Here is a 57,067-nt window from a genome sequence, read left to right as displayed (position 1 = left end):
GCCGGCCATCGACGTCGGAGACAGCTTTCCGCACGGCGTGACTACTAGTCAAGAGACGCGTTGCTTCACGCCTAGTTAGCCCTTCACCGCGCCGGCCGTGAGACCCTCGGTGAGGAAGCGCTGGCCGAAGGCGTACATCACGACCACCGGGATGCTGACCAGCAGGGAGGCGGCGGCGAGCTGGCCCTGGGGGACGACGTCGCCGGCGATCATGGACTGCATGCCGACCGGGAGGGTCTTGTACTCGTCCTTGGTGATGAAGACGAAGGCGAACAGGAACTCGTTCCAGGCGTTGGTCAGGGTGAACAGCGCCACCGCCAGCAGCCCGGGCTTGGCCAGGGGCAGCACCACCCGGCCGAACGCCTGGACGCGGGAGCAGCCGTCGACCAGGGCGGCCTCCTCCAGTTCGGCCGGGATCGACGAGAAGTAGCCGGCCAGCAGCCACGTGGCGAACGGGATGGTGAAGGTCGGGTACGTCACCACCAGCGACCACAGCGAGTCGGTGAGCCGGGCTCCGATGAGCAACTGGTAGAGCGGGATGAACAGCAGCGCGCCCGGCATCACGTACGTCAGCAGCACCGTGACCGTGAAGCCCTGCGCGCCCCGGAACCGCAGCCGGGCCAACGCGTATCCGGCCAGCACGGCGCAGACCAGCGCCACCACTGTGGACGCCGCCGACACCACCAGGGTGTTGAGGTACCAGCGGCCGAACGGCTGGTTGGCGAACAGGGCGGTGAACTGCTCGAGGCTCCACGGCGCCGGCCACAGGTCGCTGGCCCGGGTGACCACCTGCCCCTCGGTCTTGAAGGCGGTGACCGCGATCCAGTACATCGGGCCCAGCACGAAGACCAGCAACCCGGCCAGGGCCAGGCCCGACACCCCCGATGACGTACGCCGGCGGTCCGCGACCACCCGGCCGACGGCCAGCGCGATCACCAGGATCACGCCGAGGATCAGCGCCGCCTTCCAGAAGATCTGCGGTGCCGCCCAGGCCAGCGCGATCGTGAACGCCAGCGCGAGGCCCCAGGGCAGCGCCTTGCGCAGCTGTCCGGGCGGCCCGGCCCGGCCGGTGCCGCCGTCCTCGCGAAGCAGCCGGACCAGGAAGAACACCAGGCCGCCGATCACCGGCAGCATGACCAGGGTGACGGCCGCTCCGGCCCCGTACTGCAATTGCAGGATGGCCTTGGAATAGGCCACGAGCACGTACGGCGCCGTCACATCGCCCGGGCCGCCCTGGGTCAGCAGCCAGATGAGGTCGAAGTTGTTGAACGTCCAGATCGACGAGAGGGTGACCGTCACGGTGATGACATGGCGCAGGCCGGGCAGTGTCACGTGCGCGAACCGCCGCCAGGCGGACGCGCCGTCGATGGTCGCCGCCTCGTACTGGTCGGCCGGGATGGCCTTCAGCCCGGCCAGGAAGCAGACGGTGAAGAACGGCACGCCCTTCCACACGTTGACCAGGATCACCGACGGCATCGCCAGGGACGCGTCGGACAGCCAGCCCGCGGGCCAGCTGTCGACCAGGTGCACATGGGCCAGGACCGGCCCGATGCCCGAGGCGGTGAGCAGCGTGTTGACGCTGCCGAAGATCGGGTCGAGCAGCGACCGCCAGCTGAACGCCGTCACCACCGTCGGCACCACCCACGGCACCAGCAGAAGCCCGGTCAGCAGGGCCTTTCCGCGCCGCAGCTGGTGCAGCAGCAGGGCCGCGGCCAGGCCCAGGACGACCTTGAAGATTTCGGCGTACGCCGTGAAGACGAACGAGTTCACCACGCCCGTACGGAATTGGCCGTCGTCGATCAGGGCGAGGTAGTTGCCCAGTCCGACGAAGACGCTGTCGGCACCGTGCCGTTCCGTGGTGCTGGTGACCGCCGACCGGGCGATCGGCAGAAGCACGAGCACACCGACCAGTACGGCCGTGGGCGCCAGGAACACCGCGGCCAGCCGCCAGTCCCGGCCCAGCCGCCGCTGAGTTCTCGTCAAGGAGCCCGGCCCCGGCGGGCCCTTGGCCGGGGCCGGGGCCGGGGCCGACCGTACCGCTGTCACTGCGGCAGCCCCTGCTGCGCGAAGATCTGCACCATCTTCGCGTGGGCGGCGGTCACCGCCTGCGCGGGCGCGGTGCCCTGCACGACCTGCTGCATCATGTCGGTCAGGACGTAGGCCGCGACGACCGCCTGCTGTCCGGCGCTGGCCTTCTGCGGGAACTTGAGGCCGTTCTTGGTGGACAGCGGCAGCGGCTGCTGCGACATGGTGCGGACCATGGCGAACGCGGGGTCGCCGCCGGTGAAGTACGGGTCGGCGTCCCAGACCTTCTCCCAGGCGGGCATGACCAGTCCGGGCGCCTCCTTGGACACCCCGACCAGCGCGGGCGCGCTGACCAGGTACTGCGCCAGGAGTTTGGCCAGGCCGGGGTTCTTGGCGCCCTTGAAGACGACGAAGCCCTGGGACTGCCCGAGCAGCAGCGACTTGTCGGTCGCGGGCCCGACGCAGTCGGAGAAGACGTGCGTGTTGCCGTACACCGGATTCTTCTTGGTCTTGGAGTCGGCGTAGACGCTGAAACTGTTGCGGGTGTATCCGAGGATGCCGGCCAGCCAGTTCTCGTTGTTGCTGGTGTCGGTCCAACTGGCCACGCCCGGGGGCAGCATCGGCTTGTACTTGGGGTTGGTGTAGATGTCGCCCAGGAAGGTCACCGCCTGGACCGTCTCCGGCGAGTCGAAGGTGACCTTCTTGCCGTCGTTCGTCGCGATCGCCCCGCCGTACGAGTTGATCAGGGCCTCGATCATGCCGTTGCCGTCACCGGACCGGTTGACGGTCATTCCCCAGCCGAAGCGGCGCTGGCCCGGGTCGGAGATCTCCAGGCACAGGTCCCGCAGTTCCTCCCAGGTGTAGACGTCCTTGGTCGCGATGCCCTTCTCCTGCATCCAGTCCTTGCGCAGGAAGGATCCGATGCCGATGAAGTGGTACGGGATCGCGTACCACTTGCCGTCGAAGACGCAGAAGTTCTTGGCCTCGGCGCAGGGCTCGCCGTACTTGGCCGTCAGCGCGGTGACGACGTCCGTCACGTCTTCCAGGTCGCCCAGGGCGTGGAACTGGGCGATGAACCGCGAGTCGGTCATGAACGCCAGGTCGCGGGCCACGCCGCCCTTCACCTCGGCGTCTATCTTGGCGACGACGTCGCCCGCGTCGGCCTGGACCAGGCTGTTCTCGATCTTCGTCCCGGTCGCGTCGGCGAATTTCTTGATCGATCCGTCGAGCTGTTCGTTGGCCGCCGTCGAGTAGAGCTTCTGCGACAGCACGCCCATCGAGGTGCCTTTCGACGACGCCGCGGCGTCGAGCAACTCCTTCGGTACGTCCGGCTGCACGCTCGACGGCGACGAGGAGGTGCCGCCACACGCGGCCAGTCCGGCCGCGCCGAGCACTCCTACCCCTAAACCCAGAAAGTCGCGCCGGGACCGCGTGGTTCCCCCCATGGCCAGCCTCCCTCGTTGTTCGAAATCTCGGACTGTGGTTCGATATTTCGTGTGGAGTGGACGCGACGCTAGAACAAGACCGCGAAGGGTGTCAATGTTTCGAAGTCGGCTATCGAGGCTGCCGCGGATATCCCATGCGCGCGGACAGCGTCGCCGCCCCGCCCCGGATCAGCTCCGTCCACTCCACATGGGCCTGCGGGGTCCAGCGGATGATCGGCGCGGACAGGCTCATGGCCGCGATCACGGCGCCGGAATGGTCCCGGACCGCCGCGGCGACGCAGCGCATGGCGGTGTCCGACTCGCCGATGTCCACGGCGACGCCCTCCGCCCGGACGGCCTCGAGATGGTCCCGCAGGCGGTCCGGGTCGGTGATGCTCTCCGGCGTCATGCCCGGCAGCACGCCCTTGGCCAGGGTGGCGTCCAGCGTCGCCCGGTCGAGGCCGGCCAGCAGCACCTTGCCGACCGCCGTGCAGTGCGCCGGCAGCCGCCGCCCGACCCCGGAGACCATCCGGACCGGATGGGTGCTGTCGACCTTGACGAGGTAGACGACGTCGGCACCGTCGAGCACGGCCAGGTGGACCGCCTCATTGCAGGCGGCGGCCACGTCCCGGGTGACGGTCTGTGCCTCGTGGACCAGGTCGAGCCGGCCCGCGAAGGCCGCGCCGAGCTGGAACAGCGGCAGCCCGAGCCGGTACCGGACCGGCTGGCCCGGCACAGCGATCAGGTACGAACGCTCGACGAGCGTGACAAGCAGCTCGTGAACGGTGGTGCGCGGCAGGTCGAGCCGCTCCATCACCTCGCGGGCCGACATCTGCGGACGGTCCAGGAAAAGCTCGAGGATGTCGAGCGCGCGGCTGACCGCGGGTACCACACGAGGCATCCGAAGAGGGTATCTCCGCACCTAGGATGGTTGAATGTCGATCTCTCTGTACCGCCTGCGTGACGGCGCCCGGACGCGCTGGGCGGTGCGCGCCGGCGACCGATGGGGCGAGCTCGGCGACACCCTGGCCGGCCTGCTCGCCCTCCCCCTCGGCCGGGCCCGGGCGGTGGTCGAGGCCGCCGCCGGCGACGCGACCGGCGCCGGGCCCGGCGGCGAGGTGCTGCCCCCGGTCGACGAGCAGGAGGTGTGGGCGGCCGGGGTGACGTACAAGCGCAGCCGCGACGGGCGTAAGGAGGAGTCCGGGCACGGCTCGGTCTACGACGACGTCTACGACAGCGACCGCCCCGAGCTCTTCTTCAAAGCCAGCCCGTGGCGGGTCGTCGGGGACGGCGGCGCCGTCGCGATTCGCGCCGACTCCGGCTGGGACGTGCCCGAGGCCGAGGTCGGCCTGGTCCTCAACGCGGCCGGCGAGATCTTCGGCTACACCCTGGGCAACGACATGAGCAGCCGCTCGATCGAGGGCGAGAACCCGCTCTACCTGCCGCAGGCCAAGGTCTACGACCGCTCCTGCGCGGTGGGCCCGGCCATCGTGCCGAGCTGGGCGGTCCCGCCCGCGCCGTTCGAGATCGGCCTGCGGATCTCGCGTGACGGCCGGGAGGTGTACGCCGCCACGACCACCACGGCGGAGATGGCGCGCGGCTTCGGCGAGCTGTCGGCCTGGCTGTTCCGGGCGCTCACCTTCCCCACCGGCGCCGTCCTGCTGACCGGCACCGGCGTCGTGCCGGACGCGGACTTCACCACCCGGGCCGGCGACACGATCGAGATCACCTCGCCCGCCCTCGGCACCCTCACCAACCAGGTCGTCGTCGCCGGCGGATTGGCGGGTCGCCCGATCGGGTAAAAAACCGCGCCATGCCCCCCGAGACATCGAGCTGGACCACCTTCCTCGGGCAGGTGGCCAAGCGGATCCTGCTGCCCGTCACCGTGCTCTTCGGCGTCATGGTGGCGCTGGGCCTGCTCGTGACCAAGGTGTGGTCGCACGACTGGCCCTTCACCGCCGAGGACGCCGTCAACCGGGACTTCGCCGCACACCGGGACGCCATCCTCAACAACGTCTCGGAGTTCTTCAGCCTGCTCGGCAGCACGCCGGTGGTCGTCGGCATCACCGCGGCGGTGGCCATCGGGCTGCGGTTCACGATGCACCGCTGGCGCGAGCCGCTCTTCCTGTGCGCCGCGGTCAGCGCCCAGGCCCTCGTCTTCCTGTTCACCACGCTGGTCATCGACCGCCAGCGCCCGGCCGTGCCGCATCTGGACGACTCGCCGCCCACCTCGAGCTTCCCGTCCGGCCACACGTCGGCCAGCGTCGCCCTCTACGTCGGGCTCGCCGTCCTGCTCAGCGTCATGCTGAAGAAGACCTGGGCCAAACGCCTGGCCTGGCTCCTCGTTCTGGTGCCGCTCCTCGTGGCGACCGCGCGGCTCTACCGCGGCATGCATCACCCCACCGACGTGACCGCGTCGTTCCTCAACGGCGTGACCTGCGTGGTCGTCATGTTCCGGGCGATCCTCGACCGGGCGACGCGGTGGGCCCGCCCGGTCGTCGCCAAACGCACCATCCCCGCCTAGAGTGCCCCGGCCATGAGGGCTTCCAGCGTCGCTTTCGCGCCGCGATCGTCGAGGCTGTTCAGGACCGAGGTGTACGCCGCCACGAAGCGCTCGTTGTCGGCGAGATCCCCGAACAGGTCCCGGTTCTGGATGAAGGCCAGCGGATCGGGCTGCCGGGCCAGCGACACCAGCTGATCGCGCAGCCGGTCGACGACCTCGATCGGCTGCCCGTGCTCGTCGGCTCCCCTGGCGTAGCGGGCCCACGACGCCACCACCGCCGTCGACAGCAGGATGTCGCCGCCGGTGGCCAGGTTCTGCCGGATCACCGGGAGCAGCCACTTCGGAATGCGGTCGGAGCTTTCCGCGCACAGCCGGGCCACCGTGTCCTTGACCTGCGCGTTCGAGAAACGGTCGATCAGCTGGTGCTGGTACTCGCGCAGGTCGACGCCGGGCACCGGCTCCAGCGTCGGCGTCGCCTCCCGTTCCATGTAGGCGAGCAGGAACTGCGCGAACACCGGATCCCGGGCGACGTCGTGCACGAGCCGGTAGCCCGACAGGTATCCGAAGTAGCACAGCGCCTGGTGGGAGGCGTTCAAAAGGCGCAACTTCATCAGCTCGTACGGCTCGACGTCCGGCACCACCTGCACGCCCGCGTCCTCGAAGGGCGGCCGCCCCGACGAGAACTTGTCCTCGAGCGCCCACTGGGTGAACGGCTCGCACACCACCGGCCAGCCGTCCTCGATCCCGAAGTGCTTGCGCACCTCGTCCCGGTCGTCGTCGGTGGTCACCGGCGTGATCCGGTCGACCATGCTGTTCGGGAACCGGACGTTCTCCTCGACGTACGCCGCCAGCGACGGGTCACGCAGCCGCGCGTACGACACGAAGCTGCGCCGGGCCGCGTCCCCGTTGCCCTGGATGTTGTCGCAACTCATGATCGTGAACGGCGGCAACTCACGCTGCCGGCGGCGCTCGATCGCCGCCGTGATCAGCCCGAACGTCGTCCGCGGCTCCCCCGGCAGGGCCAGGTCGTGCTGGATGTCGGGGTTGTCGGCCATGAAGTCGCCGGTGACCGCGTTGAAGTTGTACCCGCCCTCGGTCACCGTGAGCGAGACGATCCGCACCTCCGGCTGCGCCATCTTCTCGATCACCGCTTCCGGCGAGTCCGGCGCGTACAGGTACTCCTTGATCGAGCCGATGACCCGGGCGTCCAGCGTCCCGTCCGGCGCCTTCACCACCAGCGTGTAGAGCCGGTCCTGGGCGTCGAGGACCTGCTGCATACGCCGGTCGGCCGGCATCACCCCCACCCCGCAGATCGCCCAGTCCAGGGCGGCCTGCGCACTCATCAGCCGGTCCAGGTACATGGCCTGGTGGGCGCGGTGGAACCCGCCCACTCCGAAGTGCACGATCCCGACGCGCAGCCGCGCCCGGTCGTAGTTCGGCACGGCGACACCCGAGGGCAGCGACGTCAGGTTGGCTTCAGTGAGGGGCAACATCAGCTTCCTCCCAGCGGCGGATCAGGGATCACCTCAGCATCGCACTCCCGCCCGAAGAACACCGGGCAACCGGGCGCCCGAGTGAGCCCGCCGCGTGCCCGCTCGCAGGCGCGGTGGATCATGGCCCCGGTCCGCCGACTGCCTAAGCACGTTGCCGCGCTACTGGTGGGTGCCGCCGTCGACGCGGATCTCGGTGCCGGTGATGAAGGCGCCGTCGTCGGAGGCCAGCATCGCGACCACGCCGGCGACCGCCTCCGGCCCGGCGTAGCCCTGGCCGAGCGCCGGGGTCAGTTTGCCGAGCAGGCTGTAGTCGATGTCGGAGGGCACCAGGCCGGCGAAGTTGTTGGTGATGCCGCTGCTGATGCTGCCCGGGGCCACGTTCACCGCGCGCAGGCCCTGCTTGGCGTACTCGCCGGCGATCGCGTGGGTGAACGACTCGACGCCGCCCTTGCTGGCCGAGTAGGCGGCCATGTACGGGTGGGAGAACGACGCCGAGGTGGAGCTGAAGTTCACGACCACACCGCGGCCGGTGGCCAGCAGCGCCGGCAGGGCGGCCCGGGTCACCAGGAACGTGCCGGTGAGGTTGACGGCGATGACGCGGTTCCACAGCTCGAGACTGCTCTCGTGGGTGTGGGCGCCGCGCAGCATGCCGGCCGCGTTCACCAGCACGTCGAGGCGCCCCAGGGTGCCGATGGCGCCGGCCACGACGTCGCGTACGGCCGCCTCGTCGGCGATGTCGAGCACCGCGGTGGTGAGCCGGTCGGCGCTCCCGTCGCCGTCGGCCAGTTTCCGCGTCTGGGTGAGCCCGTCGGCGCTGATGTCGGCCGCCACGACGGTGGCGCCCTCGTCGAGCAGGCGAAGCACCGTGGCCTGGCCGATTCCGGATCCGCCGCCGGTGATCAGGGCGGTACGACCGTTGAAGCGCTGCATGGGGTTCCCTTTCGGTAGGTGTTCAGCCGGCGGCATGCTGGGCGGCGATGTAGCCGAAGACGAGGCCCTGGCCGATGGTGGCGCCGGCGCCGGGATAGCAGGCGCCGTAGACGTTGGCGGCGGTGTTGCCGATGGCGTACAGCCCGTCGATCGGTGAGCCGTCGGGGCGCAGGGCGCGGCCGTGCTCGTCGGCCCGGACGCCGCCGCAGGTGCCGAGGTCGCTGAGCACGACGCGGACGGCGTACAACCGGCCCCGCAACGGGCGAAGGTTGGGGTTGGGTGTCACCGTGGGGTCGCCGTAGTAGCGGTCGTAGGCGCTGGCGCCGCGGGAGAAGTCGTCGTCATGCCCGGTCGCGGCGAGGCTGTTGAACCGGCGCGTCGTCTCGGCGAACGCGGTCTCGGGCAGGCCGGCGGCGCGGGCCAGTTGTCCCGGGTCGCCGGCGCGGTGCGCGACGCCGTTGCCGTACCAGCCGCGCGGCAGCGGCATCCGCGGGAAAACGGTGCCGGCGAGCACGTAACTGTCCCGGTAGCGCTGGTCGAAGACGAGCCACATGGCGCCGACCGGGTCGCCGTCCTTCTCCCGGGCCAGGACACGCTGGCCGAAGCTCATGTAGTCGGTGGACTCGTTGAGGAAGCGGCGTCCGTGCCGGTCGACCATGAACGAGCCCGGCAGGGACCGTTCCGCCAGCAGCACCTGCGGAGCCGCCCCCGGCAGCGGCGCCACCGCCGGGAACCACCAGGACTGTTCCATCAGGCCGGTGCCGGCGCCGGCCTGCTGGGCGATCCGGATCGCGTCGCCGGTGTTGCCGTCGGCGCCCAGGCTCCAGCCGGCCTCCAGGGCCGGTGACTGGTAGCGGCGGGCCTCGATGTCGTGGTCGAAGCCGCCGGCGGCCAGAACGACACCGCGGCGCGCGGTGACTGTCACCTCCCGGCCGTTCTGCTCGAGGACGGCGCCGGTCACCCGCTCACCGTCGACGAGCAGACGAACCAGAGCGGTCTCGGTCCAGACGGGGATGCCGGCCCGCAGCACACCGGCGTACAACCCGGCGGCCAGCGCCTGCCCGCCGGCGGCGTAGCGACGGCCGATCAGCAGGCCGCCGATGCCCTGCACCGCCCGGCGGGCGATCTTCGGTACGGCCTTGCCCGGCACCCGGGCCAGCAGGTTCATCCAGCGGTAGTCGGCGCCGGTGACGGGCATCGGCACCGGCGCGGCCAGCACGGCGGGGCGCAGCCGGGCGCGTTCGGCGCCGAGGACCGACAGGTCGAACGGACGGCATTCGCAGCTGCGCCCGGCGGCGCTGCCGCCGGGTTGCTCCGGGTGGTAGTCGGCGTAGTCGCGGGCCCAGCTGAACCGCATCGGCGTGGTCCGGCGCAGCATCCGCACCGTGGCCGGACCGTGTCCCAGGGCGCTGCGCCAGCGCGGTTCGGGTGCGGAGTCGCCGACCACCGCGGCGACGTAGGTGGCGGCCCGGTCCAGGGAGTCCTGGGCTCCGGCCGCGAGCAGGTCGTCATTGGCCGGGATCCAGAAGGCGCCGCCGGAGCGGGCCGTCGACCCGCCGACGTAGGCGGTCTTCTCGACGATCAGGACTTCGAGCCCGAGCTCGCGGGCGGCGAGCGCGGCCGCCATGCCGGTTCCGGACCCGATGACCACGAGGTCGACGGTGGCGTCGTGGGCGGGCGCCGGGGCGAGGGTGGTACGGGGCATGGTCGCACCTCGACAGTCGTGGGGGCCGGTCGCTTCAGGCTAGCGCGCGCTAGCCGATGACGGAAGACCGGACACTAGCGCGTGCAAGCTACAGTGTCCGGGACCGGAAGGAGATCTGTTCATGGCTGACACGGTGCGACGACGGATCACCGCGGCGGACATCGCGGCCGCCGCCGGCGTGTCCCGGGCCACGGTCGGGTTCGTGCTCAACAACACCCCCGGCCAGACCATCTCCGAGGGCACCCGCCAGCGGGTCCTCGCCGAAGCGGCCCGGCTCGGCTACCGCCCGCACCGCGCCGCCCAGACGCTGGCCCGGGGGCGCAGCCGCATCGTCCTGTTCGTCCTGCCGGACTGGCCGCTCGAGCACAACATGCGCCGCTACCTCGACGAGGCCGCGCACGTGCTCGACGAAGCGGGCTTCTCGATGGTGGCCTACACGCGGCATCTCGGCGACCGCAGCCGGCCGCTGTGGGAATCGCTGGATCCCGACGTCGTCGTCGGCTTCTCCGCATTCGACGCCGGCACGGTGAAGTCGCTGCGCGCCAGCGGCATCACCAAGATCTTCCCCCAGCCCGGCGGCCGGGCCCACCTGCCGGGCCTCTCCGCCGGGACCACGCTGCAGGTGCGGCATCTGCACGAGCTCGGGCATGTCCGCCTGGCGTTCGCCGAGTCGCCGGATCCTCGGCTGGCCGCGCTGAACGCGCACCGGCTGGACACCGCCCGGCGGACCGTCCACGATCTGGGCCTCGGCGAGCTGTCCGTCCACAGTGTCGACTATCGCGACGGCACCGCCGCCCAGGCGGTCGGCCGGTGGCACCGGGCCGGTGTGACAGCGGTGGTCGCCTACAACGACGACGTCGCGGCGGCGGTGACCGGCGCCGCGCTGCGTTCCGGGCTGTCCGTGCCCGGCGACCTGTCCGTGGTGGGGCACGACGACAGCCCGCTCGCGGCCCTCTTCGTGCCGGCGCTGACCAGCGTCCGGATGAACAGCTCCGGCCTCGGCCGCTTCGTCGCCCAGGAGGCCCTGCACCTGGCCGACGGCCGCCCCCGCCCGAGCGGCGGCGCGGACGTCGACGTGACACTGGTCCCCCGCGACTCGACCGCGCCGCTCGGCGCCTGACATCACCTGCCGGCCGGTGTCGGCTGGGAGCGGCTCCTAGGCGCCCGCCCGGGCGGCCTCGATGAGCTGTTCGAGGGCGGCCGGCGGCATGGCGTCGCCGAGGAAGCCGGCGAACTGGCGCATCGGCATCGACTCGACCATTCGCAGTTGGTCCTGTTGCTGCTGCGCCTGGGCCTGCTGCTCGGGGGTCATCCCGGCGGTCATGCCCTGCATGAGTGCGGGCCCGGCGATGGGGTGGGCGAACCATTCCTTGACCGTGGAGTCCATCGACAGCTCAAGAGTGATGACGTCACCGGCGATGTCGACGCTTTCCTCGGTCACGACGCGGGCCGCGTTCTCGCCGACCTGGATGCGGTACTCGCCCGGCGCGACGACCCACCGTCCGTACCGGATGTCCCAGTAGGCGAAGGCACGCCGGTCCAGAGTGAACTCCACCGTGCGCTCCTCCCCCGGTTCCAGGAGGACCTTGGCGAAGGCGCGCAGTTCCCGGGCCGGGCGGCGGACCGGCCCGGCGCCGGTGGCCACGTACACCTGGACGACGTGTTTCCCGGCCCGCTGGCCGGTGTTGGCGACGGTGACGGTCACGGTGGCCGTGTCGTCACCGGTGACCTCGACGGCCAGGCCTCGCGTGCTGAAGGTGGTGTAGGACAACCCGTGGCCGAACGGATAGCGCACCGGCGCCTGCGCCGTCGTGTAGTGCCGGTAGCCGACCATGACGCCTTCGCCGTAGCGGACGTGGCCCTGCTCGCCCGGGAAGTTGTGGAAGGCCGGGGTGTCCTCCAGACGTACGGGAATGGTCTCGGCCACATGCCCGGACGGGTTGGCGGCACCGAACAGCAGGTCGGCGACGGCCCCGCCGCCGGCCTGCCCGAGCAGGAAGCCCTCGAGAACGGCGTCGACCCGGTCGTGCCAGCCTTCCAGGCTGACCACGCCGCCGTTGGCGAGGACCACGACCGTACGCCTGGCCGCGGCCGCGACCGCGCGGATCACGTCCACCTGCTCGGCGGGCAGGTCGAGGTGGTCACGGTCGAAGCCCTCGGACTCCGCGCTGTCGGGAAGGCCGGCGAAGACGACCGCGACGTCGGCGGCGGCGGCCGCCGCGACGGCGTCCGGCACGGTGAAGCCGGGCACGTGCCGTACGTCGCCGGCGATGGCACGGATCGCGTCGAGAGGGATGTCGAGGCGGGCCGGGTTGATGCGGGAGCTGCCGCTGCCCTGGTATCGGGGTTCGGCGGCGAACGTGCCGATGACCGCCACGCTCGTGGTGGGCTCCAGCGGCAGCACCCGGTGGTCGTTCTTGAGCAGTACCGCGCATTCGGCGGCGAGCTCCCGGGCCAGGGCGTGGTGGGCGTCCGCGTCGAACCCCGCCGTCCCGGACGGGTGCTGCTCGATCAAAGACAGGATTCGGCGTACGGCGTCGTCGACCACCGCTTCGTCGAGAGCGCCGGAGCGTACGGCCTCGACGATCTGCGCATCCGTGGTCCCGCCGGTGCCGGGCATCTCCAGGTCCAGGCCGGCGGTCAGCGCGGCGATCCGGTCGCTGACCGCGCCCCAGTCGGAGACGACCGTCCCGGTGAAGCCCCACTCGTCACGCAGCAGGTCGGTGAGCAGCCATCGGTTCTCCGACGCGTACACACCGTTGATCTTGTTGTAGGACGCCATGACGGTGGCCGGTGCGGCCTCGGTGACGACCTTCTCGAAGGCCGGCAGGTAGATCTCGCGCAGGGTGCGCTCGTCGACGTCGGCGCTCACCCGCATCCGGTCGGTCTCCTGGTTGTTGGCCGCGAAGTGCTTCACCGACGCGCCGACACCCTCGGCCTGCTGGGCGCGCACGTGTGCGGCGCCCAGGACCCCGGACAGGTACGGGTCCTCCGAGTAGTACTCGAAGTTGCGCCCGCACAACGGCGATCGTTTGATGTTGACGCCCGGGCCGAGCAGCACGGCGACGCCGAGGGCCCGCGCCTCCCGGCCGATCGCCTGGCCGATCCGGGCCGCCACCTGAGGGTCCCAGGAGGACCCGACGGCCACGGCGGGCGGGAAACAGGTGGCCGGCTCGCTGTCGTCGAGGCCCAGGTGGTCGGCGGTGCCGGCCTGCCTGCGCACCCCGTGCGGGCCGTCGGTGAGCGCCGCCGACGGCACCCCGGCGGCGTCGATCGGCTTGGTCGACCGGAAATCCCGGCCCGACAGCAGCGACGCCTTCTGTTCCAGGGTGAGCCGGCTGAGGTCGGTCATCGAAGGGTTCCTTCCGGGGTGAGCGCGGCGCGCAGGTCGTCCTCCAGTCCGGCGGGGACGCCGGGGATGAACTGCAGAACGGTGGTCAGGGACATGGCGGCCGCCTCGGGCGCGGAGCCGTCGATCGGGATGCCGGGGAAGTAGGAGGCGAACACGGCGCTCAGCGCCGGCCAGACGTGCGGGTCGTCGGCGATGGTCTTCAGCGGCGTCTCCATGGTGTACGCGGGCCGGGCGCCGAAGCTCTCGGGCAGCGGGTAACGCCAGTTGTGGGTGCCGGGGCCGACCTGCTCGGTCGCGCCGGCCGGGTGCAGTGGCAGCACGACGGTGGCCCGCGCGTCCGGGGGCACGGTCACGTCGACGGCCATCTCGCCGCCCTCGACGCGCCAGGCCACCTCGGCCCGCCCGCGCACGGTGTCATGGGTGGAGCGGGCCGCGGTGAGGCCGCCACCGACCTGCGGGGCGACGCGGATCTCCCGCCACCCGGGAGCGACGCGTTGCAGGCCGCCGACGACCCGGTGCAGCCAGTCGGCCACCGCGCCCAGCGCGTAGTGGTTGAGTGACGTCATCCCGGTCGAGTTGAGGGTGCCGTCGGGCAGCACGGCGTCCCACCGCTCCCAGATCGTGGTGGCACCCATCGTCACCGGATACAGGAACGACGGGCATTGCTTCTGCATCAACAACAGGTACGCCTCGTCGAGATGCCCGGTGCTGGACAGGGCATCGGTCAGCAGCGGCGTGCCGGCGAACCCGGTGGCGATGCGGTAGCCGGCCTGGGCGACCAGTTCGGCCAGCCGGTCACCGGCCTTGACCAACTGGGCGTCGTCGAGAAGGCCGAACGTGATGGCCAGGGCGTACGCGGTGGCGGATTCCCCGGCGATCCGGCCGGCTTCGGTGACGTACTCCCGGCGGAAGGCGCCACGGACCCGGTCGGCGAGGGTGGCGAAGTGCCGCGCGTCCTCGTGCTTGCCGAGGACCGCCGCGGCCTGTGCCATCTCGCGCGTCGTCTTGCCCAGGTAGGCGCAGGCCACCAGATGCCGGTCGGTCTTGCCGCCGGCGGGGTTGTCGGCCGGGGCGTCCGGGTCCAGCCAGTCGCCGTACTGGAAACCGCTGCTCCACAGGCCGTGCTCGTCGAGCAGGCCTTCCACCTGGCGGATGAAGGCGGCCATCGAGTCGTAGCTGTCGGCCAGGATCTGTTCGTCGCCGTACTCCTGGTAGAGCAGCCACGGGACGCTGACCGCGGCGTCGCTCCACAGCGCCGTCGGCGGGGACGGATTCGAGAGGACGTCGGGCACCACCCACGGAACCGTCCCGGTCTCCCGCTGTTCGGCGGCCAGGTCGGCGAGCCACGATCGCAGTACGCCGCGCACGTCGTACAGGTAGGCCGCGGTCGGGGCGAAGGCGTTCAGGTCACCGGTCCAGCCCAGCCGCTCGTCGCGTTGCGGGCAGTCGGTGGGCACCCCGACGAAGTTGTCCCGCATCGACCACAGGGTGTTCGCGTGGAGCCGGTTCAGCAGGTCGTCGGACGACTCGAACCAGCCGGTCCGCCTCATGTCGCTGTGCACGACCACGGCTCGGAGGTCTTCGGCCGTCAGCTCGCCGGGCCAGCCGTCGACCTGCACGTACCGGAATCCGTGAAAGGTGAAGCGCGGCTCCCAGGTCTCCGTGCCGTCGCCGCGCAGGGTGTAGCGGTCGGTGGCCTTGGCCGTACGGTTCGACTCGGTCTCCAGTTCCCCGGCCGGGGTGAGCAGTTCGGCGTGGCGCAACGTCACGGTGTCGCCGGCGGCGCCGGTGACGGTGATCCGTACCCAGCCCGAGATGTTCTGCCCGAAGTCGACGATCGTCTTCCCGGAAGGGCTGGTGCTGATCCCGGCCGGGGGCAGTTCTTCGATGCGGCGGATCGGCGGGGCGACGGGCACACGCAACGCGGACAGGTTCCAGTCGAACGGCTGTGCCGGCGCCCAGGACGTGTCGTCGAAGCCGGCTTCGCTCCAGCCGGCGGGTTCGAGCCGGGCGTCGTACGTCTCGCCGTCGTAAAGGCCGGCCGCGCGGACCGCGCCGGTGCCGACCGTGAAGCCCGCGCCGGTGCCGATCGTCTCGGTCCGGTCGGCGTACTCGAGGTCGAGCTGCAGGAAGAGAGCGGGCCGGTCCGCGTAGTGGCCGCGTTTGTTCTCCCAGCCCAGCCGGCCGGCGGCCCAGCCTTCGGCGACGACGGCACCGATCGCGTTGATCCCGGCGTGGATCGAGGCGGTGACGTCGTAGGCGCGGACGTCGAGGTGGTGCCGGTAGGAGGTCCAGCCGGGCGCCAGCACGTCGTCGCCGACGGGGCGGCCGTTGAGGTGGGCCTCGACGATGCCGAGCGCGGTGACGTGCAGGGTCGCCTTCCGTAGGCCGCCGGCCGCGGTGAACTCGCGCCGGAAGTACGGCGCGGGGTCGTCGGCCGCCGACGGCGCCGCGGCGCTGACGAACGCGGCCTGCCAGGAGTGGGACACGATCGGGCTTTCCTTCCGGTACGCGGTCACTTGACCGACTTGATGCGCAGGACGACGAGGCCACCGGCCGCCGTGCAGGCGGCGGCGACCAGGTAGAGCAGGGTGTAGTTCTTCTCGCCGCCTCCTGCGCCGACGGCCAGGAACACCGGGGCCACGAACGGCCCCAGGGCCTGCGGGATGGAGGTGGCGAACCCGGTGATGCTCATGTACCGGCCGGCATCGGTCTCCCGTTCGGGCAGCACGTCCAGCAGCAGGGCCTGGTCCACGGCGGCGAACCCGCCGATGCCCAGGGAGCAGATCAGCGATCCGGCGAACAGCAGCGGTGTGCTCGGGGCGAGCGCCATCAGCAGGGCTCCGGTGCCGAAGACGGTGCCGGAGGTCAGCACGAACACCCGGCGCCGGCGCAGCTTGTCGGACAGGAACCCGCCGCCGATCGCACCGGCCGCGGTGGCCAGGATGCCGAAGCCACCCAGGACGGCGATCAGCCCGGCCACCTCCTCGACGGTGACCTCGAGGCGGCTGGCGAAGAAGAACGCGGTGAACGTGGTGTTGAGGGTGAGTCCGAAATAGAACAGGAAACGGCCCAGCCAGTTCCATGAATAGTCCGGGTGGCGCCGCGGGTCGTAGAGGAATTTGGCGCCGAGGGCCCGGGCGGTCAACGGCGCGTGCTCGCGGCCGCGGCTGTCCGGCTCGGCCACGACGACCACGAACAGGGCGACGAGGACGACGCCGACGGCTCCGGGCACGAGGAACAACAGCCGGCTGTCGCCCGCCAGGCCGCCGGCCAGCACGACGCCGAGCACCGGGCCGATCTGCTGGGCGAAACCGCTGAGGCCGGCGACCCGGCCGCGTTGCTCCTCGGGCAGCCGGTCGGCCGTGGAGTTCTGCAGATTTCCGAGCACCGTTCCCCAGCCCATCTGGGCGAGGATCCAGCCGAGACCGAGAATCCACACGGACGGCGCGACAGCCATCACGACCAGGGAGACGACACCGAGGACGGTGCCCCCGATCATCCACGGCCGGCGGCGCCCCAGCCGAGTCCGGGTGCGATCGCTGAGGATTCCGGGAATCGGGCCGAGCAGGACCACGACCAGCGCGCCGGCGCCGGTGATGTAGCCGAGGTACTCCTCGTGGCCGGGGGCGAGCTGACCGACCCGAATGGCGAGGGAGATGGCGACCGGGGTGATGAAGGCGACGAAGACACCGAACTGCGCGGCGACGATCAGCCAGATGTAGGTGCCGTTGACTTTGGCCGGGATCGGCGGCGGGGACGCCTCCTGTTCCTCAGAAGCGAGCGTCATGAAGCCTCCGGGCAGACGAGAAGGTGGGCCAGTTCACTAGCGCGTACTAGTTGCGAGGATGTTACGCACCTCAACTAGCGCGCGCAAGCGCATGACGACCAGGAGATCTAGTGCCGGAACAGGCGGCGATAGGTGCTCGCGTTCATCCCGAGGTGTGCCCGGAACCGGCGGGCGAAGTAGTTCGGATCCGGCCAGCCGACCAGTTCACCGATCCGCGCGATGGGCCGATCGTCCCGCTGGAGCAGGGTGGCCGCCACTTCGGCCCGGCGCTGTGACAAGTAGGCGATCGGCGGCAGGCCGACCGACGTGGTGAACAACCGGACCAGGGAGCCGGGGACGAGGTGCAACTCGGCGGCGAGCTCGGCCAGGGTCCAGGGATGGGCGAGCCGCTCGTCGAACATCCGCATGGCCCGCAGGATCACCGGATGTATCAACTTGGGCCCGCCCGCCCCGGGCTCGGCCGCCTCGGTGACCGTCCGCGCGAGCAGGCCCAGGAACAGCGTCATCCGGCCGACCAGATCGGAGCGATGCCGGACGAGCGACAGCCCCTTCAACCGGTCCACCGCGCTCAGATGCTCGACCGCCTCAGCCAGGTCGCCGGCCTCCAGCCGCGCGGTCAGGATCCCCCGGCGGCCGACCGAGCTGGGCCCGGCCCACAGCAGATGGCCGAGGACGGGATCGCTGAGCATCCAGAGCAGTTCCCGGTGCAGCAGCCCCGCGCTCAGGCAGCAGTTGAACAGCGCCAGGTCCTCGCAGTCCTCGTACCCGTGCCACACACCGGGGCGAAGAACGAGCACGTCGCCGGCGCTCAGCCGCTGCCGCCCGGTCACACAGTGATGCACTCCCGAGCCGGCCACCACGACCGCGATCTCCAGGAAACCGTGACTGTGAACGGGATACCCGCTCTCATGCACATGCCGGCCGGCGTAGGCCGGACTGCCGTCGGCCAGGTACACCAGCCCACTCGGATCCTGCACGGGCGAGCTCGACATGGTCGGTCAGGCTAAACGAGACGCACCGAACTGTGAATATCGTGCTACCTCCGGTGAGTTCGGATCTACCCCCTCCGTTAACACGACCGCCATCATGAGAAACGTTCCTGAAACGATTCACGCGGATCCCTCGAAGGGGCAGCCACTCATGAGTGAAAGACCACTGAGCCGCCGGAACCTGCTCGCCCTGGCCGCCACGGCCGGCGTGACCGCCGCCCTCGGCAGCGCCGGCATCGCTTCCGCGGCACCCCGGGCGACAGCACGGACCCCGTTCCGGGCCTCGCTGTCGGTAAGCCCATTCACCGAGGCGGTTCTCGCCCAGACCGTGCTTCGCGACGCGAGCCGGCAAGCCCGCACGGCGGACGAACTGCAGCGCCTGTTCGTCGCCCACGGCGCCAACGAGGTTTTCGTACGAGTCGCGACCCGCCCCGTCGCCACCGACGGCGATGCCGAACACGGCATCACCCGCGCCCTGCGCCGAGCGGCCCTGGCCCGCCGGATCGGCCTTCCCCTCAACGTGGAACTGGGGCTGTGGAACGTCTACGGCGACATCTCGCACCAACCGGAGCCGGACTTCGCCGCCTACCCCGCCATCCGCCTCCCCGGCCCGTGGACCTCGCTGCCGATCGACCGGATGGCGGCGGCGCTCCGTCGGTACGGCGCCCTGGTGGCGGCCCAGATCCTCGCCACCGGCGTCAAGGTGAACGTCTGGGACATCGGCAACGAGGTCGAGTTCGGCCTCGCCGGTGTCGGCTTGCGCAGCTTCACCACCTCGACCGCGTACTGGACGTACAGCCCACCCGACGCCGTGGACCCCGCCATCGGCGCGATGGACGCCTACACCCTGCTGGCGATGCCCGACCGGATCACCTGGCTGCAGAACCACCTGTGGCCGCACACCGGCCGGCTGCTGGCCGCAGTCGCGCAGGGCATCCGCCTCGTCGACCCGGCCGCCCGGTTCAGCACCCACACCAGCACGCTGGCCCTGCTGTTCCCCGGCCTGCTCGAAGCCTTCTGGCAATCCATGGCCGCGGCCGGCTTCAACGCCCACGAGCTGGGCATCTCCTACTACCCGACCAGCAACGCCACACCGGACCCGCTCGGCCAGTTCCAAACCACCGTCGCCGCCCTGCACAGCACGTTCGGCAAGCCGGTCTTCATCGCCGAAACCGGCTACCCCTCGGCCTTGATGACCCCACCGTACGAGTGGAACAACGCCGCACCCGGCTACCCGCAGACCCCCGAGGGCGAGTACGCCTTCCTGCGCACCCTGACCGCCTGGGGCGCCTCCACCGGCCACCTGTCCGGCCTGCGCCCCTGGGCCCCCGACTACTGCACCAGCGGCTGGCACCCCATGAGCTTCTTCACCCGGTCCGGATCGACAGCAACCGCCGAGCCCGCCCTCGACGCCCTGGCCGACGGCCTGCGCGCCGCCCCGCCGTTCACTTCACCGTCACCGTCTGCCTGATCACACCCTCGCCGTCGCCGGGCCGCACCGTCCCCCCGTACAGAAGCCGGATGATCTCCTTGTCGAGGGCCGAATACCGCGTCGGGTTCGGCCCGGACTTGTCGTAGAAGACGCTGTCCGGATACTTCACGGAGTCCTTACCCAGACCCATGGCCTGGGTCATCTCCTCGCGGATCAGGTGGCAGCGAAACTTCTCGCTGACACCGGTCGACCGCACCAGAACCGTGGCACTGGTCATCTCGTACTTGTACGACCACTCCCGCTGGAAGTACCCGTTGCTGCCCGGCGTGGCGCTCGGCACGATCGCCCGGAATTGCGACGCGGGAACAAAGTGGAGCTCGATGTCGGCCACCCCCGGCGCCACCTTCAGGTCGGTAGTGGCGGTAAGCCCATTGAAGTCGGCAATCACCTTGTTCAGGCAGTCCCGGCTCTTCGCGGAACCACCGTGCACCCGGACCGTGACTACAGGCTTGTCCCACATCGTGACGACTTTGATTTTGCTCCCGTACTCACTCCCCAGCGCGATCGCAAAGAAGTAGTCGAGCCCAGCTTTGCTGATGCTCGACCGAACGGGCGCCACCCGAACCGCCTCCGACGGCGCCACCGAAACAGCCGAGGGCGTAGCGGGAACAGCCGACGGCACCTCCGCCACCGCCGGCGGTCCCGGCTCCGTCGACCCACAGGCGCCCAGCCCCAAGCCGGCAACAAGCGCGACAGGCAGCAGCCGAGACAGCCCCCAACCAACACCAGAGCCCGTCATCGCACGCCCTCCCCCAGCCCCCGCACCAGCGCCGGCCAAGATCGTACGATGACGCATCGACCGGCATCGCGGCAACCGGCTGCCTCGCTGACCTCTGCGCGAAAGCACGCCCGGGCCGAGTCCCCGCATCCCGCGCAACCGGCCTGGAATTGCCGCGCGACCCACCATTCAGCGTGCCCGAGTGACCGGCTCACCCACCCGCACCCCGGCGCGGCAGCGAACCCCGCGCCCCACCAGGGCGCAAGGTGACCGCCCAGCCCTCGTACCTCCCAGCAGCGAGTGACCCCCGACTGCCCGGACTGAAAGCCACGCAAGGCCGGGGGGAGAGGGTGCCACAACAGAGAATCAAGCCTGACGGCTCTGTTGTGGCACCCTCTCCCCCCGGCCGTCCCAGCGCAAGAAAACGGCGCGGCCGGTGCCAGGCCGCGCCGTCCTCAAGACCGCCTAAGCCGCGACAGAAGCCGAGGCGGTAGTCTCCGGGGCGGCAACAGCCGCCCCACCCGACATGTGCCGCAGGTACGCCGGCAGCGTCAGGAACTCCGGGCACGTCCGCTCGGTCAGCAGGACGGTCAGCAGCGTCCGAGCCTGCCCGAACCGCCGAGCCGAGTCCTCGTCCAGAGCCCCCGTCTCGCTCAGCACGTCCAGTTCCTCGCGCAGCATCCGCGTCACCAGCGCCGCACTGACCGGCACCCCGTAGTCCGTGGGCGTACTGGCGTTGATCCACTGCCAGAGCTGAGCCCGGCAGATCTCGGCCGTGGCCGCGTCCTCCATCAGCCCGCCCAGCGCCACCGCGCCCCGGCCGCCGAGCCACGCCGCGATGTACCGCAGCGCCACGCTGACGTTGTTACGCAGCGCGACCTCGCTGACCTGAACCCCGACCGCCTTGACGTCCAGTAGTTCGGTCGCCGTCACCTGGACGTCGTCGCGCTTGCGGACGATCTGGTGCGGCTCGTCCCCCAGCCACTGGTCGAACACGTCGCGGCACGTCTCGACCAGACCCGGGTGCGCCACCCACGAGCCGTCGAAGCCGTCGCCCACTTCGCGCCTCTTGTCCTGCCGGACCTGGTTCAGCGCCCTCTTCGCCGCCACCGGATCGCGGCTCGGGACCACCGCCGCCATGCCGCCGATCGCGTGCGCGTTCCGCCGGTGACACGTCTTGACCAGCAGCTCCGTGTACGCGCGCATGAACGGCGCCGTCATCGTCACCTGGGAGCGTTCGGGCAGGACCACGTCCGGCCGGTTCTTGATCATGCTGAACAGGTAGTCCCAGCGGCCCGCGTTCAGGCCGGCCGAGTGTTCGCGCAGCTCGTACAGGATCTCGTCCATCTCGAAGGCCGCCGTGATCGTCTCGATCAGCACCGTGGCCCGGATGGTTCCCCGCGGGATGCCGCACGTCTCCTGCGCCCAGACGAACACGTCGTTCCAGAGGCGCGCCTCCAGGTGTGACTCCAGTTTGGGCAGGTAGAAGTACGGCCCCGAGCCCCGGTCGATCTGCCGCTGCGCGCAGTGGAAGAAGTAGAGCCCGAAGTCGAACAGGGTCGCCGACACCGCCCGCCCGCCGATGCGCACGTGGCATTCCGGCAGGTGCCAGCCGCGGGGGCGCACCATGATGGTCGGGATCCACCCGTTGACTTTGTATTCTTTGCCGTCGGGGGTGGTGAAGTCGAGGTCGCCGTCCAGCGCGTCGCGCAGGTTGAGCTGCCCGAGGACCACGTTCTCCCAGGTCGGCGCGGTGGCGTCCTCGAAGTCGGCCATCCACACCTTGGCGCCCGAGTTCAGCGCGTTGATCGTCATCTTGCGCTCGGGCGGCCCGGTGATCTCGACTCGCCGGTCCAGCAGGTCGTGCGCGGGCGCGGCCACCGTCCAGGACGGGTCGTCGCGGATGTGCTGGGTCGAGGGCAGAAAGTCCAATTCGGTGGTACGGGTGGTCCGCCGCCGCCGGCGACGTTCGAGCAGCTGGACCCGGCGGGCGCCGAACTCCCGGTCGAGCGCCACGACGAACGCGATGGCCTCCGGGGTCAGGATCTCCGCGTAGCGGCCCTCGGTCGTACCCGTGATCGTGATTTCCTCGTTGGCCATCAGAACTGCTCCGTTTCGGTCGAGCCCTTGAGCGCGGTCGTGGACGACTCCGGGTTGAGCGCGGTCGAGACGGCGTCGAAGTAGCCCGTACCGACCTCGGCCTGGTGTTTGGTCGCGGTGTAACCGTCGGCCTCGGCCGCGAACTCGGCCTCCTGCAATTTGACGTACGCCGTCATGCCGGTCTCGGCGTAGCCGCGGGCCAGCTCGAACATCGAGTGGTTGAGCGCGTGGAAGCCGGCCAGCGTGACGAACTGGAACTTGTAGCCCATCGCGCCGAGCTCCTTCTGGAACCGCGCGATGTCGGCGTCGTCGAGGTTGCGCTTCCAGTTGAACGACGGCGAGCAGTTGTACGCCAGCATCTTGCCCGGGTGCTCCTTGTGGACCGCCTCGGCGAACGACCGCGCGAACTCGAGGTCGGGCTTGCCGGTCTCCACCCACAGCAGGTCGGCGTAGTCCGCGTAGGCGACGCCACGCGCGATGGCGGCGGCGGGTCCACTGCGCACCCGGAAGAAGCCCTCGGCCGTACGCTCGCCGGTCAGGAACGGCTGGTCGCGCTCGTCGACGTCGGTCGTCAGCAGGTCGGCCGCGAGCGCGTCGGTCCGGGCGATGACCAGCGACGGCACGCCGAGGACGTCGGCCGCGAGCCGGGCCGCGTTGAGGGTGCGGATGTGCTGGCCGGTGGGGATGAGCACCTTGCCGCCGAGGTGGCCGCACTTCTTCTCGCTGGCCAGTTGGTCTTCCCAGTGCACTCCGGCCGCCCCGGCCACGATCATGGCCTTCATCAGCTCGAACGCGTTCAGCGGGCCGCCGAAGCCGGCTTCCGCGTCGGCCACGATGGGTGCCAGCCAGTCGCGGTCGTGCCGGCCGGCCGCGGTGTCGATCTGGTCGGCCCGCATGAGCGCGTTGTTGATGCGGCGGACCACCGCGGGCACCGAGTTCGCCGGGTAGAGGGACTGGTCGGGGTACGTGTTGCCGCTCAGGTTGGCGTCGGCCGCGACCTGCCACCCGGAGAGGTAGATGGCCTTGAGGCCGGCCCGCACCTGCTGGACGGCCTGGCCGCCGGTGAGCGCGCCCAGCGCGTTGATGTAGTCCTCGCTGTGCAGCAGCTCCCACAGGCGCTGCGCGCCGCGTTCGGCCAGCGTGTGCCGCTCCTGGACGGTGCCGCGCAGCTTGACCACGTCCTGCGCGGTGTAGCTGCGCTTGATGCCCAGCCACCGGGGATCGCCGGCCCATGCCCGAGTGAGGTCCGATGCGGTACCGCCACGAACTTCGGTCAGCTGATCAGTCATGGTGAAAAGTCCCTTCCGTGCCCTGTCGCGTGCTTCTCGGTGGAAGAATTTGACTGTCGCGCACTCTGCACGGCCCACTGAAGGTGTTTGTGACGAGAAGAAACGCGGAATTTCTGTTAGCGTCAAACGCGTGACCGCTTCACAAACCGAGGTGGACCTCGTCACGTTGGGACAGAGGCTCCGCCACCTGCGCAAGAGCAAGAACCTGACCCTGGAGCAGCTCAGTGAGGCGGTCGGCCGGGCCCCCTCTCAGCTCTCGCTGATCGAGAACGGCAAGCGGGAGCCCAAGCTGTCGGTGTTACAGGCCCTCGCGAGCGCGCTCGGGGTCGGCATGCAGGAGCTGTTGCGGGCCGAGGCACCCAGCCGGCGCGCGGGCCTGGAGATCGAGCTCGCCCACTTCCAGCGGTCACCGGCGTACGAAAGCTCGGGTCTGCCCCTGGTCCGCGGCGGCCGCCGGCTGCCCGCGGACGCCCTGGAATCGCTGGTGGGCCTGCATCGGGAGTTGAACCGGCTGCTCACCGAGCAGAGCGCCACGCCCGAGGTGGCCCGGCGGGCCAACGCGCAGCTGCGGGTCGACATGCGCGAGCGGGACAACTACTTCGCCGAGATCGAGGAGGCGGCGGCCCGGGTGCTGCGGCCGATCAAGCACACGACCGGCCCGCTGTCCCAGCGCGGCATCCTCGACATCGCGGCGCAACTGGGCTTCTCCTTGCACTACGTGAACGACCTGCCCGGCTCGACACGGTCGGTGACCGATCTCAACAACCGGCGGATCTACCTGCCGCAGGTGGCCAGCGGCAAGGGCCACGACCCGCGCGCGGTGGTGCTGCAGACCCTCGGGCATTTCGTGCTCGGCCATCCCGAGCCGGCCGACTACGGCGATTTCCTGCGGCAGCGGGTCGAGGCCAACTATTTCGCGGCGGCGCTGCTGATGCCGGAGAAGTTCGCGGTGGCCTTCCTGCGGGAGGCCAAGGCCGACCGGGCGCTGGCCATCGACGACTTCCGGGACGCCTTCGGGGTGTCGTACGAGACGGCGGCGCACCGCTTCACCAACCTGGCGACCCATCATTTCGGCATCCCCGTGCACTTCACCCGGGTCCACGAGAACGGGATCGTCTACAAGGCGTACGAGAACGACGGGGTCCGCTTCCCGCGCGACGTGACCGGGGCGATCGAGGGCCAGCCGATCTGCCGCAAGTGGGCGTCGCGCACCATCTTCCAGGCCGACGACCCGTACTCGTCGTTCTACCAGTTCACCGACACCTCGGCCGGCACGTACTGGTGCACGGTGCACATCGAGTCGACCCGGTCCGGCGAGTTCTCGGTGACGGTCGGTACGCCGTACGAGCACGCCCGCTGGTTCCGCGGCGGCGACACCACCCGGCGTACCGTCTCCCGCTGCCCCGACCCCGACTGCTGCCGGCGCCCGCCGGCCGATCTGGTGGACCGCTGGGCCGGCAACGCCTGGCCCAGCGCCCGCGTGCACTCACATCTGCTGGCCGCCCTGCCGCCGGGCACGTTCCCCGGCGTCGACGCGCAGGACGTCTACGAGTTCCTGGACCGGCGCGCCTGACCTGACCGGCGCGCCGGCTATCCGGCGCCGACCAGGTGCGAGTCGGGCCGGTCGGCGCCGGTCGGGACCAGCCGGGTCAGCAGCGACCGGGCGGCCTCGACGACCAGGGCGCGGTCGTGGGTCAGCGCGAAGTCGAAGCGGCGGTCGCCCTCCGCCCCGGTGTCGCCCAGGTCCTTGGCCACCAGCGCGGCCGCCCGGTGCGGCCCGACCACGATCACGTTCCACTCGCCGCGCACGGCGTCGCCGTCGTCCAGGCAGGCGCCCCGGACCCCGGGCACCGGCTCGGCGGCCAGGCCCATGCCCAGCGCCGCGACCAGCGGGCTCATCGCGGCGTACCGCTCGAACCGGCGGGCCGTGGCCCGGGTGAAGTGCCGGGCCTCCTGGAAGCAGGCCAGCAGCACGGGCGCCTCCTCGCCCACCTCGACCAGGGCCTCCAGGTGCCGGCTGGTCGGCATGAGGTGGTCCTTGGTGGTGCGCATGATCGGCCGGCGGGCGGCGACGATCTCGAACGGGCTGCGGCGGTCGGGGACCGGCGGCGGCGGGATGAACGGCATCCGCGCGTTGGCGAGCCGGGACGGGGCGAGCGGGCCCGGACGGCCGAACAGCCAGCCCTGCCCGATCGTGGCGCCCATGGTGCGGGCGACGGCCAGGTGCTCCGGCGTCTCGATACCCTCGGCCAGCACCACGGCGCCGCTGGCCTCGGCGTACGCGGCCACGGCGGCGACCACCTTGGCCGTGTGCGGGTCGCCCGGCTCGCGCAGCAGCTGCATGTCGAGCTTGACCACGTCGGGGTGCACGAACGGCATGAAGGCCAGCGACAGCGGGTCGGCCCCGACGTCGTCCAGGGCCACTCCCCAGCCGGCGTCGCGGCAGGCCGCCGCGGCCGAGAGCAGGCCGGACGGGTCCCGGGCGATGGCCCGCTCGGTCATCTCGGTGACCACCCGCAGCCGGCCGCGGGCCAGCTTCACCACCGGCGCCAGGTCGGGCGGGCACACCGTGCGGGCCGCCGTGGGCTCCATGTTCACGAACCAGGTGAGGCTGTTGTCGGGCTCGGCCGCGAGGATGGCCCGGTACGCCTGGGCCCGGCAGATCCAGTCGAGCTCGCCTTCCCGGCCGACCTCCCGCGCGGCCGCGAAGAGGGCGATCGGCGACTCCCAGGGGGTGCCGGCCGGGCCGCGGCTGAGGGCCTCGTAGCCGATCGGCCGCCCGGTGGCGATCTCGATCAGGGGCTGGAACAGGGTCGTCACGGCTCGCGCGTCGAGGACGTCATGGATGTTGCGCACGGATTCTTCAATCGGCCGCTTCGTTCACCAGCTTAATTAAAGGACCAGAAATCGATGGGTCTCTTTACTGTTAACAGTCTTTAACTTAAGTTTGGCGGCATCCCCCTCCATGAAGAGGAGAACTTCATGAAGCGCAGGCTCACCCTCCCCGCATTGACCGTCGGAGTCCTCGTGGCCTCCCTGTTCGTCGCGGTCTCCCCCGCCGCGGCGCACGGCTACATCTCGTCACCGCCCAGCCGCCAGGCCAACTGCGCCAGCGGCGCCGTGGCCAACTGCGGCGACATCGTCTACGAGCCGCAGAGCGTCGAGGCCCCCAAGGGCTCGACGCAGTGCAACGGCGGCGGCAGCCGCTTCGCCGTGCTCAACGACAACAGCCGCAACTGGCCGGCCGCCTCGGTCGGGCAGAACGTCACCTTCAACTGGGTGCTGACGGCCCGCCACTCCACCAGCACGTGGGAGTACTTCATCGGCAACACCCTGCTGGCCTCCTTCAACGACGGCGGCGCGCAGCCCGGCGCCACCAAGTCGCACACGGTCGGCATGAAGGGCTTCACCGGCCGGCAGACCGTGCTGGCCCGGTGGAACGTGGCCGACACGGCCATGGCCTTCTACGCCTGCGTCGACCTGAACATCGGTGGTGGCGGCACCACCCCGCCGACCACTCCCCCGACGACCCCTCCCCCCACCACCACACCTCCCACCACTCCGCCGACAACCACGCCGCCGGCGACCGGCACGTGGCGCGCCGGCACCGCGTACTCCCCCGGCAACGTCGTCACCTACAACGGCGTCTCGTACACCTGCCGCCAGGCGCACACCGCGCTGGCCGGCTGGGAGCCGCCGAACGTGCCGGCCCTGTGGGCGCGAAACTAGCCACGGCCGCGCTGGCCGCGATCCTGCTGGTCTCCGGCTGCGGTGCGCAGCCGGAGGCCGGCCCTCCAGCGCCCGCCTTCACCAGCACCGACGTCATGTACTTGCAGATGGGCATGTCCCAGATCGCCGAGGGCTCCTCGGTCACCGCCCTGATCACGGAGCGCGCCACCGACCCTCGGCTGAAGACCCTGGCCTCCGAGTTGCAGTCGCAGTGGCGGGAGGAACTGGCCCAGATGCAACGCTGGCTGCTCGGCTGGAGCCAGCCCCTGACCGCCTCGTCCACCTCGCACGAGGGGCACGGCGCCCTGCACATGTTGCGGCCGTCCGACATAGCCGAGCTTCGCTCGACCCCCGATTTCGACCGTACGGCGGTGAGCCTGCTCCTGGGTCACCTGGGCAACGTGGTCGAGACCGCCCGGATGGAGACCACCTCCGGCGCCTACCCGCCCGCGCGCGCCCTGGCCGAGACGGCGACCGCCCGCCGCCAGGCCCAGATCCAGACTCTGCTCACCCTGGCCGCCGCCCCGTGACCTAGTCTCGGCCCCATGCCTGACCTGATCGTCCCGACCCCTCGCCTGCACACGTCCTGGCTCGAGTCCCGCGACGAGTTCGGCCGCGGCACCCACCAGGACGGCGCGGGCCTGCGCCCCACCGACGAAGTGGACACGGCCACCGGGTTCGCGACGTGGATCGAGCGCCTGCTGGCCGAGGAGGACACGGCCGTCCCGGCCGCCCAAGGGTGGGTCCACTGCACGTACCGCTGGATCGTCGAGGACGACCGCTACCTGGGCGCCATCGCCCTGCGGCACACCCTCAACGACATCCTGCTGAACTACGGCGGCCACATCGGATACAGCGTCCGCCCCGCGGCCCGCCGCCGCGGCTTGGCCACCTGGGCCGTGGCCAAGATGCTCGACGAGGCCCGCAAGCTGGGCCTGGACCGCGTCCTGATCACGTGCGACCCGGACAACGTCGCCTCGGCCCGCACCATCGAGTCGAACGGCGGCCTCCTGGAGGACATCCGCACCACCGACGGCAAAACCGTGAAGCGCTACTGGATCACCCTGTAGCCCGCATGCCCCGCTACCGCTGGCGCACCCGGCTCCGCACCCACCTGCCCTCCGCCCTGCTGCCCCTGTGCCCCAAGGGCCGAAAGGACTGCGGCGCCCACGAGTGGTACCGATCCACCCCGAATTTCGACCTCTGCTACCACTGCACCGCCGGCCGCCCGGCGTCGCCATGAATACTGTGTGGCGCTCACCGTTCTGGAACACCGTGACCGCAGTCGTCTTCCTCGTCATGGCGTTCACGACGACCGCCTCGGCGCTCTCCGGCTGGGGGACTCCGTACAACGCGATCGACCTGGCCATCTTCGCGCCGATGGCCGCGCCGTTCTGGTTCGCCTTCCTCCGGTGCTTCGCGCTGGGCGTCCGGGCCGACGCCGACGGCGTCCGCGCCCGCCTGCTGTGGCGCACCGTGACGATTCGTTGGGCGGAGATCGACGCCATCGAAGCCGCCGTCGCGCCGACCATCACGTGGACCCGGTCCGGCCGGACGCGGACAACCGATCTCCGCGTGCTGGGCTCGTACGGTGTGCTGGATCGGAAGAGGTCGCTGGGCGAACGCGCCGCCGAAGACCTCACCGCCCGGCTGTCGCAATGGCGCGCCCGCAACGCGGGGACCTGAGATCAGCCGATGGCCTGGGCGATGGCGAGGGTGTGCTGGTATTCGCGCCAGTGGGCCAGTTGGCCGTCGCGGGTTCGCAGGACGGCGATGAACGGGGCGGCGGCGCTCGCGCCGGTAGTGGTGTGGGTGCCGGCCAGTTCGTACTCGACGATGATCACGTCGGGGTCGGCGGTCTGGTGCACGGTGATGTGGCGGCAGTCGTCGAAGCGTACGGGGAAATGGGCCTGGCCCTGCTCGGTGAAATCGAGAACCCGGCGCTTGCCCTCGATCCGGGTGGGGCGGCCGGGCGCGGCGAACGGGGTCTCGACGACCACGTCGTCGGCCAGCACCGCCGGGTCGAAGGTGGGCTGGTTGGCGAGCCACCGGGCGCGCATGCTGTCGAAGATCTCAGTGGGGGTCACGGGAGCAGAATAGTGAGTGGAGACACATTCCACTTCCCCACCAAACAGGACCTGCTCGTGGCCATCATGAAGCGGTTGCGGGAGCGGCTGGCCGAGGAGGCCGGGCGGCGCGATCTGGCCGGCTTCTTCGCGTACGCGGTGGCCCAGGCCGCGGCGCGGCGGATCGTGGTCGACATCCGGCTCGAGGACGCGTTCGGCCCGCTGGAGGAAACCGTGGCCGGCCTGCTGCGACGGGCCCACGACGCCGGCGACGTCGCCCCGGCGGTCGAGCTGCCCGAGGTGATGGCGTTGCTGGTCAGCCTCTGCCAGGGTGCGCTGCGGGGCCGGTGGGACGAGGAGCTCCAGGCCCGTACGCTCGCGGTCGTCCTCGGCGGCCTGGCCTCGCCTCGAGGGTGACCATGGCGAAAGGCCGGTGGGCGTGCGATGGTCGATCGTGTGGTGGACGATCCGTACCTCTGGCTTGAAGACTTAGACGGGTCCGACGTCGCGCGATGGGTCGCCGAACGCAACGCCGAGACGCTCGGGGCGCTCGGCGGGGACCGGCGGCTGCGAGACGAGATCCGGGAAGTGCTCGACAGCAAGGAGCGCGTTCCGATCCCGAGCTGGCGCGGGGACGGTCTTTACTACAACTTCTGGACCGACGCCGACCATCCGCGCGGATTGTGGCGGCGGACCACCGCCGAGCAGTTCCGGCTCGAGGAACCCGAATGGGAGGTGCTGCTCGACCTCGACGCGCTCAATCGGGCCGAGGGCGAGAATTGGACGTGGGGCGGCGTGACGGTGCTGCGTCCCTCGTACGACCGGGGCCTGATCTGCCTTTCCCGTGGCGGCGCCGACGCCGTCGTGGTGCGTGAGTTCGATCTGGCGCGCCGCGTTTTCCTCGAGGACGGTTTCACCCTGCCGGAGGCGAAGAGCCGGGTCAGCTGGATCGACGCCGACCACCTGTACGTCGCCACCGATTTCGGGCCGGGCTCGCTCACGTCGTCCGGTTATCCGCGCGTCGTCAAACGGTGGCGGCGCGGCACTCCGCCGGCCGCGGCCGAGCTCATTTTCGAAGGGCACGCGGACGACGTCTCGGTCAGCGCCTGGCACGACACGACGCCGGGGTACGAACGCGATTTCATCAGCCGGCATCTCGATTTCTACCGCAGCGAGGAGTACCTGCGCCTGCCCTCCGGTGAGCTGGTGCGGATCGACATTCCGGCCGACGCCGACTACGGCCTGCATCGCGACTGGATGCTGATCCAGCTCCGCACGCCGTGGCTGGGCCACCCGGCGGGCGCTTTGCTGGCGATTGATTTCGTACGCTTTCTCGCCGGCGACCGGAATCCGGCGCTCCTGTTCCGGCCCGACGGCCGTACGTCGCTCAGTTCCTTCACGTGGACCCGCCACCACCTCATCCTCGAAACCATGACCGACGTCCGCAGCCACGTCGAGATTCTGACCCCGGACGAGCCGGAATGGCGCCGCCGCCCGCTGCCGGACACCGGCGAATTCGACAACACCGGAATAGCCGACTCCGATCCGGACCGTGACGACTCGTACCTCGTCTCGTCCGAGGGTTTCCTCAAACCGGCCACTCTGAGCCTGGCCACGGTCGGCGGTCCCACCACCGTTCTCAAACGGGAGCCGGCTTTCTTCGACACCGACGGCATGACGGTGCGCCAGTTCTTCGCCACCTCGGCCGACGGCACCCGCGTCCCCTATTTCGTCATCGGCGGCGACGCGGAGGGGCCGACACTGCTTGAGGGGTACGGCGGATTCGAGATCCCGCGGACCCCCGGCTACAGCGGCGTCTTCGGCCGGGCCTGGCTGGCTCGCGGCGGCACCCACGTCGTCGCGAACATCCGCGGCGGCGGCGAATACGGCCCCGCCTGGCATCGGGCCGCGCTGCGGGAGAACCGGCCCCGCGCGTTCGAGGACTTCGCGGCCGTCGCCACCGACCTGGTCGCCCGCGGTCTGACCACCCCGGACCGGCTCGGCGCCCTCGGCGGCAGCAACGGCGGCCTGCTGATGGGGGCCATGCTGACCCGCTACCCGGAGCTGTTCGGCGCGATCGTCGCCATGGTCCCGATCCTCGACATGCGCCGATATACCCATCTGCTCGCCGGCAAGTCGTGGATCGCCGAATACGGGGACCCCGACGACCCGGCCGACTGGGAGTTCCTGAGCGCCTATTCCCCGTACGAGAACGTCCGCCCCGGCCGTACCTACCCGCCGATCCTGCTGCTCACCTCGACCCGCGACGACCGCGTGCACCCGGCGCACGCCCGGAAGATGGCCGCCCGGCTGCGCGAACAAGGCCACCGCGTCCACTACTACGAGAATGTCGAGGGCGGGCACGGCGCGGCCGCCGACAACGAGCAGCAGGCGGCGCTGTGGGCCCTGACTTTCGGCTTCCTCCGGCGGACCCTCCACTAAAGTCGCAGCATGCCGAGAAGCCGTGGCCGCTCGATCCGCGTCCAGCACGCCGTGCGCGACCTGACGATGCCCGACCATCTGATGCGCGACGCTCTCGCCTTCGGCGACGGCGAGACCATCCTCGAGGTCGAGGAGTGGGCCAGCGCCTGGCTCGGCGAGGGGTGGCGGACGACCGGGGAGCATCGGCTCTGCCTCGACGTCGTGGCGCGGGCCACGGCCAAGCCGTCGGCGCACGCCCTGGCCGCGGTGGCGGCCCTGCGGCGGGTCGCCCCGCCCGGCGAGGAGAAGCTGCTCGACGAGACCATCGAGCGGCTGTTCGAGAGCCAGCCGCTGCCGACGTGGTTCGGCACGCCGGCCTTCACCGCGACGCGGGGGTGGCGGTCGGCCGACCCGTACGAGAGCGAACACGTGCTGTTCCTCGAGTTCGACACGGACCCGCACGTCCTGATGGCGGAGGTCTACTTCACCGGCATCGTGTGGGCGGAACGGCTGACGATTCTCGAGCCGAACGCGGTGGCGGCCTGGAAGCAGCCGCTCACCGAACATCCCCCGGCGGAGATCCTGGCCGAACTGGCCGACGCCATGCGCGGCACCGACGACGCGCCGTTCCGGCCGGACACGGAGGATTTCGCCGAGTTGCGGGCGCTGTTCTGGTCCCGCTGCCGCGCCTACCTGCCGGCGCCACGCGAGCGGACGCGGCTGGACGAGACGGAGCGGGCCCGGATTCTGGACGACTTCGAGACGCTGGATCCGGTCGTCCGGTCCCTGGGCGAGCTGTTCCTCGACTTCGGCGACACCTACTTCACCAGCGGCCCGCTGAGCTGGAGCCCGGCCTGGGTCCAGTTCTTCCTGCACGACTGGCTGCCCAAGGACACCACCCTCGACCCCGCTCAGCGGTCCGCGCTACCCGGAGCACTGCGCCGCTGGGTACGGTTCGTACTGGAACGCCGCGGCGTCGCCGAGGAGTGGATCACGTCCGCGGTCGACCTGGTCACCGAGCCCTAGCCATCGCCCCGGCCGGACCTCACGAATCACCGGGCCATCACCCCGGCCGGACCTCGCGGATTACCGGGCCATCGCCCCGGCCGGACCTCGCGGATTACCGGGCCATCGCCCCGGCCGGACCTCGCGGATTACCGGGCCATCGCCTCGGTCAGTGCCTTGCGGCGCCGGCGGCGGGCCAGGAACGCTGTGGTGGTCGCGGCCACCACGGCCAGGCCGAAGATCCAGCCGCCGACCACGTCGCTGACCCAGTGCACGCCCAGGCCGACCCGGAAGACGCCGGTCACCAGCGGGATGCCGATCCCGGCGGCCAGCAGCGCCAGGCGGCGCCGGGGCCGGCCGCGGGTCATCGGCAGCAGCACCAGCAGGAACACGGCCGCGCCGAGCGCGTTGTTGAGCGCGTGCCCCGAGGGGAACGAGTACCCGGCGGCCATGGCCACCGGGTCGAGGAACGACGGCCGGTGCCGCTCGAAAAGCAGTTTCAGCAGTACGCCGAGGAGCCCGCCGGCCACCATCGTGACACCCACCCACCAGGCGAGCGGCCGGGACCCCCGCCGCACGAGCCAGACGATGAGGGCGAGCGCGCCGAGGCGCCACACCCACGGGTCGAACGCCAGGCACCACGCGGCCATGAAGTCGACCAGGGCCGGATGCCCGAGCGCGACGTCGTGCATGGCCACCGACGCGTCCTCGTCGAGGGCGTGCAGCCAGTCCACGTCGCCGACCACCATGGCCGCGATCACCGCGAACGGCACCAGCAGCACCACGGCCCCGCCCGCCGCGACCGCCAGCCGCACTTCCAGCGCATGTTCCTGATCTCGGCGCATGCGCCAAGCTATACCCCGAACGGACACCTTCCGTTCACCTTCGGCCCAGGCTTTCTCATCTTCCACCGGGCCACCGGCGACCGCTCATCCTCACCCAAGCCCCGGCGACGATCGTCCGCAGCCCGAACCTCAGCGATCGCCCGTCCTCGCCCGGCCCGCAGCCCGAACCTCAGCGACCGCCCGTCCTCGCCCGGGCCTCAGCGCTCGTTCAGCCTCCGCCCGAGCCTCAGCGCTCGTTCAGCCTCCGCCCGGGCCTCGGCGACGATCGCCCGCAGCCCGAGCCTCGGCGACCACCCATCCTCGTCCGGCCTCAGCGCTCAATCAGCCTCCGCCCGGGCCATGGCGACGCGAATCCCCGCCCGAACCTCGACCGCCACTCACCCTTCGCCCGAGCCACGGCCACGACGCAGCCCGAGCCGTGGCAACGGCTCAGCCCGGGCCACGGCGACGGCTCAAGCGCGGGCCAGGGCGACGGCTCAAGCCCAGGCCGTGGCAACGGCTCAGCGCGGGCCATGGCGACGGCTCAAGCCCAGGCCGTGGCAACGGCTCAGCCCGGGCCAGGGCGACGGCTGGTTCTCAGGCCAGGGATCTGACGACGGACAGGATCTCGGACGGCTCGGGGTAGAAAGCGCCGTCCGGCCGCACCTCGGCGTAGCGCACGACGCCGGCCCGGTCGGCGACGACGACGGCCGGGAACGGCAGGACCGAGCGCTTGGCGCCCAGGATCCGGTCGGCCCCGGGCTCGCGGAAGCCCAGGTTGAAGGCGTCGATCAGGAGGTTCCGGGGGTCGGCGGCCACGAAGTAGCTCAGGTCGTGGCGGCGCTTGATCTCGGCCAGCCGGTCCGGGATCTGCGGGCTCACCGCGACCAGGTGGGCGTCGGTCTCGGCCAGGGCCGGCATGAGGCGATGTTCATAATCGGCCAGGGCCGCGTTCGACGCCTCGTCCGCCGCGTACCGGAAGAAGACCAGCACGATGGGACCGGTGGCGCGTAGCCGGTCGAGATGGATGGGACCCAGATCGGCCTCGAGTAGCGGCACCGACGGCAGGCGCGCGCCGGGCTTGACCAGGCGATCCCAGATGTCGTCGCGGTCGAGCTCTCGGTGAGCGGCGAGACGTCGCGAAACCGGCCCTGTCGCCTTGTGGGCGGCCGTAGTCATCGCGTTTACCCCCGGTTCATTTACTATCAATTAGATAGGAAAACTAGTCTACCGGCAGGCCACGGGAGCGACAAATGAAAATGCCTATGTGACCGAAATCGCCTCGGGTGTCCCGGACCCTACGACCATATCGGACGGTTCACTACCATCCGCCGGCACCGGCGCGGAAGTGGGCCGCAACACTTTCCAGGCCGGTACGGCGGCCACCGCCACGAACACCGCGGCAACCAGAGACATCAATACAAAGCCATTTGTGTACGCATCCTGAGCGACCTTCTGGCTTGCCGTGCCGACCGCCTCCGCGAGCGTTCCTTCACCGGCCGCGCCGTGCCGGTAAACGGCGACCCCGATCGATCCGAGAACGGCGATGCCCAGGGCCCCGCCCAGCTCCGATCCGGTTTCGGTGACCGCCGCCGCCATTCCGGCCCGGTGCGCCGGGACCGACGACACCACCAGGTCCGTGCTGAGGATGTAGACCGGCGCCAGGCCGAGCGAGAAGACCACCGTTCCGGCCACGACGAACCCGAGCCCGGTAAACGCCAAGGCGGCGAATCCCACACTCATCACCGCCAATCCCACGGCGATCACCCGGCCGGCCGGGAACCACCGGGCCAGCATCGGTCCCAGCAGCGACGACACCAGGAACGTGAGTACCGACGGCAGCGTCCACAGCCCGGCCGCCATCGGGCTCAGGCCGAGCACGAGTTGCAGATATTGCGCGATGGCGAGCTGGGTTCCGTAGAGGACGAAGTACGACAGCGCGTTGCCGGTCAGGGCCACGCGCACCCGCGACGAGCGGAACATCGCCAGATCGAGCAATGGCGCGGCGGCGCGCTTCTGACGCCGTACGAAAAGAAGCCCCGCAAACGCCGCCAGCACGATTGCCGCGACCGGCGCGAGCCGCCATCCTTCGGCGGCGAGCTCCTTCACCCCGTACACGAAAAGAAGGACCCCGAGCAGCGACAGAACCGCGCCCGGAAAATCGAAGCCGCGGGCCGACGGATCGCGCGACTCCGGCAGCAGCACCGGGCCCAGAACGAGCAGCAGCACGGTCACCGGCACCGCGATCACGAAGACCGACCCCCACCAGAAATGGCTGAGCAGAAAGCCACCGGCAAGCGGCGACATGACACCGCCGAGCGAGAAGCTGGCACTCCACACGCCGAGCGCGATTCCCCGCTGCCGCGGGTCGTGGAACATCGCCCGGATCAACGCGAGGGTCGACGGCATCAGCGACGCCCCGGCCAGCCCCATGAGCACCCGGGCGGCGATGAGAAGCTCCGGCGTGGACGCGAACGCCGCGCCCAGCGAGGCCACCCCGAACGCCCCACCGCCGATCAGAAGCAGTCGCCGCCGCCCCAGACGATCGCCGAGCACTCCCATCGCGATCAGCGCCCCCGCCACCACGAACACGTAACTGTCCATGATCCAGAGCAGTTCGACCCCGCTCGGCCTCAGATCGGCCGCCAGCTGCGGCGCCGCCAGATTGAGCACCTCCGCGTCGAGCGACACGAGCAGACACGGCAGCGCCAGCACAGCCAGCCCCGCCCATTGACGTGCGGTCGCCATGACGTCTCCTAACGCGATAGACCCGCTCATCACGTTACGCGTTTACGCAACGCAATCAAGCCCCTCAACGCGTTAGACTTGCTCTGTGCGGACCCCCGACCTGACCCCCGCCGAGGTGGTCACACTGGTCAACGACAACGGCACCCTCCCCTGTGAGCTGGACGGCCGCGCTCCTGCCCGGCCCGATCTGACCGCGCTGGCCGACGAGCTGCACCCCATCTTCGCCACCACCGACCCCACTGCCCGCGCCCGCCGGGTCACCGCACTTCTCCAGCTTTCCGGCGTACGTCCCGAGCTGGACGCCACCCTCACCGAATGCTGGACGGTCGACGACCCCACCCAGGCCCTGCGGGCGGCGGCCGCCCTGGCCCTGCGCCATCACTTGTCAGCCCACCCCGGCCGTCTGGGCGTCTGCGCCGACACCCAGTGCGCCGACGTCTACGTTGACGCCTCCCCCGCCGGCAAACGCCGCTTCTGCTGCCTGACCTGCCAGAACCGAGCCCGAGCGGCCGCCTTCAGGCGCCGCCACGCCGGCCCGTGAGGGTCCGGCGGGCCGGCGTGGCGGACGCGCCGGCGCTGGCGGAGTTCCAAGACATCGACTCGGCCGGCGTCACCGCCTTCGCTCATTGGATGACCAGCCACGCGGAATCCCACCTGCCGTACGTAGCCGACCTGGACGGCCGGACCGTAGGCGCCGCCTGGCTGCTGATAGCCGAACGTGTCCCCCGCGGTCACGTTTCGGCCCGCCGGCACGGCGACATCCAGTCGGTGATGGTCCGCGAACAATTCCGGGCCCGGGGCATAGGCTCCGCCCTGATCACCGCGCTCCTGGCCGAGGCCCGAGCCCGGCGGCTGACCCATGTGACCGTCCACTCCGGCCGCCGGGCCGTCGCTTTCTACCTTCGCCACGGCTTCACCCACCACAACCAGCTGCTTCTCTGGGAGCCGTCCTCCCCGGTCCCACCCGAGGGCGACAGCGAGCCCCCGGCCCGCGGCCCGAGCCGACCCGCGTAACCCCGCCGGCCCCCTGGTCCTCCAGAACGGACTATCCGACCGGTGCTACCGGGAGCCCAGCAGCGGCCTTCTCGGTTCCCGGCGTCGAGGGCAAGGTGGAGATCACCGGCGACGGCGAGCAGGCGACGGTACGCGTACAGCCCCGTCGACCGCCGCCGTCCCGCGGACTGTCGCCGGGCTGAGCGAGGCGGCCGACGTCCTTTCCGGTGGCGAAGCCGGCCGGAAGCGTCCGTCAGCGGATGCGGGCGTGTACGTGCATGTCGTGGCGGCCGTCCTCGTGGATGGCGCTGCTGCGCTGGGTGCCCTCCAGGACGTAGCCCGATTTCTCGGCGACGCGGCAGGAGGGCATGTTCAGCGTGGAATGCCCCAGCTCCAGGCGGTGGAAGCCCACCCCGAACGCCCATAACGTGAGGGCCGTGAGGGCTCGAGGGGCCACCCCCGCACCCCGGGCCTCGGGCCGGACCCAGTACGCGCAGCCCGCGTTGCCGTCGGCGAAGTTCCAGCCGCGCATGGCCAGGCGGCCCAGCACCCTGTCGTCGGGGCCGGTCACCGCCCAGTGGCCGCCGGTCTCCTGGCGCCAGTCCTGCTCATATCTGGTGAACCAGGCCAGGACGTCCGGGAGCGAGTCCGGCCGGTTGGTGTGCCAGCGCTTGATCGCCGGGTCCTGGTAGGCGCCGAGGAAGGCGGGCGCGTCGGCGGGCCGCCACGGGCGCAGGATCAGGTCGCCGTCCGCGGTCAGGGTCGGCTGGGGTTTCGCGCCGAGCGAGCCGGCGGCGATGGCCGGCGTGGTTGCGAGCATGCCCCATTCTGGAACGCCGCCCATCAACGTAGGTAGGCCAGCTCCGGGAAGTTCGCCTGATATCCGGAGATGAGGCGGCGGGCGACGGGCACCGAGTCGATCAGCGGGTGGGAGGCCATCGCTCGTACGGCGACCGAACGGGAGCCCGAGGAAGCGGCCGACAGAACGGCTCGCTCGGTGGCCTTCAGCCGTTTCACCAATTCGACGCCGTGTGCCGGAATCGACGCCCCGGGCACGGGGCGCGCTCCCGAACCGTCGACCGCGCAGGGCACCTCCACCACCGCGTCGTCGTCCAGCAGCGGCAACGTCCCCTGGTTGCGCACGTTCAGAATGAGCGATGTCGGCGCGTCGTTCGCGATCGCCAGCATCAGGGCCAGCGCCACGTCCTCGTAACCGCCGCCTTCGGCGTCGTCGCGCTCGCCCAGCCCTTCCATTGCCATGTACGTCGCGTCGCGCTGCCGCCGCGCCGCGTTCCACGCGTCCAGCGGCGAGGGAAGGGACGTCAACATGGCATAGCATTCCCGCTGCTGCTTCAGCAGGTATTCGCCGCGCGTCTCCGGCGCCGCCAGTTCCGCTTTCACCAGCGCCGCGTGGTCGTAGTAATAGTGCAGGTACTCGTTGGGGATCGCCCCGAGCTCCCGAATCCGGGCCGCCCCGAAAAGCCGCCCCTCTTCGAAGGATTCGAGCGATGACGGTGACGCCAGCAGCCGCGGGAGCACGTCGTGCCCGTCATGCTCGACGCCGGTGAGCCATCCCAGGTGATTGAGTCCCGCGTACGTGACACGGGCCTCCGGAAGACCGAGCGCCCGCACCACTCGCCGCCCCAGGGCCGACGGTGAGTCGCAGATCCCGATGACCTTGTCACCGAGGTGGGCCGCCATCGCCTCGGTGACCAGCCCGGCCGGGTTCGTGAAGTTGATGACCCACGCGTCCGGCGCCACCAGCCTGATCCGCCGGGCGATGGCGTCGGCCACCGGAACGGTCCGCAGCCCGTACGAGATGCCGCCCGCCCCGACCGTCTCCTGCCCGAGCATGCCCTCGCCGAGCGCCACCCGCTCGTCGATGACCCGCCCTTCGAGCCCGTGCACCCGAATGGCGCTGAACACGAAGTCGGCCCCGGTCAGCGCCTCGGTCAGATCGGTCGTCGTCTCGATGGAGGGCGCGCCCGAAAAGGAGAGGGCCTGCGCGTGCAGCACCCGGGCGATGGCCGCCAGCCGGCCCGGGTCGACGTCGTGCAGCACCACGGAGCCGATCGGCGACGACGGCGACAGCAACGCCCCGTACACCAATGGGACCCGGAACCCGCCCCCGCCCAGAATGACCAAACGCTTAGTGGACATGCGCATCCGACAATCTCGCGATGGTGGCGCCCGCGCGGCGTACGGAACGTTGTTCGCCACCGGGAATGACGTCATCCAGAAAACCGTAAGAAGGAAGCGAGGACGACCGCCACCAGTCCGCGATGTCGCCCCATCCGGGCGCCGACAACGAGCCGCCGAAATGCTGCACCGACAGGGCCGCGATCAGGTTGGCGAAGGCGACGGTCTGGGGCAGCGGCCATTCGTTCAGCGTGCCCACGATCAGGCCCGCCGTGAACACGTCGCCCGCACCCGTCGGGTCGAGGGCCGGCACCGGCACCGCCGGCACGTGCACGGTCTCGCCGGTGCGCGAGTCGTGCGCGATCGCGCCGTCCCCGCCGCAGGTCACCACCACCAGCGGCGCCAGCCCGGACAGCCGGCGCAGCGCCTCGTCCGGAGTGGCGGCCCGGGTGTACTGCATCGCCTCGACCGCGTTCGGCACGAAGGCGTGGCAGTCCTCGAGGGTGTCCAGCGCCGAGGCCGGCCACGCGTCGCTCGGGTCCCAGCCGACGTCGGCGAAGACCAGCGTGCCGGCCTCGGCCGCCCGCCGCACCCAGCCGAGCCGGTCCTTGGTCAGGCTCACCGAGGCCGCCCGGGCCGCCGGGAGCTCGCCGACCAGCCCGTCCGCGTTGACCGGGAGCGGATGGCCGTGCGTGATCATGCTGCGGTCGCGGTCGTAGGCGAGCGACACCGTCACCGGCGAGTGCCCGTCGACGCGGCGCGACGCGGACAGGTCGATGTTCTCCTGCGAGCAGAGGATGCTCGCGCAGAAGTCGCCGTACGCGTCGTTGTTGAGCGTGGTGCCCAGCCCGGTGCGCAGTCCGAGCCGGGCGGCGGCCACCGCGAGGTTGGCGACGCCGCCCGGGCAGGAGCCCATCCCGGAGGCCCACACCTCGGTGCCGGGCTCGGGAAGCCCCTCGAGGCCGGTGAAGATGATGTCGAGATAGACGACGCCTGGGACGAACAGGTCCAGTGCCGGGGTCATCTGGAGATCCTATGTCGCGCCGCTGGTAGCGGGGCCGGGATGCGGCCCCGCTCACCTTTATCCGGCCCAGCTCGACTCGTCGGCGCCCAGGGAGACGGAAGCGCCGCCGACGATTTCCACCCGCCAGGGCAGCGGGGTGCCCTGGCGCGTCACGCGAATGCCATCATCCCCCGCGGAAACGTCGAAAACGGAAGAGCCGACCCGGATTGACGTACGCCCGGAGAACTCGAACAGGCGCAACGTCACACCGTCCGCGTAGTCGTAGTCCGGCCGGTCGACCACGGCGCCGACCGGGATCACCGCGCCCGGCCGCACCAGCAGCGGCACGCTGTCGAAGCCGTGCACCTCGTGCCGCCAGCCCGGCCCCTCGACCACCTCCCCGGTCTGCCACCGCGTCCAGCGGCCCGCGGGCACGTAGTAGCTGACCTCGCCGCCCTCGCTGAACACCGGCGCCACCAGGAGGTCCCCGCCGAGCAGGTACTGCCGGTCGAGGTGGGTGACCGCCGGGTCGTCCGGGAACCCGACGACCATCGGCCGCATCACCGGCAGACCCTCCTCGTTCGCCTGGCGGGCGGCTTCCCAGAGGTACGGCATGAGGCTGTACTTCAGGTGCGTGAAGGACCGCAGCACCTCCACCGACTCGTCGTCGAACAGCCACGGCACCCGGTAGGAGTGGTTGCCGTGCAGCCGGCTGTGCGAGGACAGCAGCCCGAACGCGATCCACCGCTTGAACACCGCCGGGTCGGGCTTGCCCTCGAACCCGCCGATGTCGTGGCTCCAGAACCCGAAGCCCGAGCTCATCAGCGACAGCCCGCCGCGCAGGCTTTCGGCCATCGACTCGTACGTGGCCGAGTTGTCGCCGCCCCAGTGGACCGGGAACTGCTGGCCGCCCACGGTCGCCGAACGGGCGAACAGCACCGCCTCGCCCTCGCCCCGGTGCTCCTCGAGCACGTCGAAGACGACCTGGTTGTAGAGCTGCGTGTAGTAGTTGTGCATCCGCTCGGGATCGGAGCCGTCATGCCACACGACGTCGGTCGGGATGCGCTCGCCGAAGTCCGACTTGAAGGCGTCGACGCCCATCTCCGCGAGTGCTGACAGCTTGCCCGCGTACCAGGAACGGGCCTCGGGGTTGGTGAAATCGACCAGCGCCATGCCGGCCTGCCACCGGTCCCACTGCCAGACGTCGCCGTTCGTCTTCTTGACCAGATATCCGTTGGCCAGGCCCTCGGCGAACATCGAGGACCTTTGAGCGATGTACGGATTGATCCAGAGGCACGTACGCAGGCCGCGGTCGTGCAGCCTCTTCAGCATGCCCGGCGGGTCCGGGAAGATCGCCGGGTCCCACTCGAAGTCGCACCAGTGGAACTCGCGCATCCAGAACGTGTCGAAGTGGAAGACGCTGAGCGGCAGATCCCGCTCCGCCATCCCGTCGACGAAGGACGTCACGGTCTCCTCGTCGTACGGCGTGGTGAACGACGTCGTCAGCCAGAGCCCGAACGACCAGGCCGGCGGCAGCGCGGCCCGCCCGGTCAGCGCCGTGTACTTGCGCAGCACCTCGGCCGGCGTCGGGCCGTAGACGACCAGGTAGGACAGGCTCTGCCCGGCCACGCTGAACTGCGTGCGGGAGACCATCTCGCTGGCCACCTCGAACGACACCTTGCCCGGGTGGTCGACCAGAACGCCGTACCCCCGGTTGGTGAAGTAGAACGGGACGTTCTTGTAGGCCAGCTCGCTGCTGGTGCCGCCGTCCTCGTTCCAGATGTCGACGCTCTGGCCGTTCTTGACGAACGGGCCGAACCGCTCGCCGAGCCCGTAGACCGCCTCGCCCACGCCGAGGTCGAGCTGCTCGTGGACGTAGCTCTCGCCGTCGGCGGTGTCGACCACGCCCATGCCGCGCCAGCCGGTCCCGGTGATCCGCCTGCCCTCGGCGAGGAAGTCGAGGCCCCAGCCGTCATCTTTGAACCGTGCGGTCAGCGCCCCCGAGGTGATCTCCCGATCGCCGACGGCAACCGGCTGATCCTGCTCATTTATCGCGAAATTTGGACCTTTGGGTACGCCGCCCAGGAAGTGACCGAGGGTCACCCGGATGACGTCCGGGGCCGGCGCCTCCAGCTTGATGGTGATCAGCGGCGTGTCCAGTGTGTCCGCGCGAGCGCGTACCGGCTTGGTCGTGGCGTACGCGGTCAGGCTGTTCTCGCCGGCCTGGGTGTCCCGCAGCTGGGACGGGTGCAGGACCGTCAGACCCGGGCGCTTGAGCCAGTACCCGTCGGTGAACTTCATAGGTGTCCCTTTACTTGATCGCGCCGGCGGTGATACCGCGAGTGAGCGTGCGCTGGAAGATCAGGAAGAAGAGCATGGCCGGCAGGATGCCGATCAGCGCCGAGGCGCTGGTCGTGGTCGCGTCCATCAGGCGGTCGCCCTGGAGAACGCCCAGGGCCACCGGCACGGTCTGCTTGTCGTTCGAGATCAGGAAGACCAGCGGCAGGAAGAACTCGTTCCACGTCCAGATGAAGAAGAAGGTGAACAGCACGCCCAGCGTGGGCATGCTGACCGGTACGACGATGCGCCACAGGGTCCGCCACCGGCCCGCGCCGTCGACCGCGGCCGCGTCCAGCAACTCGACCGGGAACTCGGTGTAGACCGAGGTCAGCAGGTACGTGCCGAAGGCGGCCTGGATGACCGTGAAGATGATGACGATCGAGATCAGGTTGTCGTAGATCCCGGCCTGTTTGGACAGGAAGTACAGCGGATAGACCAGCACCTCCTGCGGCAGCAGGTTCGCCACCAGGAAGAAGACCAGGAACCAGATGCGGCCCTTGACCCGGCCGATGCCCAGCGCGTACGCGTTGAGGATCGACAGGAGCACGCCGAGCACGGCCACCGTGAAGCTGGTGATGAAGCTGTTCCAGAGCTTGGTGCCGAAATCGACCCGGTTCCAGAAGTTGACGATGCCGTCCCAGTACAGGTGCGTGGGCAGCGACAGCGGGCCCCCGCCGGCGTAGTCGGCCGGGCTCTTGACCGCGTTCACGGCCACGACGAGCAGCGGGGCCACGACCAGCAGCAGCAGGATGAGCAGGCCGGTCAGAATCGCGAAGCGTACGGGGTTGCGGCGCTTGAGCGGCCTGTTGTCTTCCGGGGCCTCGTTCACGGCCGTCGATTTCACAGCGGTGGCGGTCATGGGTCAGCCTCCGTTCCGCTCGGCGCGGTTCTGCAGGCGCAGGAAGACGATCGCCAGCACGATGATGAGCACGGTCAGCACGGTCGAGATCGCCGATCCGTACCCGACCTGGGCCTTTTCGAAGAAGTTCTTGTACGCGAAGTACGAGGGCACGAGCGTCGCGTTGCTCGGCCCGCCCCGGGTCAGCACGAACACCTGGCCGAAGATCTTCAGCGCGGCGATCGTGGTGGTGACCAGCACGACGTAGAACTCGGGCCGGATCATGTAGACGGTGATCTTGCGGAACCGCTGCCACCAGGTGGCCCCGTCGAGGTCGGCCGCCTCGTACAGCTCGGGGTTGATCCGCTGCAGGCCGGACATGAACATGACGATCGGGTAGCCGAGCTGGAACCAGATCATCACGCCCATCACGCTGTACAGCGCGTACTTCGGGTCGCCCAGCCAGTTCTTGGCCAGCCCGCCGAGCCCGACCGATTCCAGGATCTTGTTCAGGGCGCCGTACGAGGGGTGCAGGATCCAGCCCCAGACGATGCCGGTGACCGCCACCGGCAGCACCTGCGGCAGGTAGAAGCCCGACCGGAAGAAGCTGGCCCAGCGGTTGCTGAAGTGCTTGGCGATGTAGTCGAACAGCAGCGCCGCCAGCACCAGGCCGAGGAACGTCGGAATCACCGCCATCGCGATGATCAGCAGGATGATGTGGCCGAACGAGGCCCAGAAGTTCGCGTCCTGGAACAGCCGGGTGTAGTTGTCGAATCCGATCCAGGTCGGGCTGCCCACACCGGTCCACCGGGTGAAGCTGGTGTAGACGGTCATCACGAGCGGCACCACGATGATCGCCACGGACAGCACCACGCCCGGGATCAGGTAGACCGCGTAGCCGCCCCGGCTGACCTTGCTGCTGCCGGCCATGGACGCTCCCTTCTCGTTGGTGGGGGCGGCGCGCGCCGCCCCCACTGCCTTACTTTCCGAGGTCGGCCAGGTTCTCGTTGTACGGCTTGGCGATCTCGTCGAGCATCTGCTGCGGGGTCTTGGAGCCGTTGATCAAGCCCTGGACGCCGCCGACGAGCACGTCGTAGTAGCCGGGGGCCGGCCAGTCCGGGTAGAAGGCGAGACCGTCCTCCGACGAGATCTTGTTGAAGTTCTCGATCAGTTCCTTGTTCTTCGGATCGGTGATCGCCGACGGGTCGGCCGCCACGGGCACGCCGCCGTTGTTGCCGAGCAGCGCCTGGATCTCCGGCTTCATGGTGATGTCGATGAAGTCGTACGCCAGCGCCTTGGCCTTGCTCTTCTCCGGCACGACCCAGAGGTTGCCGCTGGAGCCCGGGTGGAGCTTGTTGCCGGGGAACAGGAACGTGCCCCAGTCGAAGTTCTTGATCTCGTTGACGAACCGGCCGTACCACCAGCTGCCCGAGATCATGATCGGGAACTTGCCCTGGGTGAAGGCGACGCCCATGTCCTCGGCCTTGATGCCGGCCGAGTTCTTGGCGATGTAACCCTTCTTGACCCAGTCGGCGAACGTCTCGGCGCCGTACTTGAGCTGCGGCCCGTTGAAGTCGACCTTGTTCTTGTAGAGCTGGTAGTCGTCGATGAAGGCGCGGTCCGACTTGGCGAGCGCGAGCTCGTAGAAGATCTGCTGGGCCGGGTATTCGGCGCCGCCGACCGACAGCGGCGTGACGCCCTTGGCCACGAACGCGTCCATCACCTTGGTGAACTCGTCGAGCGTGGTCGGCACCTGCAGGTTGTTCTTCTTGAACAGGTCCTTGTTGTAGTAGACCTCGACGTACTCACCGTAGTTGGGGATGCCGTACGTCTTGCCCGAGCCCATGATGCCCTGCTCGTCGTACTTGGCGGTGGTCTGCAGGCTGCCGGTGAGCGCCTTGTCCCAGCCGCGCTTGGAAGCCTGCTCGGACAGGTCGGTCAGCAGGCCCTGCTTGGACAGCAGACCGGCGGTGGCGTTGCCCTTGTTGTATTCCATGATGTCCGGGGCGGAGTCCGAGTTGAGGATCATCTGGGCGTTCTGCTGGATCTGCTCGAAGCCCTTCTCCTCGAACTTCACCTCGACGCCGGGGTGCGAGGACTTGAACTCCTCGATCGCCTTGTTCCAGGCGATGCCCATGGCGCTGGTCGGGCCCTCGTAGTGCCACAGGGTCAGGGTCTTGGCGTCGGCCCCTTCGTCCTCCGATCCACCACCACCGCCACAGGCGGTGAGGGCGAGCGAAGTGGCCAGCAACAGTGCACCGGCCGAGAGGCCGGCTCGCGATCGAATCATGGATCGTCCTCCGGGAGGGATTCGTCGAAGCGCTTCGACGATGGCCCGTCGAAGCGCTTCGACGACGGGACTTTCCGGTGACGCTAGGCCCGGTCGCGCAGAGATGTCAACGGTGTGACGAAGAGATTTCCTGGACCGTGATCGAGAGACACCCGTCACGGAGGAAATCGCTCCCACCACAACCTTTGCCCGCAACGACCGGAGCCGGCGCCCCCACCCCGGCTCCGGTCACATCGATGCAGATCAGCGAGTTGCCACCGGAAATTCGCGTCGAACTCCGCCACGACGGCCGCCGGCTCATCGAAGACCGTCACATCACCCTCGAGCGTCAGCTTGCCCGCCGCCACGAGCTGCCCGGCCACGCGCGGTGGCAGAACCGCGCCGATCAGCGCCGCTTCGGGCCGGCGTGCGCATCGGCCATCGGCGCCCGGCGAACTTCACCTTCTCCGGGGGAAGTCATCCCCGTCCGCAACCGCGAGCCTGACGGGCATGACCTACTCGACATCCGCCGCCACGCCGGCCACGGTGGTGTCCGGGCGCCGCCGCCCGGCGTGGGCGGTCATCCTGATCACGGGCCTGATCCTGTGGCTGGCCACTGTCGCCGTCACCTTCGCCACGGCCAACGCGAACCTCGTGCCGACCCTGGTGCTGCTCGGCAGCTTCCTCGTCCCGGTCACCTTCGTGGCCTGGGCGTACGGCCACCGGGACGAGGTCATCACGGTCGAGGCGCTGTTCCGCCTGTTCGTCGTGGGCGGCATCCTGGGCGTGCTCGGTGCGTCGGTCCTCGAGACGTACCTGTTGCATCCCTCGGTGTGGATGTTCGTGGGCGTCGGCCTGATCGAGGAGGGCGTCAAGCTGGCCGCGCTGTGGCTGCTCACCCGCCACCTGGCCGGCAAGTCGATCCGCAGCGGCGTCGTGCTCGGCGCCACCGTCGGCTTCGGTTTCGCCGCCTTCGAATCCGCCGGGTACGCCCTCAACGCGCTCATCACCGTCGACGGGCTCTCGCTGCGCGCGCTGGTCGAGACCGAGATCCTGCGCGGCCTGCTGGCGCCGTTCGGGCACGGGCTGTGGACCGCGATCCTCGGTGGCCTGCTGTTCGCCACCGCCGCCAAGACCAGGCACTTCCGGCTGACCGGCGGCCTGATCCTCGGCTATCTCGGCGTCGCCCTGCTGCACGCGCTGTGGGACTCGATGCACGGCATCGCCGTCTACCTGACCTGGGTGATCACCAGCACCTCGGGCCAGCAGGCGCTGTTCGAGCGGGGCTGGATCCCGCAGCCGACCGACCAGCAGGCCCACCTGTTCACGCTCTTCTCGATCGGCGGCACGGTCCTCATCACGCTGATCGCCCTCTACTGGCTGCGCCGGGTGTGGCGGTCCGGCCGGCACACCGCCTGAGGTCGGCGTGCGTTTCTCCCGCGCCGACCCGCTGGCCGGCGCGACGGTCTGGGCCGTCGATCGCCGGCGTCTCGCCGGCGGCCGGCCTGTACGCGGCCCGCGGCCGCCCTGATCCTGTACGCGGTCTTCGGCAGCTCCCGGCACCTCGTGGCCGGCCCGATGTCGACCACCGCGCCCCTGTCCGCCGGCGTGGTGGCACCGCTGGCCAAGGACGGCAACTACGCGGCGCTGACCGCCGGCGTGGCGGTCGCCGTGGGCGTCATCGGAAACGAGCGGCATAGCCCTGGCCACGAGCTCGCCGTGGACCTCGCGCGCGGCGGCGTCGAGCTGCGCCTCGCCGGGGACATCGGCCAGGTGCGCGCTATCGAGGCGGCGAACAGCTCTCCCGCTCCACCAAGGTAGGCGGCAGCAGGCGTACCGGCTCGATGCCGCGGCCGTCGAGCAACCGCATGGCCGTCTCGACGGCCAGCCCGCCCACGTCGTGGGCCGGGATGTCGACCGACGTCAACGGCAGCGGCATGTTGATCGCCACGTCGCGCGGGCAGATCGCCACGATCGAGATGTCGTCCGGCACCCTTTTGCCGCGAGCCCGCAGCAGGTCGAGCAGGGGGCGCAGGGATTCCTCGTTGTGCACCACCAGGGCCGTCGCGCCGGGCAGCTGCGCGTCGATGTCGTCCAGGCACGCCCGTACGCCCTCGACGTCGGGCTCGCACGGGTGGGCGAGCGTCCGCAGCCCCAGCGATTCCGAGGCCTCGGTGAAGCCGGTCAGGAACCGTTCCGCGTACGTCGTGCCTCGCCGGTAGACCGCCGGCGACGGGCCGACCAGCGCGATTTTGCGGTGGCCGTGCCAGGCCAGGTGGCGCAGGGCCTCGCCGGCCGCGGCCGCGAAGTCGAGGTCGACGCAGGCGATGCCGAGCGGGTCGTTCGGAAGCCCTATCAACACCGACGGCTGCTTGAGCCGGCGCAGCGCGGGCAGCCGCACGTCCTCACGTTCGATGTCCATGAGGATGAGCGCGTCGACCATCGTGCTGTTGGCGACCCGTTCGAGGCCGGCCGTGCCCTCGTCCTTGGTCAGCAGCAGCACGTCGTGGTTGTGGGTGCGCGACGCGGTCACCACCGCCGTCGCGAACTGCATGATGACCGGCACGTTGACGTCGAGCCGCAGTGGCGCCACCAGCGCCAGCACGTTCGTCTTGCTGCTGGCCAGGGCCCGCGCCCCGGCGTGCGGGTGGAAGCCGAGCTCGGCGATGGCCGCCTGGACCCGTTCGCGCGTCTGCGCGGAGATCGGACGCCGGCCGCTCAGCACGTACGACACCGTGCTCGGCGAGACACCGGCGGCACGCGCCACATCATTGATCGTCGGCATCAACCCTCCCTGATCGCCGATCCTACTTCTTGAAAGGGTCCCGCCCGCCGGCTGACCAAGCCGACGGGCGGGCTCCCCTCTCACCGAATAAAGAACTGGGACAAACGGACCCCTTCGCTGAGTACGAGATAAACGTCGTGCCGCCCGTTGACCCGCGCCACCGGAACGGTCGTCGTCGAATAGCTGTAGACGTCGCCGGCCGCCGAGACGGTGGCGGTGCCGAGCAGCTTTCCGGTGGGCGATCCGAGCCGCGCCTCGACCGTGCCGCGGCCCGACGTGCGGACGGTCAGGGAATCGGCGTTGCGCAAGTTCGCGTCCTTGTACGCCGCCCACTGGCCGGCCGCAGTCGCGCCGATCACGGTGCCGGCCACCTTGCTCTCGTCGAGCAGCCTGATCCCTGCGTACGCGTCAAATGTCTCGGCCCTGGTGACCCGTGAGAGATCGCGGGCGGGAATGGTCTCGCCCTTCACCTTCAGCGTCGCCCGCTGCCGAATGTCGCTGGATGAGGCGCCGACGAGAATGTCGTAGTCGGACGACTCGACGACCCAGCGGCCACGCGTCTGATCCCATCGAGCCAGGTCATTCTTTTTCAGCGGCAGGGTCACGGTCCGGGTTTCCCCGGCTTTCAGATGTACGCGGTCGAACGCGCGCAACTGCTTGACGGCTGCTTTGTCCCGCGAGGTGCGCTGGTGTGTGTACAACTGCACGACCTCGTCGCCGTCACGGCGGCCAGTATTGGTGATTCTCACTCTCACTTCGTCGCCACTGATCTCCGGCTTTCCGTACGTGAAGGACGTGTACGAAAGGCCGTACCCGAACGGGTAGAGCGGCTTCTGCTCACTGTAGAGATAGGTCTGCCCGGTCGAGATGATGTCGTACTGGTCGAGGTCGGCCGGCAGCTGGTCCGCCGACGCCGGCCACGTCTGGGTGAGCCGGCCGGCCGGGTTGCGGAGGCCGTAGAGCACGTCGGCGATCGCGTGCCCGGTCTCGGCGCCGGCGTGGGTGGTCCAGACGATCGCCGGCACGTTCCGCTGCAGCCAGTTGATCGTCTCCGGGTAGCTGGTCTGCACCACCACGACCGTACGTGGATTGGCCTTGACCACGGCCTTGACCAGCGCTTCCTGCCCGGCGCCGAGCGCCAGCGAGGTCCGGTCGTGCGCCTCCCGGCCGTTGATGAACGGGTTGCTGCCGACGACCAGCACGGCCGTGTCGGCGCTCCTGGCCGCCGCGACCGCCTCGTCGACGCCGCTGCGCAGCACCTCACGCGTGAAGTGGGCCGCGCCGGCCGCGTCGGGTGAACCCAGCGTCAGCTTCCCGTCGGCACCCACGGTGAGGTACTTGTTCGGGCCGAACCAGCTTTCCAGCGTCTCGTAGCCGGCGTAGCGCAGCGCGAAGGTGCCGTCGGCCTGTTCCTCCAGCTTGAACTGCTGCTGCACGAACCAGCCGTTGGGCTGGTCGTCGCGGGTGGTGAACACCCCGTTGGTGTTGCCGAGGTACTTGCCGTTGGCCACGTTGCGCAGGGTGAGGATGTCCTGCCCCCAGTCGACCACGTCGAACTGCGCCTCGGCCGTCGCGCTCGGGGCGGTGACGGTGACCGCGTCCGGGCCGCCGGCCAGGTAGCGGTCGCCGAGCTTGAGCGCGATCCGGTCGGAGCCGGTGCTGCTCACCGTCTCCCGGGCCTGTTCCCGGATGCCGTCGACGGCCGTCACCTCGTACGGCAATTTCCCGCCGTACCAATCCGTGTACAGCGTGCCGGCGAGCGGGCCGATGACAGCGGTCCTGTCCTTCTTCAACGGCAGAAGGCCGTTGTTCTTGAGCAGCACCATCGCGTCGCCGGCGGTTTCCCGCGCCAGTTTCCGATGGGCCGGGCTGTCGATCACTTCGGCGCCGATCGCGGCGTAGCGGCCGCCGCCCGGATCGAATTCGCCGAGCCGGAACCGGATGCTCAGCGCGTGCCCGACCGCCCTGTCCACGTCTTTCCCGGTGAGCAGGCCCTGCGCGAGCGCCTGCTTGACGGCGGTCACCGTCGGCACGGCATTGGTGTCGTCGACGGTGAAGCTGTCCAGCCCCGCCTTGATCACGGCGGCGTCGGCCTCGGCCTGGGTCCCGTAGTACTTCTGCGACTGGACCAGGCCGTTCGGCGCCCACGCGTCGCTGACGTTGAACAGCGGATAGTCGGCCCACCGGCGCAGCAGCGTCGCCTGGTCGGGGTCGACGGTCGCCGGGCGCCCGTTGATCAGGTTGTACGAGGCCATGACGCCGGTCGCGGCGTTCGCGGTCAGCGCGGGTTTGAAAGCCTGCCGGTCGTACTCGTTCAGTACGCGCTGCGGCACGTTCGACGAGGTCGTGTCGCGCAGCGTCTCCTTGTTGTACGCCAGGTAGTGCTTCAGCGTCGGGGCGGTCTTCAGGTGGGCCGGGTCAGGACCTTGGAGACCTTTCCCGTACGCCGTGGAGATGGCCCCGGTGAGCAGCGGATCCTCCGAGTAGCCCTCCTCGTTGCGCCCCCACCGGGGGTCGCGCAGCAGGTTGACCACCGGGGCCCACAGGTTGAGCCCGAACACGCGCGGATTCTCGGCGTGGAATCCCCGCGCCTCGTCACCGACGGCCGCGCCGACCCGCGTGATCAGATCCGGATCCCACGTGCTGGCCAAACCGACGGCCTGCGGAAAGGCGGTGCCGTCGGCGGTCACCACGGCGCCGTTGTTGTCGATGTCGGTCGACCAGGCGACCCCGTGCAGCGCCTCGGTCCCGGTCTTGAAGAAGTCGAGTCCGAGCCGCGGAACGGCCGGCTGATATTGGTGAAGAAGGGAAACTTTCTCATCGAGCGTGAGCCGCCCGACAAGGTCGTCGACCCGCGCCGGCAACGGCAGCCGCGGATCACGGAACGGGTAGGACGGTCCCGCGTGCGCAACTCCAGGAACCGCCGGCGCGACCAGCATCGCCGCGGCCAGGACGGTCAGGAAACGCCTTCGCATGGGCATTTCTCCTCATCGAAGGAGGGCATTCTCAGGAACGACGGGACAACCCACTCAGCCCTAGTGGTCCCCATCGTCGAAGCGCTTCGATTGTCGGCGGTATCGCCCACCCTAGATGCCACCGAAACCCATGTCCACACCCCACCCGAAATCTCCCGTTAACATCGATCCCCGCCGCTCCCTCCCCTGCCGTTCCCACTCCCGCCGCCCCTTCCCACGCCGCCCCCTTCGTGCCACTCCCCTTCCCATGCCGCCCCCTTCGCGCCACTCCCCTTCCCACGCCGCCCCCTTCGTGCCACTCCCCTTCCCGCACGGCCCTCTTCCCGCGTGCCCCTCCCGCGCGGGCCGTCCGACCCCTCGTTCGGGCGCTGCCGCCCCCTCGTTTCGGGCGCTGCCACCCCCTCGCCACACCGCGCTTTTCCGGTAGCGGTCCGTGACGAGGCGGACTTAGGCTCGATCCCAGACGGCATGACGGGAGGCGGCCCGGATGACGACGACGAGCGAGCCCGCACGGCTGATCCGCGGGTACGGCTGGTGGACCCTGCTCCTGATAACCCTGCTAGCGGCCGGCGCCTGGGGCCTGGCCCTGCTCGAGCCGGCCCGCTACCGCGCCGAGGCCACGCTCGTCGCCGAACCCCGCGTGCGCGCCGCCATCACGCCCGTACCCGCCGACCCGGCCACGGAGAGCGAGATCGCCCGTTCGGCCGCCGTCCTCCGCCCCGCGGCGACGTCCCTCGGCATCTCCCAGCAAATGTTGGCCGACGGCCTTCACGTCACGCCCGCTTCCGCCGGCACGACCTTCACCATTGCGTACGAGGCCTCGACCGCCCCCACCGCCCGCACCCGAGCCCAGGCCGTCGCCACCCAGTACGCCGCCTACCGCAACGCCTCCACCGCCCAGACCGGAATCTCCGCCTCGCTGATCACCCCCGCCGCCTCCGCGACCCGGGTGACCTGGCTTCCGCGCTGGCTCTACCCGGCAATCGGCGCCGCCGCCGGCCTTCTGCTCGGCGCCCTCGTGGCGTGGCTCCGCTCCCGCGACCGGGTACGCGGCCGCGTCCACTTCGAACACCTCACCGGCCTCCCGGTCCTGGCCACCATCCCTCGCGCCCGCCGCTCGCGCGGACCGGGCGCCCCGCTGCCCGTACTGCTGCGCTCCCCCGCCTCGGCCGACGCCGAGGCCTACCGTTACCTCCGCGCCCGCCTGGAAGCCTGCCTCGAGGGACCCGCCACCGTCCTGATCACCAGCGCCCACGAGGGCGAGGGCCGCAGCACCACCGCCGCCAACCTGGCGATCGCCCTGGCCCAGTCCGGCCGCCGGGTAGTGCTGATCGACACCGACGTACGAGGCCCGGTCCTGCACCAGATGTTCGCCCTCTCCCGGGACCGGGGCCTGACCGGAATCCTCACCGGCGACATCTCCGGCGCCTCAGCCTTACGCGACGGCCCCGTACCGAACCTGCGCCTGATGGCCGCCGGCCCCGACCAGCCCGACGCCCCCGACCTGCTGGCCGCCTCATTCGGCGAAATGCTCCGCGAACTGAAGTCCAACTGCGACGTCATAGTCCTCGACTCGGCCCCCACCCTGCACGTCGCCGACGCGGTCGCCTTGGCCGCCGTCAGCGACCTGGTCCTCCTGGTAGCCGACTTCACCCGCCTGACCCGCTCCACTGCCCACCGCGCCGCCGCCGAACTGACCCCCGCCACAGCCGCCCCCGTAGCCGCAGTCCTGATAGCCCTCCCCGAAAACCAAGGCGGCCTGATCCCCCACACCCGAGCCGGCCGAGCACCAGCCCCACCCCGCGAGACCCCAGCCGCGCCCACACCCCCCGAAGGCCCTCTCACTCGACCCGACCCAGCCACCGCGCCCACAGCACGCATAGGAGGCAGCCCAGCCTCCCCCGCGCGCCCTACCGCCACCAGACCCACAGCATCCATCGGACACGAGTCCATCTCCGCCGGACGTCCCACCGCCACCAAACCCACAGCACGAATCGGAGACGAGTCCATCCCCACCAGACCCACAGCACCCGTCGGAAGCGACACCGTCTCCGCCGGACGCCCCGCCGCCGCCGGACCTCCAGCACCCATCTCCGCCCGACGCCCCACCGCTGCCGGACCTCCAGCACCCATCTCCGCCCGACGCCCCACCGCTGCCGGACCTCCAGCACCCATCTCCGCCGGACGCACCACCGCTGCCGGACCTCCAGCACCCATCTCCGCCGGACGCACCACCGCTGCCGGACCTCCAGCACCCATCTCTGCCGGACGCACCACCGCTGGCGGACCTACAGCACCCATCGGGGGCGGCTCCGTCTCCGATGGACGCCCTACCGGCGTCGACGCGGCTGGCGGAGCCGGCGCCGACGACCGCGCCGAGCCCTCTCGGACGGGCGGTTCCGCCATCCTGCCGCCGGCCCTCGGGCTGGCCGCCCGGGCTCGCCCTTCCGGAGAGGCCGCGCCTGCGCCCAACGCCGGCGGCTCGCCCGCTTCCCGCCCCGCCACTGCCACGGGCGCTGCTTTCAAACGCCATGCCCCGCACCACGAACCGGGCTCGGGACCTACGGTTCCCAACGTTTCCGCCGGCGGCCCTCGCCGATCAGCGACCTCGGAGGCTGCGCCAAACCCGCCCAGCTCTCCGACACCAACCCGGCCCACCTCCGCACCGCCGGTCGTCCACGGCCCACCCGCAGCAACCGCCAAAACCGCAATCCCTCAGTCCCGCGTCTACACCTCGGCCGCAGCCTCCGAAGGCGAACCCGGACCGAGCCCCGACCAAGACCAGGGCGAAACCAGCGGTCCCCACAGCTGACAGTCCCTCCACAGCTGACAGCCCCTCCACAGGTGGCGACGCGTTCCGCACCCGACAGCCCGCCCCGTACCCGACAGCCAGCCCCGCACCCGACAGCCCGTCCCGCGCTCCGCAGCTGAGGACGCGCCAAGCGATGGCCGTCGAAGTGCGCGAGCGGCAGAGCGCGGCGCCAACAGCAGAGCGCGGCGCGCCACCAGCCGCAGAGTGCGGTGCCAACAGCAGAACGCGGCGCGCCACCAGCCACAGAGCGCAGCGCCAACAGCAGAATGCGGCGCCCACCAGCCACAGAGCGCAGCGCCAACAGCAGAATGCGGCGCCCACCAGCCACAGAGCGCAGCGCCAACAGCAGAATGCGGCGCCCACCAGCCGCAGAGCGCAGCGCCAACAGCAGATCACGGCGCGCCAGCTCGGCGCTGCGGGAAGCCGGGGCCGGGTACGGCCTCTGCCCGGCCCGGTCGGTTCTGGGTTGCCGCTATTTCACATTCGGTGGGGGTGGGTGGTGGTCGGCGGGCGGTTCAGGTTAGGTTAGCCATACCTTAAGCCGGGACCGGGTGGGACCGCGCGCGTCTGAGGAGGGCCCTGTGACCCAGACTGTTGAGCAGGCTGTGGCCGTACTGCCGTGGCGTTTCTTTGCCGTTGATGTGCGCAAGGTTGAACGCTTGAGCCCGAACTTCGTGCGGATCACCTTCACCGGCGGGGATCTCCACAAGTTCGCCGACAACGGGTACGACCAGCGAATCAAGCTTCTGACCGCGCTGCCCGAAGTCGGCTTCACGCACCTGCCGACCGGCGCCGACTGGTACACGGAGTGGCGCGACCTGCCCGCCGAGCACCGCAATCCGATCCGCACCTACACGATCCGCGCGGTGCGTGCCCACCTCAACGAGGTGGACGTCGACATGGTCCTGCACGGCAGCACCGGCCCCGCGTCGAAGTTCGCCGCCGAAGCCCAGCCCGGCGACACCGCCTACCTGATGGGCCCGAACGCCGACTTCGAGGGCATCCACGGCGGCATCGACTTCCACCCGCCGGCCCACACCGACTGCCTGCTCCTGGGCGGCGACGAAACCGCCGTACCGGCCATCGCCTCCATCCTGGCCAAACTCCCCGCCGACGCCCGCGGCGAAGCGCTCCTGGAAGTCCCCGAAGACGGCGACCAGCTCACCGACGTGGTGGCCCCGCCGAACGTCCGGGTGACATGGCTCCCTCGCAACGGCGCCCCCCAGGGCGACAAGCTGATCCCCGCCGTACGCCAGGCAACCCGCCGCATGCTCGGCGACGTAGCCGGCACGCCGGTACCGGACCTCGAAGACGTCGACGTGGACCACGACATCCTGTGGGAGGTCCCCGAGCCGTTGACCGACGCCAGCCGCTTCTACGCGTGGCTGGCGGGGGAGGCCGCGGCCATCAAAACGATCCGCCGCCATCTGGTTTCCGAGTGCGGGGTGGATCGTCGGTCCGTCGCCTTCATGGGGTATTGGCGTCAAGGTAAGGCTGAGGACAACTAGCTTTTCGCTGCCCTGAGCCCGGGGCTTGGGGGCGGGTTGCTTTCTTGCGCTCGGACGGTTTGGGGCAGAGGGTAACCACTCGGGCTGACTGGGAAGCGTTTTATGCCTCGAGTGGTCACCCTCTGCCCCAAACCTAGCCGGGCATTTGGTTACCCGGTGGAAGGCATGGCGGGTCCGAAGAACAACTCGCGCCGGGTGCTTTGGATAACGGCCCGTAGGCTTGGGTGCAACGCGAGCTGCGCGCTTCGCTTGCGCTGAGCGGCTCCTGGCTGCTGGGTGGCATGGTCGATAAGAACGCAGAAACCGGACACCGAAAGACCCGCGCGGGTACGGGCTGACGCTTGGCCAAGACTTAAACCGGCCTGCGCGTGCAGTGAGTATGCGGTGCCCCAAGCCGACTTCTGGGTTCTTATCGACCATGCCACCCTACGATCACAAGCCGCCCAGCCCACACCGGCCCGCCGGGCCTTGCCCACCCCAGCCTACGGCCCGCCGGCGTCACGTCTGCCCGGTGTTGTTCTTCGGACCGTGACCCTTATGGCCTGGGGTGACCGGATACCCGGCAAGGTCGGGGGAAGAGGGTGACCACTCGAGGCATAAAACGCTTCCCAGTCAGCCCGAGTGGTTACCCTCTTCCCCCGACCGTCCGAGCGTAAGAAAACCCACCGCCCCCAACCCGCCACGGCCTCCGCTGCGGGAAAGGGGCGGAAATGACAGTAGGCCCACCCCGAAGGGTGGGCCTACTGTTTCACGTTGAGTCCGGCGGCGTCCTACTCTCCCACACCCTCCCGAGTGCAGTACC

At 70.2% G+C, this 57,067-nt stretch carries 46 protein-coding genes; 19 read left to right on the top strand and 27 right to left on the bottom strand.

What is annotated here, in order from left to right:
- Positions 1–75: 75 nt before the first annotated feature.
- The 3 genes from AB0C26_RS29560 to AB0C26_RS29550 form a co-directional block, all read right to left on the bottom strand.
- On the bottom strand, positions 76–2,046 hold the full coding sequence (locus AB0C26_RS29560; protein ID WP_360254128.1) for an ABC transporter permease subunit: 1,971 nt from the start codon (positions 2,044–2,046) through the stop codon (positions 76–78).
- Positions 2,043–3,470, bottom strand: coding sequence for an extracellular solute-binding protein (locus AB0C26_RS29555; RefSeq protein WP_360254126.1), 1,428 nt, complete (start codon positions 3,468–3,470; stop codon positions 2,043–2,045). Before AB0C26_RS29555 ends, AB0C26_RS29560 begins: the two co-directional genes overlap by 4 nt.
- A 109-nt stretch (positions 3,471–3,579) precedes the next feature.
- Positions 3,580–4,350, bottom strand: a complete 771-nt coding sequence (locus AB0C26_RS29550; RefSeq protein WP_360254124.1) for an IclR family transcriptional regulator — start codon at positions 4,348–4,350, stop codon at positions 3,580–3,582.
- Positions 4,351–4,384: 34 nt separating this feature from the next.
- On the opposite strand from AB0C26_RS29550, the gene AB0C26_RS29545 reads away from it, so the two are divergent.
- Together AB0C26_RS29545 and AB0C26_RS29540 are read left to right on the top strand one after the other, a co-directional pair.
- Positions 4,385–5,251 (top strand): fumarylacetoacetate hydrolase family protein, encoded by an 867-nt coding sequence (locus AB0C26_RS29545; RefSeq protein WP_360254122.1) that lies wholly within the window; start codon positions 4,385–4,387, stop codon positions 5,249–5,251.
- Between the two features lie 11 nt (positions 5,252–5,262).
- Complete coding sequence (locus AB0C26_RS29540) at positions 5,263–5,973, top strand: phosphatase PAP2 family protein (protein WP_360254120.1); 711 nt, start codon at positions 5,263–5,265, stop codon at positions 5,971–5,973.
- Here AB0C26_RS29540 and AB0C26_RS29535 read toward each other — a convergent pair.
- The 3 genes from AB0C26_RS29535 to AB0C26_RS29525 form a co-directional block, all read right to left on the bottom strand.
- A complete protein-coding gene (locus AB0C26_RS29535) occupies positions 5,970–7,445 on the bottom strand; it encodes a mannitol dehydrogenase family protein (protein WP_360254118.1) in 1,476 nt (491 codons plus the stop codon). The genes AB0C26_RS29540 and AB0C26_RS29535 overlap by 4 nt on opposite strands.
- Positions 7,446–7,604: 159 nt before the next feature.
- Positions 7,605–8,375, bottom strand: a complete 771-nt coding sequence (locus AB0C26_RS29530; protein ID WP_360254116.1) for an SDR family NAD(P)-dependent oxidoreductase — start codon at positions 8,373–8,375, stop codon at positions 7,605–7,607.
- Positions 8,376–8,397: 22 nt separating this feature from the next.
- The gene (locus AB0C26_RS29525; protein ID WP_360254114.1) at positions 8,398–10,080 is read right to left on the bottom strand and encodes a 3-ketosteroid-delta-1-dehydrogenase; all 1,683 of its coding nucleotides are present in this window, start codon (positions 10,078–10,080) and stop codon (positions 8,398–8,400) included.
- 121 nt (positions 10,081–10,201) lie between these two features.
- Here AB0C26_RS29525 and AB0C26_RS29520 point away from each other — a divergent pair, with 121 nt between their 5' ends.
- Positions 10,202–11,200, top strand: a complete 999-nt coding sequence (locus AB0C26_RS29520; protein WP_360254112.1) for a LacI family DNA-binding transcriptional regulator — start codon at positions 10,202–10,204, stop codon at positions 11,198–11,200.
- 36 nt (positions 11,201–11,236) lie between these two features.
- On the opposite strand, the gene AB0C26_RS29515 is transcribed toward AB0C26_RS29520, so the two are convergent.
- The 4 genes from AB0C26_RS29515 to AB0C26_RS29500 form a co-directional block, all read right to left on the bottom strand.
- Positions 11,237–13,432 carry a glycoside hydrolase family 3 C-terminal domain-containing protein gene (locus AB0C26_RS29515; RefSeq protein ID WP_360254110.1) on the bottom strand — a complete coding sequence of 732 codons (2,196 nt, stop codon included), beginning with the start codon at positions 13,430–13,432 and terminating at the stop codon, positions 11,237–11,239.
- Positions 13,429–15,951, bottom strand: a complete 2,523-nt coding sequence (locus tag AB0C26_RS29510) for a glycoside hydrolase family 78 protein (protein WP_360254108.1) — start codon at positions 15,949–15,951, stop codon at positions 13,429–13,431. Before AB0C26_RS29510 ends, AB0C26_RS29515 begins: the two co-directional genes overlap by 4 nt.
- Positions 15,948–17,222, bottom strand: coding sequence for an MFS transporter (locus AB0C26_RS29505; RefSeq protein ID WP_360254106.1), 1,275 nt, complete (start codon positions 17,220–17,222; stop codon positions 15,948–15,950). Before AB0C26_RS29505 ends, AB0C26_RS29510 begins: the two co-directional genes overlap by 4 nt.
- A gap of 107 nt (positions 17,223–17,329) precedes the next feature.
- The gene (locus AB0C26_RS29500; RefSeq protein ID WP_360254104.1) at positions 17,330–18,214 is read right to left on the bottom strand and encodes an AraC family transcriptional regulator; all 885 of its coding nucleotides are present in this window, start codon (positions 18,212–18,214) and stop codon (positions 17,330–17,332) included.
- 148 nt (positions 18,215–18,362) lie between these two features.
- Between AB0C26_RS29500 and AB0C26_RS29495 the strand changes: the two genes are divergently transcribed.
- Positions 18,363–19,682, top strand: a complete 1,320-nt coding sequence (locus tag AB0C26_RS29495; protein WP_360254102.1) for a glycosyl hydrolase 53 family protein — start codon at positions 18,363–18,365, stop codon at positions 19,680–19,682.
- Here AB0C26_RS29495 and AB0C26_RS29490 read toward each other — a convergent pair.
- The 3 genes from AB0C26_RS29490 to aceA all read right to left on the bottom strand — a co-directional run bounded on the left by AB0C26_RS29490 (position 19,657) and on the right by aceA (position 23,810).
- Entirely contained in the window at positions 19,657–20,442 is a 786-nt protein-coding gene (locus AB0C26_RS29490) for a DUF2927 domain-containing protein (protein ID WP_360254100.1), read from the bottom strand. The genes AB0C26_RS29495 and AB0C26_RS29490 overlap by 26 nt on opposite strands.
- 444 nt (positions 20,443–20,886) lie before the next feature.
- Positions 20,887–22,521 carry a malate synthase A gene (gene aceB, locus AB0C26_RS29485; RefSeq protein ID WP_360254098.1) on the bottom strand — a complete coding sequence of 545 codons (1,635 nt, stop codon included), beginning with the start codon at positions 22,519–22,521 and terminating at the stop codon, positions 20,887–20,889.
- A complete protein-coding gene (aceA, locus tag AB0C26_RS29480) occupies positions 22,521–23,810 on the bottom strand; it encodes an isocitrate lyase (protein ID WP_360254096.1) in 1,290 nt (429 codons plus the stop codon). Before aceA ends, aceB begins: the two co-directional genes overlap by 1 nt.
- 130 nt (positions 23,811–23,940) lie before the next feature.
- Here aceA and AB0C26_RS29475 point away from each other — a divergent pair, with 130 nt between their 5' ends.
- Complete coding sequence (locus AB0C26_RS29475; protein WP_360254094.1) at positions 23,941–25,383, top strand: helix-turn-helix domain-containing protein; 1,443 nt, start codon at positions 23,941–23,943, stop codon at positions 25,381–25,383.
- A 17-nt stretch (positions 25,384–25,400) separates the two neighbouring features.
- Here AB0C26_RS29475 and AB0C26_RS29470 read toward each other — a convergent pair whose 3' ends face one another.
- Positions 25,401–26,666: an EAL domain-containing protein gene (locus AB0C26_RS29470; protein ID WP_360254092.1), complete on the bottom strand. Its 1,266-nt coding sequence runs from the start codon at positions 26,664–26,666 to the stop codon at positions 25,401–25,403.
- 126 nt (positions 26,667–26,792) lie between these two features.
- Between AB0C26_RS29470 and AB0C26_RS29465 the strand changes: the two genes are divergently transcribed.
- From AB0C26_RS29465 to AB0C26_RS29445, 5 genes are read left to right on the top strand one after another with little or no spacing between them, the layout of a single operon-like run.
- Positions 26,793–27,539 carry a lytic polysaccharide monooxygenase gene (locus AB0C26_RS29465; protein ID WP_360254089.1) on the top strand — a complete coding sequence of 249 codons (747 nt, stop codon included), beginning with the start codon at positions 26,793–26,795 and terminating at the stop codon, positions 27,537–27,539.
- Positions 27,524–28,069: a DUF305 domain-containing protein gene (locus tag AB0C26_RS29460; protein ID WP_360254087.1), complete on the top strand. Its 546-nt coding sequence runs from the start codon at positions 27,524–27,526 to the stop codon at positions 28,067–28,069. The genes AB0C26_RS29465 and AB0C26_RS29460 overlap by 16 nt, the downstream gene beginning before the upstream one ends.
- A gap of 15 nt (positions 28,070–28,084) precedes the next feature.
- Positions 28,085–28,609 (top strand): GNAT family N-acetyltransferase, encoded by a 525-nt coding sequence (locus AB0C26_RS29455; protein ID WP_360254085.1) that lies wholly within the window; start codon positions 28,085–28,087, stop codon positions 28,607–28,609.
- Between the two features lie 5 nt (positions 28,610–28,614).
- Positions 28,615–28,782: a hypothetical protein gene (locus AB0C26_RS29450; RefSeq protein ID WP_360254083.1), complete on the top strand. Its 168-nt coding sequence runs from the start codon at positions 28,615–28,617 to the stop codon at positions 28,780–28,782.
- Positions 28,779–29,225: a hypothetical protein gene (locus AB0C26_RS29445; protein ID WP_360254081.1), complete on the top strand. Its 447-nt coding sequence runs from the start codon at positions 28,779–28,781 to the stop codon at positions 29,223–29,225. The genes AB0C26_RS29450 and AB0C26_RS29445 overlap by 4 nt, the downstream gene beginning before the upstream one ends.
- A 2-nt stretch (positions 29,226–29,227) precedes the next feature.
- Here the strand turns inward: AB0C26_RS29445 and AB0C26_RS29440 are convergent, their stop codons facing one another.
- On the bottom strand, positions 29,228–29,626 hold the full coding sequence (locus tag AB0C26_RS29440) for a nuclear transport factor 2 family protein (RefSeq protein WP_360254079.1): 399 nt from the start codon (positions 29,624–29,626) through the stop codon (positions 29,228–29,230).
- 12 nt (positions 29,627–29,638) lie between these two features.
- Between AB0C26_RS29440 and AB0C26_RS29435 the strand changes: the two genes are divergently transcribed.
- The 3 genes from AB0C26_RS29435 to AB0C26_RS29425 are packed head-to-tail and all read left to right on the top strand — an operon-like array spanning position 29,639 to position 33,052.
- Positions 29,639–30,022 carry a hypothetical protein gene (locus AB0C26_RS29435; protein WP_360254077.1) on the top strand — a complete coding sequence of 128 codons (384 nt, stop codon included), beginning with the start codon at positions 29,639–29,641 and terminating at the stop codon, positions 30,020–30,022.
- Between the two features lie 27 nt (positions 30,023–30,049).
- Positions 30,050–32,047 carry a prolyl oligopeptidase family serine peptidase gene (locus AB0C26_RS29430; RefSeq protein WP_360254075.1) on the top strand — a complete coding sequence of 666 codons (1,998 nt, stop codon included), beginning with the start codon at positions 30,050–30,052 and terminating at the stop codon, positions 32,045–32,047.
- Between the two features lie 9 nt (positions 32,048–32,056).
- On the top strand, positions 32,057–33,052 hold the full coding sequence (locus tag AB0C26_RS29425; protein ID WP_360254073.1) for a hypothetical protein: 996 nt from the start codon (positions 32,057–32,059) through the stop codon (positions 33,050–33,052).
- Positions 33,053–33,180: 128 nt separating this feature from the next.
- Here the strand turns inward: AB0C26_RS29425 and AB0C26_RS29420 are convergent, their stop codons facing one another.
- The 3 genes from AB0C26_RS29420 to AB0C26_RS29410 all read right to left on the bottom strand — a co-directional run bounded on the left by AB0C26_RS29420 (position 33,181) and on the right by AB0C26_RS29410 (position 36,603).
- Positions 33,181–33,876 carry a phosphatase PAP2 family protein gene (locus AB0C26_RS29420; RefSeq protein ID WP_360254071.1) on the bottom strand — a complete coding sequence of 232 codons (696 nt, stop codon included), beginning with the start codon at positions 33,874–33,876 and terminating at the stop codon, positions 33,181–33,183.
- Positions 33,877–34,452: 576 nt separating this feature from the next.
- Positions 34,453–35,034, bottom strand: a complete 582-nt coding sequence (locus AB0C26_RS29415) for a redoxin domain-containing protein (protein ID WP_360254069.1) — start codon at positions 35,032–35,034, stop codon at positions 34,453–34,455.
- Between the two features lie 84 nt (positions 35,035–35,118).
- Complete coding sequence (locus tag AB0C26_RS29410; protein ID WP_360254067.1) at positions 35,119–36,603, bottom strand: MFS transporter; 1,485 nt, start codon at positions 36,601–36,603, stop codon at positions 35,119–35,121.
- 85 nt (positions 36,604–36,688) lie between these two features.
- Between AB0C26_RS29410 and AB0C26_RS29405 the strand changes: the two genes are divergently transcribed.
- The gene (locus tag AB0C26_RS29405) at positions 36,689–37,144 is read left to right on the top strand and encodes a CGNR zinc finger domain-containing protein (protein ID WP_360254065.1); all 456 of its coding nucleotides are present in this window, start codon (positions 36,689–36,691) and stop codon (positions 37,142–37,144) included.
- A gap of 17 nt (positions 37,145–37,161) precedes the next feature.
- Complete coding sequence (locus AB0C26_RS29400; RefSeq protein ID WP_360254063.1) at positions 37,162–37,617, top strand: GNAT family N-acetyltransferase; 456 nt, start codon at positions 37,162–37,164, stop codon at positions 37,615–37,617.
- Positions 37,618–37,849: 232 nt separating this feature from the next.
- Here the strand turns inward: AB0C26_RS29400 and AB0C26_RS29395 are convergent, their stop codons facing one another.
- From AB0C26_RS29395 to AB0C26_RS29365, 7 genes are read right to left on the bottom strand one after another with little or no spacing between them, the layout of a single operon-like run.
- Positions 37,850–38,416, bottom strand: coding sequence for a GNAT family N-acetyltransferase (locus AB0C26_RS29395; RefSeq protein WP_360254061.1), 567 nt, complete (start codon positions 38,414–38,416; stop codon positions 37,850–37,852).
- A gap of 23 nt (positions 38,417–38,439) precedes the next feature.
- Positions 38,440–39,756, bottom strand: a complete 1,317-nt coding sequence (locus AB0C26_RS29390; protein ID WP_360254059.1) for a 6-phospho-beta-glucosidase — start codon at positions 39,754–39,756, stop codon at positions 38,440–38,442.
- Positions 39,746–40,759: a PfkB family carbohydrate kinase gene (locus AB0C26_RS29385; protein ID WP_360254057.1), complete on the bottom strand. Its 1,014-nt coding sequence runs from the start codon at positions 40,757–40,759 to the stop codon at positions 39,746–39,748. Before AB0C26_RS29385 ends, AB0C26_RS29390 begins: the two co-directional genes overlap by 11 nt.
- A 57-nt stretch (positions 40,760–40,816) precedes the next feature.
- On the bottom strand, positions 40,817–43,039 hold the full coding sequence (yicI, locus tag AB0C26_RS29380; RefSeq protein WP_360254055.1) for an alpha-xylosidase: 2,223 nt from the start codon (positions 43,037–43,039) through the stop codon (positions 40,817–40,819).
- 10 nt (positions 43,040–43,049) lie between these two features.
- The gene (locus AB0C26_RS29375) at positions 43,050–43,937 is read right to left on the bottom strand and encodes a carbohydrate ABC transporter permease (RefSeq protein WP_360254053.1); all 888 of its coding nucleotides are present in this window, start codon (positions 43,935–43,937) and stop codon (positions 43,050–43,052) included.
- 3 nt (positions 43,938–43,940) lie between these two features.
- Positions 43,941–44,846: a sugar ABC transporter permease gene (locus AB0C26_RS29370; protein WP_360254051.1), complete on the bottom strand. Its 906-nt coding sequence runs from the start codon at positions 44,844–44,846 to the stop codon at positions 43,941–43,943.
- 49 nt (positions 44,847–44,895) lie between these two features.
- The gene (locus AB0C26_RS29365; RefSeq protein WP_360254049.1) at positions 44,896–46,206 is read right to left on the bottom strand and encodes an extracellular solute-binding protein; all 1,311 of its coding nucleotides are present in this window, start codon (positions 46,204–46,206) and stop codon (positions 44,896–44,898) included.
- A gap of 489 nt (positions 46,207–46,695) precedes the next feature.
- On the opposite strand from AB0C26_RS29365, the gene AB0C26_RS29360 reads away from it, so the two are divergent.
- A complete protein-coding gene (locus tag AB0C26_RS29360; protein WP_360254047.1) occupies positions 46,696–47,604 on the top strand; it encodes a PrsW family glutamic-type intramembrane protease in 909 nt (302 codons plus the stop codon).
- A gap of 159 nt (positions 47,605–47,763) precedes the next feature.
- Positions 47,764–48,006 (top strand): hypothetical protein, encoded by a 243-nt coding sequence (locus AB0C26_RS29355; RefSeq protein WP_360254045.1) that lies wholly within the window; start codon positions 47,764–47,766, stop codon positions 48,004–48,006.
- On the opposite strand, the gene AB0C26_RS29350 is transcribed toward AB0C26_RS29355, so the two are convergent.
- Positions 47,966–48,970 (bottom strand): LacI family DNA-binding transcriptional regulator, encoded by a 1,005-nt coding sequence (locus tag AB0C26_RS29350; RefSeq protein ID WP_360254043.1) that lies wholly within the window; start codon positions 48,968–48,970, stop codon positions 47,966–47,968. The two genes, AB0C26_RS29355 and AB0C26_RS29350, sit on opposite strands and share 41 nt — an antisense overlap.
- An 80-nt stretch (positions 48,971–49,050) precedes the next feature.
- Positions 49,051–51,945 carry a glycoside hydrolase family 3 C-terminal domain-containing protein gene (locus tag AB0C26_RS29345; RefSeq protein WP_360254041.1) on the bottom strand — a complete coding sequence of 965 codons (2,895 nt, stop codon included), beginning with the start codon at positions 51,943–51,945 and terminating at the stop codon, positions 49,051–49,053.
- 487 nt (positions 51,946–52,432) lie between these two features.
- On the opposite strand from AB0C26_RS29345, the gene AB0C26_RS29340 reads away from it, so the two are divergent.
- Together AB0C26_RS29340 and AB0C26_RS29335 are read left to right on the top strand one after the other, a co-directional pair.
- Positions 52,433–54,757, top strand: a complete 2,325-nt coding sequence (locus tag AB0C26_RS29340; protein WP_360254039.1) for a polysaccharide biosynthesis tyrosine autokinase — start codon at positions 52,433–52,435, stop codon at positions 54,755–54,757.
- 581 nt (positions 54,758–55,338) lie between these two features.
- Complete coding sequence (locus AB0C26_RS29335) at positions 55,339–56,265, top strand: siderophore-interacting protein (RefSeq protein ID WP_360254037.1); 927 nt, start codon at positions 55,339–55,341, stop codon at positions 56,263–56,265.
- Positions 56,266–57,067 lie beyond the last annotated feature (802 nt).

The organism is Actinoplanes sp. NPDC048796 (genome assembly GCF_040650035.1).
Taxonomy (GTDB): domain Bacteria; phylum Actinomycetota; class Actinomycetes; order Mycobacteriales; family Micromonosporaceae; genus Actinoplanes.
Note: the sequence above shows the minus strand (reverse complement) of the source record. Positions and strands in the feature narration are given on the sequence as shown.

What these genes read in the sequence shown, in the direction of transcription:
- AB0C26_RS29555 (WP_360254126.1), bottom strand. Translation starts at nt 3,470, where the DNA reads ATGGGGGGAACCACGCGGTCCCGGCGCGACTTTCTGGGTTTAGGGGTA.
- AB0C26_RS29550 (WP_360254124.1), bottom strand. Translation starts at nt 4,350, where the DNA reads ATGCCTCGTGTGGTACCCGCGGTCAGCCGCGCGCTCGACATCCTCGAG.
- AB0C26_RS29545 (WP_360254122.1), top strand. Translation starts at nt 4,385, where the DNA reads ATGTCGATCTCTCTGTACCGCCTGCGTGACGGCGCCCGGACGCGCTGG.
- AB0C26_RS29540 (WP_360254120.1), top strand. Translation starts at nt 5,263, where the DNA reads ATGCCCCCCGAGACATCGAGCTGGACCACCTTCCTCGGGCAGGTGGCC.
- AB0C26_RS29535 (WP_360254118.1), bottom strand. Translation starts at nt 7,445, where the DNA reads ATGTTGCCCCTCACTGAAGCCAACCTGACGTCGCTGCCCTCGGGTGTC.
- AB0C26_RS29530 (WP_360254116.1), bottom strand. Translation starts at nt 8,375, where the DNA reads ATGCAGCGCTTCAACGGTCGTACCGCCCTGATCACCGGCGGCGGATCC.
- AB0C26_RS29525 (WP_360254114.1), bottom strand. Translation starts at nt 10,080, where the DNA reads ATGCCCCGTACCACCCTCGCCCCGGCGCCCGCCCACGACGCCACCGTC.
- AB0C26_RS29520 (WP_360254112.1), top strand. Translation starts at nt 10,202, where the DNA reads ATGGCTGACACGGTGCGACGACGGATCACCGCGGCGGACATCGCGGCC.
- AB0C26_RS29515 (WP_360254110.1), bottom strand. Translation starts at nt 13,432, where the DNA reads ATGACCGACCTCAGCCGGCTCACCCTGGAACAGAAGGCGTCGCTGCTG.
- AB0C26_RS29505 (WP_360254106.1), bottom strand. Translation starts at nt 17,222, where the DNA reads ATGACGCTCGCTTCTGAGGAACAGGAGGCGTCCCCGCCGCCGATCCCG.
- AB0C26_RS29500 (WP_360254104.1), bottom strand. Translation starts at nt 18,214, where the DNA reads ATGTCGAGCTCGCCCGTGCAGGATCCGAGTGGGCTGGTGTACCTGGCC.
- AB0C26_RS29495 (WP_360254102.1), top strand. Translation starts at nt 18,363, where the DNA reads ATGAGTGAAAGACCACTGAGCCGCCGGAACCTGCTCGCCCTGGCCGCC.
- AB0C26_RS29490 (WP_360254100.1), bottom strand. Translation starts at nt 20,442, where the DNA reads ATGACGGGCTCTGGTGTTGGTTGGGGGCTGTCTCGGCTGCTGCCTGTC.
- aceB (WP_360254098.1), bottom strand. Translation starts at nt 22,521, where the DNA reads ATGGCCAACGAGGAAATCACGATCACGGGTACGACCGAGGGCCGCTAC.
- aceA (WP_360254096.1), bottom strand. Translation starts at nt 23,810, where the DNA reads ATGACTGATCAGCTGACCGAAGTTCGTGGCGGTACCGCATCGGACCTC.
- AB0C26_RS29465 (WP_360254089.1), top strand. Translation starts at nt 26,793, where the DNA reads ATGAAGCGCAGGCTCACCCTCCCCGCATTGACCGTCGGAGTCCTCGTG.
- AB0C26_RS29455 (WP_360254085.1), top strand. Translation starts at nt 28,085, where the DNA reads ATGCCTGACCTGATCGTCCCGACCCCTCGCCTGCACACGTCCTGGCTC.
- AB0C26_RS29450 (WP_360254083.1), top strand. Translation starts at nt 28,615, where the DNA reads ATGCCCCGCTACCGCTGGCGCACCCGGCTCCGCACCCACCTGCCCTCC.
- AB0C26_RS29445 (WP_360254081.1), top strand. Translation starts at nt 28,779, where the DNA reads ATGAATACTGTGTGGCGCTCACCGTTCTGGAACACCGTGACCGCAGTC.
- AB0C26_RS29430 (WP_360254075.1), top strand. Translation starts at nt 30,050, where the DNA reads ATGGTCGATCGTGTGGTGGACGATCCGTACCTCTGGCTTGAAGACTTA.
- AB0C26_RS29425 (WP_360254073.1), top strand. Translation starts at nt 32,057, where the DNA reads ATGCCGAGAAGCCGTGGCCGCTCGATCCGCGTCCAGCACGCCGTGCGC.
- AB0C26_RS29420 (WP_360254071.1), bottom strand. Translation starts at nt 33,876, where the DNA reads ATGCGCCGAGATCAGGAACATGCGCTGGAAGTGCGGCTGGCGGTCGCG.
- AB0C26_RS29415 (WP_360254069.1), bottom strand. Translation starts at nt 35,034, where the DNA reads ATGACTACGGCCGCCCACAAGGCGACAGGGCCGGTTTCGCGACGTCTC.
- AB0C26_RS29410 (WP_360254067.1), bottom strand. Translation starts at nt 36,603, where the DNA reads ATGGCGACCGCACGTCAATGGGCGGGGCTGGCTGTGCTGGCGCTGCCG.
- AB0C26_RS29395 (WP_360254061.1), bottom strand. Translation starts at nt 38,416, where the DNA reads ATGCTCGCAACCACGCCGGCCATCGCCGCCGGCTCGCTCGGCGCGAAA.
- AB0C26_RS29390 (WP_360254059.1), bottom strand. Translation starts at nt 39,756, where the DNA reads ATGTCCACTAAGCGTTTGGTCATTCTGGGCGGGGGCGGGTTCCGGGTC.
- AB0C26_RS29385 (WP_360254057.1), bottom strand. Translation starts at nt 40,759, where the DNA reads ATGACCCCGGCACTGGACCTGTTCGTCCCAGGCGTCGTCTATCTCGAC.
- yicI (WP_360254055.1), bottom strand. Translation starts at nt 43,039, where the DNA reads ATGAAGTTCACCGACGGGTACTGGCTCAAGCGCCCGGGTCTGACGGTC.
- AB0C26_RS29375 (WP_360254053.1), bottom strand. Translation starts at nt 43,937, where the DNA reads ATGACCGCCACCGCTGTGAAATCGACGGCCGTGAACGAGGCCCCGGAA.
- AB0C26_RS29370 (WP_360254051.1), bottom strand. Translation starts at nt 44,846, where the DNA reads ATGGCCGGCAGCAGCAAGGTCAGCCGGGGCGGCTACGCGGTCTACCTG.
- AB0C26_RS29365 (WP_360254049.1), bottom strand. Translation starts at nt 46,206, where the DNA reads ATGATTCGATCGCGAGCCGGCCTCTCGGCCGGTGCACTGTTGCTGGCC.
- AB0C26_RS29360 (WP_360254047.1), top strand. Translation starts at nt 46,696, where the DNA reads ATGACCTACTCGACATCCGCCGCCACGCCGGCCACGGTGGTGTCCGGG.
- AB0C26_RS29355 (WP_360254045.1), top strand. Translation starts at nt 47,764, where the DNA reads ATGTCGACCACCGCGCCCCTGTCCGCCGGCGTGGTGGCACCGCTGGCC.
- AB0C26_RS29350 (WP_360254043.1), bottom strand. Translation starts at nt 48,970, where the DNA reads ATGCCGACGATCAATGATGTGGCGCGTGCCGCCGGTGTCTCGCCGAGC.
- AB0C26_RS29345 (WP_360254041.1), bottom strand. Translation starts at nt 51,945, where the DNA reads ATGCGAAGGCGTTTCCTGACCGTCCTGGCCGCGGCGATGCTGGTCGCG.
- AB0C26_RS29340 (WP_360254039.1), top strand. Translation starts at nt 52,433, where the DNA reads ATGACGACGACGAGCGAGCCCGCACGGCTGATCCGCGGGTACGGCTGG.